At 60.0% G+C, this 57671-nt stretch carries 49 protein-coding genes, 1 tRNA gene and 2 rRNA genes (1 of these 52 cut by a window edge); 36 read left to right on the forward strand and 16 right to left on the reverse strand.

The window, feature by feature from the left end:
• The 4 genes from AC02Y0_RS21145 to AC02Y0_RS21160 all read left to right on the forward strand — a co-directional run.
• Positions 1-2042, forward strand: a 23S ribosomal RNA gene (locus tag AC02Y0_RS21145); it begins 758 nt to the left of the window's first position.
• A gap of 112 nt (positions 2043-2154) precedes the next feature.
• Positions 2155-2269 (forward strand): 5S ribosomal RNA (gene rrf, locus AC02Y0_RS21150).
• 156 nt (positions 2270-2425) lie between these two features.
• Positions 2426-2502, forward strand: a tRNA-Met gene (locus AC02Y0_RS21155).
• A gap of 289 nt (positions 2503-2791) precedes the next feature.
• Positions 2792-4330, forward strand: coding sequence for an IS3 family transposase (locus AC02Y0_RS21160; protein WP_476379581.1), 1539 nt, complete (start codon positions 2792-2794; stop codon positions 4328-4330).
• 473 nt (positions 4331-4803) lie between these two features.
• On the opposite strand, the gene AC02Y0_RS21165 is transcribed toward AC02Y0_RS21160, so the two are convergent.
• Entirely contained in the window at positions 4804-5994 is a 1191-nt protein-coding gene (locus AC02Y0_RS21165) for a thiolase family protein (RefSeq protein ID WP_476381046.1), read from the reverse strand.
• A complete protein-coding gene (locus tag AC02Y0_RS21170) occupies positions 5981-6529 on the reverse strand; it encodes a PaaI family thioesterase (RefSeq protein ID WP_476381048.1) in 549 nt (182 codons plus the stop codon). Before AC02Y0_RS21170 ends, AC02Y0_RS21165 begins: the two co-directional genes overlap by 14 nt.
• A 45-nt stretch (positions 6530-6574) precedes the next feature.
• Here AC02Y0_RS21170 and AC02Y0_RS21175 point away from each other — a divergent pair, with 45 nt between their 5' ends.
• A complete protein-coding gene (locus AC02Y0_RS21175; protein WP_476381049.1) occupies positions 6575-7009 on the forward strand; it encodes a MarR family winged helix-turn-helix transcriptional regulator in 435 nt (144 codons plus the stop codon).
• Between the two features lie 67 nt (positions 7010-7076).
• Here AC02Y0_RS21175 and AC02Y0_RS21180 read toward each other — a convergent pair whose 3' ends face one another.
• From AC02Y0_RS21180 to AC02Y0_RS21190, 3 genes are read right to left on the reverse strand one after another with little or no spacing between them, the layout of a single operon-like run.
• Complete coding sequence (locus tag AC02Y0_RS21180) at positions 7077-8489, reverse strand: aminotransferase (RefSeq protein WP_476381051.1); 1413 nt, start codon at positions 8487-8489, stop codon at positions 7077-7079.
• The gene (locus AC02Y0_RS21185; protein WP_476381053.1) at positions 8486-9202 is read right to left on the reverse strand and encodes an aspartate/glutamate racemase family protein; all 717 of its coding nucleotides are present in this window, start codon (positions 9200-9202) and stop codon (positions 8486-8488) included. Before AC02Y0_RS21185 ends, AC02Y0_RS21180 begins: the two co-directional genes overlap by 4 nt.
• Positions 9195-10118 (reverse strand): 3-hydroxyacyl-CoA dehydrogenase NAD-binding domain-containing protein, encoded by a 924-nt coding sequence (locus AC02Y0_RS21190; protein WP_476381055.1) that lies wholly within the window; start codon positions 10116-10118, stop codon positions 9195-9197. Before AC02Y0_RS21190 ends, AC02Y0_RS21185 begins: the two co-directional genes overlap by 8 nt.
• A 200-nt stretch (positions 10119-10318) precedes the next feature.
• On the opposite strand from AC02Y0_RS21190, the gene AC02Y0_RS21195 reads away from it, so the two are divergent.
• The 15 genes from AC02Y0_RS21195 (at position 10319) to AC02Y0_RS21265 (ending at position 27810) form a co-directional block, all read left to right on the forward strand.
• On the forward strand, positions 10319-11761 hold the full coding sequence (locus AC02Y0_RS21195) for an aldehyde dehydrogenase family protein (protein WP_476381057.1): 1443 nt from the start codon (positions 10319-10321) through the stop codon (positions 11759-11761).
• 107 nt (positions 11762-11868) lie between these two features.
• A complete protein-coding gene (locus AC02Y0_RS21200) occupies positions 11869-12564 on the forward strand; it encodes a GntR family transcriptional regulator (RefSeq protein ID WP_476381059.1) in 696 nt (231 codons plus the stop codon).
• Positions 12565-12701: 137 nt separating this feature from the next.
• Positions 12702-13457: an SDR family NAD(P)-dependent oxidoreductase gene (locus tag AC02Y0_RS21205; RefSeq protein ID WP_476381060.1), complete on the forward strand. Its 756-nt coding sequence runs from the start codon at positions 12702-12704 to the stop codon at positions 13455-13457.
• Between the two features lie 57 nt (positions 13458-13514).
• Entirely contained in the window at positions 13515-14954 is a 1440-nt protein-coding gene (locus AC02Y0_RS21210; protein WP_476381062.1) for an aldehyde dehydrogenase family protein, read from the forward strand.
• A 48-nt stretch (positions 14955-15002) separates the two neighbouring features.
• Positions 15003-16385 (forward strand): aminotransferase, encoded by a 1383-nt coding sequence (locus AC02Y0_RS21215; RefSeq protein ID WP_476381064.1) that lies wholly within the window; start codon positions 15003-15005, stop codon positions 16383-16385.
• A 27-nt stretch (positions 16386-16412) separates the two neighbouring features.
• Positions 16413-17783, forward strand: a complete 1371-nt coding sequence (locus AC02Y0_RS21220; RefSeq protein ID WP_476381066.1) for a glutamine synthetase family protein — start codon at positions 16413-16415, stop codon at positions 17781-17783.
• Positions 17784-17994: 211 nt separating this feature from the next.
• Positions 17995-19092: an ABC transporter ATP-binding protein gene (locus AC02Y0_RS21225; RefSeq protein WP_476381068.1), complete on the forward strand. Its 1098-nt coding sequence runs from the start codon at positions 17995-17997 to the stop codon at positions 19090-19092.
• Positions 19092-20018, forward strand: coding sequence for an ABC transporter permease (locus AC02Y0_RS21230; protein ID WP_476381070.1), 927 nt, complete (start codon positions 19092-19094; stop codon positions 20016-20018). The genes AC02Y0_RS21225 and AC02Y0_RS21230 overlap by 1 nt, the downstream gene beginning before the upstream one ends.
• Positions 20011-20817: an ABC transporter permease gene (locus AC02Y0_RS21235; protein ID WP_476381072.1), complete on the forward strand. Its 807-nt coding sequence runs from the start codon at positions 20011-20013 to the stop codon at positions 20815-20817. Before AC02Y0_RS21230 ends, AC02Y0_RS21235 begins: the two co-directional genes overlap by 8 nt.
• Before the next feature lie 24 nt (positions 20818-20841).
• Entirely contained in the window at positions 20842-21870 is a 1029-nt protein-coding gene (locus AC02Y0_RS21240; RefSeq protein WP_476381074.1) for an extracellular solute-binding protein, read from the forward strand.
• Positions 21871-21946: 76 nt separating this feature from the next.
• Positions 21947-23614 (forward strand): amidohydrolase, encoded by a 1668-nt coding sequence (locus tag AC02Y0_RS21245; RefSeq protein WP_476381076.1) that lies wholly within the window; start codon positions 21947-21949, stop codon positions 23612-23614.
• Positions 23615-23638: 24 nt separating this feature from the next.
• The gene (locus tag AC02Y0_RS21250) at positions 23639-24118 is read left to right on the forward strand and encodes a DUF3237 family protein (RefSeq protein WP_476381078.1); all 480 of its coding nucleotides are present in this window, start codon (positions 23639-23641) and stop codon (positions 24116-24118) included.
• A 22-nt stretch (positions 24119-24140) separates the two neighbouring features.
• On the forward strand, positions 24141-24821 hold the full coding sequence (locus tag AC02Y0_RS21255; protein ID WP_476381080.1) for a type 1 glutamine amidotransferase: 681 nt from the start codon (positions 24141-24143) through the stop codon (positions 24819-24821).
• Positions 24822-24969: 148 nt separating this feature from the next.
• The gene (locus AC02Y0_RS21260) at positions 24970-27144 is read left to right on the forward strand and encodes a methyl-accepting chemotaxis protein (protein ID WP_476381082.1); all 2175 of its coding nucleotides are present in this window, start codon (positions 24970-24972) and stop codon (positions 27142-27144) included.
• 117 nt (positions 27145-27261) lie between these two features.
• Positions 27262-27810, forward strand: coding sequence for a cysteine hydrolase family protein (locus AC02Y0_RS21265; protein ID WP_476381084.1), 549 nt, complete (start codon positions 27262-27264; stop codon positions 27808-27810).
• A 217-nt stretch (positions 27811-28027) separates the two neighbouring features.
• Here AC02Y0_RS21265 and AC02Y0_RS21270 read toward each other — a convergent pair whose 3' ends face one another.
• Positions 28028-28759, reverse strand: coding sequence for a GntR family transcriptional regulator (locus tag AC02Y0_RS21270; protein WP_476381086.1), 732 nt, complete (start codon positions 28757-28759; stop codon positions 28028-28030).
• A 144-nt stretch (positions 28760-28903) separates the two neighbouring features.
• Here AC02Y0_RS21270 and AC02Y0_RS21275 point away from each other — a divergent pair, with 144 nt between their 5' ends.
• The 6 genes from AC02Y0_RS21275 to AC02Y0_RS21300 all read left to right on the forward strand — a co-directional run bounded on the left by AC02Y0_RS21275 (position 28904) and on the right by AC02Y0_RS21300 (position 36873).
• Entirely contained in the window at positions 28904-29875 is a 972-nt protein-coding gene (locus tag AC02Y0_RS21275) for a tripartite tricarboxylate transporter substrate-binding protein (protein WP_476381088.1), read from the forward strand.
• Between the two features lie 86 nt (positions 29876-29961).
• Positions 29962-31038, forward strand: a complete 1077-nt coding sequence (locus AC02Y0_RS21280) for a tartrate dehydrogenase (RefSeq protein WP_476381090.1) — start codon at positions 29962-29964, stop codon at positions 31036-31038.
• Between the two features lie 56 nt (positions 31039-31094).
• Positions 31095-31562 carry a tripartite tricarboxylate transporter TctB family protein gene (locus AC02Y0_RS21285; RefSeq protein ID WP_476381092.1) on the forward strand — a complete coding sequence of 156 codons (468 nt, stop codon included), beginning with the start codon at positions 31095-31097 and terminating at the stop codon, positions 31560-31562.
• Between the two features lie 12 nt (positions 31563-31574).
• The gene (locus AC02Y0_RS21290; protein ID WP_476381094.1) at positions 31575-33080 is read left to right on the forward strand and encodes a tripartite tricarboxylate transporter permease; all 1506 of its coding nucleotides are present in this window, start codon (positions 31575-31577) and stop codon (positions 33078-33080) included.
• A gap of 117 nt (positions 33081-33197) precedes the next feature.
• Positions 33198-34454, forward strand: coding sequence for a glycerate kinase type-2 family protein (locus tag AC02Y0_RS21295; protein ID WP_476381096.1), 1257 nt, complete (start codon positions 33198-33200; stop codon positions 34452-34454).
• A gap of 160 nt (positions 34455-34614) precedes the next feature.
• Entirely contained in the window at positions 34615-36873 is a 2259-nt protein-coding gene (locus AC02Y0_RS21300; RefSeq protein ID WP_476381098.1) for a FepA family TonB-dependent siderophore receptor, read from the forward strand.
• A 71-nt stretch (positions 36874-36944) separates the two neighbouring features.
• On the opposite strand, the gene AC02Y0_RS21305 is transcribed toward AC02Y0_RS21300, so the two are convergent.
• Entirely contained in the window at positions 36945-37976 is a 1032-nt protein-coding gene (locus AC02Y0_RS21305; RefSeq protein ID WP_476381100.1) for an MBL fold metallo-hydrolase, read from the reverse strand.
• A gap of 111 nt (positions 37977-38087) precedes the next feature.
• On the opposite strand from AC02Y0_RS21305, the gene AC02Y0_RS21310 reads away from it, so the two are divergent.
• Positions 38088-38981, forward strand: coding sequence for a LysR family transcriptional regulator (locus tag AC02Y0_RS21310; protein ID WP_476381102.1), 894 nt, complete (start codon positions 38088-38090; stop codon positions 38979-38981).
• A gap of 3 nt (positions 38982-38984) precedes the next feature.
• On the opposite strand, the gene AC02Y0_RS21315 is transcribed toward AC02Y0_RS21310, so the two are convergent.
• Positions 38985-40454: a glycosyl transferase family protein gene (locus AC02Y0_RS21315; RefSeq protein ID WP_476381104.1), complete on the reverse strand. Its 1470-nt coding sequence runs from the start codon at positions 40452-40454 to the stop codon at positions 38985-38987.
• Positions 40455-40621: 167 nt separating this feature from the next.
• Between AC02Y0_RS21315 and AC02Y0_RS21320 the strand changes: the two genes are divergently transcribed.
• The 4 genes from AC02Y0_RS21320 (at position 40622) to AC02Y0_RS21335 (ending at position 44302) form a co-directional block, all read left to right on the forward strand.
• On the forward strand, positions 40622-41539 hold the full coding sequence (locus AC02Y0_RS21320) for a siderophore ABC transporter substrate-binding protein (RefSeq protein WP_476381106.1): 918 nt from the start codon (positions 40622-40624) through the stop codon (positions 41537-41539).
• A 108-nt stretch (positions 41540-41647) separates the two neighbouring features.
• A complete protein-coding gene (locus AC02Y0_RS21325; RefSeq protein ID WP_476384104.1) occupies positions 41648-42592 on the forward strand; it encodes an ABC transporter permease in 945 nt (314 codons plus the stop codon).
• Positions 42582-43550 (forward strand): iron chelate uptake ABC transporter family permease subunit, encoded by a 969-nt coding sequence (locus AC02Y0_RS21330; RefSeq protein WP_476381108.1) that lies wholly within the window; start codon positions 42582-42584, stop codon positions 43548-43550. The genes AC02Y0_RS21325 and AC02Y0_RS21330 overlap by 11 nt, the downstream gene beginning before the upstream one ends.
• Positions 43547-44302 (forward strand): iron ABC transporter ATP-binding protein, encoded by a 756-nt coding sequence (locus AC02Y0_RS21335; RefSeq protein ID WP_476381110.1) that lies wholly within the window; start codon positions 43547-43549, stop codon positions 44300-44302. The genes AC02Y0_RS21330 and AC02Y0_RS21335 overlap by 4 nt, the downstream gene beginning before the upstream one ends.
• 402 nt (positions 44303-44704) lie before the next feature.
• Here AC02Y0_RS21335 and AC02Y0_RS21340 read toward each other — a convergent pair whose 3' ends face one another.
• From AC02Y0_RS21340 to AC02Y0_RS21370, 7 genes are all read right to left on the reverse strand, one after another.
• Positions 44705-45496, reverse strand: a complete 792-nt coding sequence (locus tag AC02Y0_RS21340; protein ID WP_476381112.1) for an SDR family NAD(P)-dependent oxidoreductase — start codon at positions 45494-45496, stop codon at positions 44705-44707.
• On the reverse strand, positions 45493-46737 hold the full coding sequence (locus AC02Y0_RS21345; RefSeq protein ID WP_476381114.1) for a Tm-1-like ATP-binding domain-containing protein: 1245 nt from the start codon (positions 46735-46737) through the stop codon (positions 45493-45495). Before AC02Y0_RS21345 ends, AC02Y0_RS21340 begins: the two co-directional genes overlap by 4 nt.
• An 18-nt stretch (positions 46738-46755) precedes the next feature.
• The gene (locus AC02Y0_RS21350) at positions 46756-47688 is read right to left on the reverse strand and encodes a phosphotransferase enzyme family protein (RefSeq protein WP_476381116.1); all 933 of its coding nucleotides are present in this window, start codon (positions 47686-47688) and stop codon (positions 46756-46758) included.
• Positions 47685-48962 (reverse strand): aspartate aminotransferase family protein, encoded by a 1278-nt coding sequence (locus tag AC02Y0_RS21355; protein WP_476381117.1) that lies wholly within the window; start codon positions 48960-48962, stop codon positions 47685-47687. Before AC02Y0_RS21355 ends, AC02Y0_RS21350 begins: the two co-directional genes overlap by 4 nt.
• Positions 48955-50454, reverse strand: a complete 1500-nt coding sequence (locus tag AC02Y0_RS21360) for a tripartite tricarboxylate transporter permease (protein WP_476381119.1) — start codon at positions 50452-50454, stop codon at positions 48955-48957. The genes AC02Y0_RS21355 and AC02Y0_RS21360 overlap by 8 nt, the downstream gene beginning before the upstream one ends.
• 7 nt (positions 50455-50461) lie before the next feature.
• On the reverse strand, positions 50462-51001 hold the full coding sequence (locus AC02Y0_RS21365; RefSeq protein ID WP_476381121.1) for a tripartite tricarboxylate transporter TctB family protein: 540 nt from the start codon (positions 50999-51001) through the stop codon (positions 50462-50464).
• A gap of 157 nt (positions 51002-51158) precedes the next feature.
• A complete protein-coding gene (locus AC02Y0_RS21370) occupies positions 51159-52094 on the reverse strand; it encodes a tripartite tricarboxylate transporter substrate binding protein (RefSeq protein ID WP_476381123.1) in 936 nt (311 codons plus the stop codon).
• A 120-nt stretch (positions 52095-52214) separates the two neighbouring features.
• Here AC02Y0_RS21370 and AC02Y0_RS21375 point away from each other — a divergent pair, with 120 nt between their 5' ends.
• The 4 genes from AC02Y0_RS21375 (at position 52215) to AC02Y0_RS21390 (ending at position 56641) form a co-directional block, all read left to right on the forward strand.
• Positions 52215-53012: an IclR family transcriptional regulator gene (locus AC02Y0_RS21375; RefSeq protein WP_476381125.1), complete on the forward strand. Its 798-nt coding sequence runs from the start codon at positions 52215-52217 to the stop codon at positions 53010-53012.
• Positions 53013-53155: 143 nt separating this feature from the next.
• A complete protein-coding gene (locus AC02Y0_RS21380; protein WP_476381127.1) occupies positions 53156-54637 on the forward strand; it encodes an aldehyde dehydrogenase in 1482 nt (493 codons plus the stop codon).
• A complete protein-coding gene (locus tag AC02Y0_RS21385; protein WP_476384105.1) occupies positions 54634-55284 on the forward strand; it encodes an HAD-IA family hydrolase in 651 nt (216 codons plus the stop codon). The genes AC02Y0_RS21380 and AC02Y0_RS21385 overlap by 4 nt, the downstream gene beginning before the upstream one ends.
• A 4-nt stretch (positions 55285-55288) precedes the next feature.
• Entirely contained in the window at positions 55289-56641 is a 1353-nt protein-coding gene (locus tag AC02Y0_RS21390; protein ID WP_476381128.1) for an aminotransferase class III-fold pyridoxal phosphate-dependent enzyme, read from the forward strand.
• Between the two features lie 36 nt (positions 56642-56677).
• Here the strand turns inward: AC02Y0_RS21390 and hpaR are convergent, their stop codons facing one another.
• Positions 56678-57157: a homoprotocatechuate degradation operon regulator HpaR gene (gene hpaR, locus AC02Y0_RS21395; RefSeq protein WP_476381130.1), complete on the reverse strand. Its 480-nt coding sequence runs from the start codon at positions 57155-57157 to the stop codon at positions 56678-56680.
• Positions 57158-57272: 115 nt separating this feature from the next.
• Here hpaR and AC02Y0_RS21400 point away from each other — a divergent pair, with 115 nt between their 5' ends.
• Complete coding sequence (locus tag AC02Y0_RS21400) at positions 57273-57665, forward strand: 5-carboxymethyl-2-hydroxymuconate isomerase (RefSeq protein WP_476381132.1); 393 nt, start codon at positions 57273-57275, stop codon at positions 57663-57665.
• Positions 57666-57671 lie beyond the last annotated feature (6 nt).

A 57671-nucleotide genomic window follows, 5' to 3' on the forward strand; every position in this document is an offset into this window, starting at 1 on the left:
CAACTGGAGGGCCGAACCCGCATCTGTTGCAATAGATTGGGATGACTTGTGGCTAGGGGTGAAAGGCCAATCAAACTCGGAGATAGCTGGTTCTCCGCGAAATCTATTTAGGTAGAGCGTCGACCGAATACCCCAGGGGGTAGAGCACTGGATGGGCTATGGGGACTCACCGTCTTACTGATCCTAACCAAACTCCGAATACCTGGGAGTACTAGTCGGCAGACACACGGCGGGTGCTAACGTCCGTCGTGAAGAGGGCAACAACCCTGACCTCCAGCTAAGGTCCCCAAGTCATGGCTAAGTGGGAAAGGATGTGAGGATCCCAAAACAACCAGGATGTTGGCTTAGAAGCAGCCATCATTTAAAGAAAGCGTAACAGCTCACTGGTCTAAATAAGGGTCTTTGCGCCGAAAATGTAACGGGGCTAAAGCCATGCACCGAAGCTGAGGATGTGGATTTATCCACGTGGTAGCGGAGCGTTCCGTAAGCCTGTGAAGGGGTACCCGTGAGGGGCCCTGGAGGTATCGGAAGTGCGAATGTTGACATGAGTAACGATAAAGGGGGTGAGAGACCCCCTCGCCGAAAGACCAAGGGTTCCTGCTTAAAGTTAATCTGAGCAGGGTTAGCCGGCCCCTAAGATGAGGCAGAAATGCGTAGTCGATGGGAACCACGTTAATATTCGTGGGCCTGGTGGTAGTGACGGATTGCGTAACTCGTTCAGACTTATTGGATTGTCTGGGCGGGGAAGCGGTTCCAGGAAATAGCTCCACCGTACAGACCGTACCCGAAACCGACACAGGTGGTCAGGTAGAGTATACCAAGGCGCTTGAGAGAACTATGTTGAAGGAACTCGGCAAATTGCACGCGTAACTTCGGAAGAAGCGTGACCCCTTTGTACGCAAGTATGATGGGGTGGCACAGACCAGGGGGTAGCGACTGTTTATCAAAAACACAGGGCTCTGCGAAGTCGCAAGACGACGTATAGGGTCTGACGCCTGCCCGGTGCTGGAAGGTTAAGAGGAGAGGTGCAAGCTTTGAATCGAAGCCCCAGTAAACGGCGGCCGTAACTATAACGGTCCTAAGGTAGCGAAATTCCTTGTCGGGTAAGTTCCGACCTGCACGAATGGCGTAACGACTTCCCCGCTGTCTCCAACATAGACTCAGTGAAATTGAATTCCCCGTGAAGATGCGGGGTTCCTGCGGTCAGACGGAAAGACCCCGTGCACCTTTACTATAGCTTTACACTGGCATTCGTGTCGGCATGTGTAGGATAGGTGGTAGGCTTTGAAGCAGGGACGCCAGTTTCTGTGGAGCCATCCTTGAAATACCACCCTTATCGTCATGGATGTCTAACCGCGGTCCGTCATCCGGATCCGGGACAGTGTATGGTGGGTAGTTTGACTGGGGCGGTCGCCTCCGAAAGAGTAACGGAGGCGCGCGATGGTGGGCTCAGACCGGTCGGAAATCGGTCGTCGAGTGCAATGGCATAAGCCCGCCTGACTGCGAGACTGACAAGTCGAGCAGAGACGAAAGTCGGTCATAGTGATCCGGTGGTCCCGTGTGGAAGGGCCATCGCTCAACGGATAAAAGGTACGCCGGGGATAACAGGCTGATGACCCCCAAGAGTCCATATCGACGGGGTTGTTTGGCACCTCGATGTCGGCTCATCGCATCCTGGGGCTGGAGCAGGTCCCAAGGGTTTGGCTGTTCGCCAATTAAAGCGGTACGTGAGCTGGGTTCAGAACGTCGTGAGACAGTTCGGTCCCTATCTGCCGTGGGTGTAGGAATATTGACAGGATCTGTCCCTAGTACGAGAGGACCGGGATGGACATATCTCTGGTGGACCTGTTGTCGTGCCAACGGCATAGCAGGGTAGCTATATATGGAATGGATAACCGCTGAAGGCATCTAAGCGGGAAACCAACCTGAAAACGAGTATTCCCTATCAGGGCCGTGGAAGACTACCACGTTGATAGGACGGGTGTGGAAGCTCAGTAATGAGTGAAGCTTACCGTTACTAATAGCCCGATTGGCTTGATCGTTCTCATTGACCATGCTCATCGGCCCGGACAAATCCGGGCGATGATGCCAAATACGTGTTCATGTAAAAGAGGTTCGCCTCACCAGCTTCTCAACAACATTGCCCTTAGCCGACCTGGTGGTCATGGCGGGGTGGCTGCACCCGTTCCCATTCCGAACACGGCCGTGAAACGCCCCAGCGCCAATGGTACTTCGTCTCAAGACGCGGGAGAGTAGGTCGCTGCCAGGTCTGCTAATGGCAATGTTGTCGGGTTTTGCGAAAGCAAAGACCAAAATCTTCTCGATCACAGCATCGGCCCAAGCCGAAACAACGGGCCGCATCAAGCGGCCCTTTTTGCTTGGTGGAACCTCTTAAGCGTTACAACTTCAGTTGTTGCGCTCTTGGCGCGGGGTGGAGCAGCCCGGTAGCTCGTCAGGCTCATAACCTGAAGGCCGCAGGTTCAAATCCTGCCCCCGCAACCACCGAAACTTGAATCTGCTGCCATTCAAGTCGTTTCCTTGAAAGCTCCTCAGCGTAACCCGCGAGGAGCTTTTGTTTTTTGTCCTCTGTGTCGAGTTCACCGGACAGCTGACGCGCCAGCACATCCTGATCCACCATTGCCTTGAACTTTGCTTCCATCACTTGCGCTATCTCCATGGCAGCGAGGATCGACGCAATGCGACCATGCACTGTTGATTTCCATTGAGAGCTGACCCGGCGCAGCCAGATAGGGGATGCGGACGAAAACTTGGACCACCAAGGAGGTAGTTCATGTATTCCTATTCAGACAGACTTCGAGCAGTGGAGCTCTACATACGGCTGGGCAAGCGCCTCAACCCGACCCTTCGTCAGCTGGGATATCCCACAAAGAATGCGCTGAAGGGTTGGTACCGCGAGTACGTCGAGAATCTCGATCTGCGTATGCAGCCGGTAGCGCGAGCGCCAAAGTATTCCGAGGCACAGAAACAGGCGGCACTTGAGCACTTTCGCACCCATGATCGTTGCATCTCTGCGACGATGAGGGCGCTTGGCTATCCCGGACGAGGAACTCTGACCGCCTGGGTCCGAGAGGCCTTTCCGGAAACGCAAACATCAATGGTTGGTCGATCGTGGCATCCTGGCTATTGCGAGGAGGTCCGGCAAGCCGGCGTCATCGGACTATGCTGTGGAGATGAAACCGCTCAACAGTTAGCTGATCGGCTAGGCGTCTCAAGGCCGACATTGTACAGCTGGAAAGACCAGCTACTCGGTCATGAGGCTCCTTCATCCATGAAACGCCGCAAAGCCAACTCCAAAAAGCCAGAACGTGAGGAACTCGAGCGACAGCTTGAAGCTCTCCAGCGTGATGTCCGCCAGTTGCAACTCGAGCATGACCTCCTGAAGAAAGCCAACGAACTGTTAAAAAAAGGCCTGGGCGTCGATCTGCAGATCCTGAGCAATCGGGAAAAGACACAGCTGATTGACGCCCTTAAAGATAGCTATCGCCTGCCAGAACTCCTCGCCCAGCTGCAAATTGCCCGGAGCTCCTACTTTTACCACCGCACACGGATATGTCTGGCAGATAAGTATGCCGCCATCCGGCACAGCCTTGCGAAAATATTCGAAGCAAACCGTCGTTGCTATGGTTATCGCCGATTGCAGGCGTCGCTTGCCAGGCAAAGCGTGACAATCTCGGAGAAGGTTGTGCAGCGCTTGATGAAGCAGGAGCAGTTGGTCGTTGCCAGGCCGCGTCGACGGCGTTTTGGATCATATCTGGGAGAAATCAGCCCGGCGCCCGAGAACCTGATCAATCGCGACTTCCATGCAAAAGCACCGAACGTGAAATGGCTGACAGACATCACCGAGTTCCAGATCCCAGCTGGGAAGGTGTACCTCTCGCCGATCATCGACTGCTTCGACGGTATGGTCATAAGTTGGTCGATTGGGACGCAGCCAGATGCAGGCCTGGTCAACACAATGCTGGATGCCGCCATTGAGACCGTGACCAAAGGAGAGGAGCGGCCAATCGTCCATTCCGATCGTGGAGCCCATTATCGCTGGCCCGGCTGGCTGACACGGATCAGCAACGCGCAGATGGTTCGCTCGATGTCCCGCAAGGGCTGCTCACAAGACAACGCTGCGTGCGAAGGCTTCTTCGGCCGGTTGAAAACGGAACTCTTTTATCCACGGGATTGGAAGGCCATCACAATCGAACAGTTCGTCGCCGAGGTGGATGCTTACATCCGCTGGTACAACGAGAAGCGCATCAAGATATCACTGGGATCACTCAGCCCGGTCGAATATCGCAACAGCCTCGGCCTGAGCATTTAGAACAGTCCAACTTTTTGTCCGCACCCCCGCCGGGTCAGCTCTCAGTGGAAATCAACAGACAGAACCATGCGACATGTCGCGCCAACCCAGAATGCCATCGCAGATCGCGAAAATGATTGTGGCAGGCCGACTTCCTCGGGTGTGCAGGAGAACGCACTTAAGCAAAGGTTCTTTGCAGATGGCGGTTAACGTCAGGAATATCTGCTCAGTACGAAACAGCAGTGCCGTCACTGGCGTTCTGCTAGCGATCTCCGGGTTTGCCGACAGTTGGCAGCAAGGTCTCAAGCGACAATGCCATGATCCAGTCGTTGCTTTGGGAGGCGCCGACCTAGGCAAATCAACACGATGAGGCCGAGATTTGTCGAAACCGGTGCGTGCCCAATCGACCTAGCGGCCTCGGCAAACTCTTTTCGATCGCCGGACCTAGGGTTTCAGCACACGCGAAGTGCTATGCATCCTGGGAGCAAGTGTTCCTAGAATGCCTCCAACGCCAGCGCGATGCCTTGACCACCGCCAATGCAGAGCGTCACAATTCCTCGTTTCAGCCCATCGCGCTGCATCGAATGCAGCAGTCTCGTGGTCAAGACGGCACCTGTCGCTCCGATCGCATGTCCATGTGCAATCGAGCCACCCTCCACATTGACGATGTCTTCGGGCAGGCTCAGCGCACGCAGGCAGGCCAGGGTGACTGCGGCAAAGGCCTCGTTGATCTCAAACCGGTCGACCGATGAACGCTGCCAACCGGCGCGCGCAAGCGCAATCTCGACAGCGGGAACAGGACCGAGACCAAACATCCCGGGTTCGACTGCCGCGACCCCGAAGGATACGAGGCGTGCCATAGGACGCATACCCTTGCTCTCGGCATAATCCCGGTCTGCGACGATCATGGCCGCAGCGCCACTGTTCAAGCCCGGTGCATTGCCGGCCGTGATGGTTCCGTCCGATCTGAACGCGGGCTTCAATCTCGACAGAGACTCCAGCGTCGTATCGGGTCTGTTGGCTTCGTCCTTGTCGAAGATCCTCGTGCCCTTGCGCTCGACGATGTCGATCGGTGCGATCTCGGCGGCGAACCTGCCTTCCGCTTGAGCAGCAGAGAAGTGTTGCTGGGAGCGAGCCGCCCAGCGATCCTGGTCTTCGCGCGAGATCTTGTGTTCCGATACGAGGTCCTCGGTGTGCCAGCCCGAATGTTTGCCGCTGAATGCGTCTGTCAGCCCGTCCGAGAGCACGGTATCCGTCATGACCGCGTCACCCATGCGGTTGCCCCAGCGGCCGCCTGCTGCGAGGTAGGGAGCCTGATCCATGTTCTCCATGCCGCCAGCGACAACGGCCTTGGCGAAACCTGCCGTGATCTCCAGCGCGGCGCTGGCAATGGCCTGTGCGCCAGATCCACAGACACGGTTGACGGTCAGCGCCGGCACGTTCACCGGCAGGCCGCCGCCGATGGCCGCCTGTCTCGCCGGGTTCATCTTGGCGCCTGCCTGGATGACCTGGCCCATGATGGCCAAGTCGATCGCCTGGGGGCCGGATTCGAGGCCGCTGCTAGACAGGGTTTCGCGTATCGCCAGGGCGCCCAAGGTCGTTGCGGGCATGTCTTTCAATGCGCCGCCGAAGGTGCCGATCGCAGTGCGTACAGGCGCGCAGAGGACGATCTCAGAGCTTGCCATTCTTGGCCCCCTGGTGCTGGAAAATCAGGCAGGTCGTGGTGGCGTGGGCATAGAGCTTGCCATCCGGTCCGACGATCCGGCCTTCGGCGGTAGCGACCTGTCGACCCAAATGGATCACCTCGCCTTCGGCACGAACGAGCTGGATCTGGTCCGTCAGAGGGCGGACATAGTTCACCTTCAGTTCGAGGGTGGTGTAGCCCTGGCCTCGCTCAAGCGTCGAATGGATGGCGCAGCCGACGGCGGAGTCCAGAAGTGTGGCGATCCAGCCGCCGTGAATGCCGCCGAGCGGGTTGTAGTGCTTCTTCGACGGTCGCCCCTGGAAGACGGCTTTTCCCGTTTCCATGTGGATGGGCAAGAAGTCGAGCGTCTCCCCGATCGGGGGTGGCGGAAGCTCTCCGGCAAAGATCGCCTCAAGGGTTTCCAGTCCGGAGCCCTCTGCGAGCTTTTCGAGGGGCATGACACCGGCTGGCGTCATTTTCGAGCGCACCGCCTCCTCTTCCCGGGTCCATGCCGCAATCGTCTCATCCATGCGCATCGCGAAATCCTTGCATATACAAATATCACTGTTAAGCTAGAGGGCATGGCAGAATTGGTCAAGACTGAACAATGTACAAACCTCGCGCTCAGAAAGCTGACGCGGGCGGTCAGTCGTCACTACGATCGACATCTCTCTGCGGTGACGCTGAAGACCACCCAGTATACGCTTCTGTCGCATGTCGTGGTGCTGGGGCCCGTGGGGCTTGGCAAGCTGGCGCGGCTGATGGAGATGGATGCGTCAACACTGACGCGCAACATGCGACCCCTGCTTGACCAGAAGCTCATCAGTCTCTCCCCTGGACGCGATGCCCGCAGCCGCTCCGTCGAGATGACCGTGGAGGGCAGGGCGAGATGGGCATTGGCCTACGAGGCCTGGCGGGAGGCGCAACTGAGCCTGCACCGCAAGCTCGGCGCAGAGCGGGTGCTGGATCTGCATGCCATCCTCGGCGACAGCCTCACGGCCCTGAACGCGAGGTGACCGCCCAGTCGTTTCCCCTCATGCGCCCCGCAGAGCGCAGCGGTAAGACCGATGCAGGCTAGTCCGGTCAACCGCTCTTAGCCATTGTCTTCAGTTCGGCCTCTGCAGCTGTCAGTGCGGCCACGTAGCGTTTGACGGCCTCATCGATCTGTTCGGTCGTGATCGACAGGGGCGGCGAAAAGGAGTTTACCGGCAGGAAGGGCAGGGCGCGGGTTAGGACGCCTTGCTGGGTGGCATGCCGGGCGACCACCCGGTGCGGTGCCATGCCTTTGGCGAACGGCCGTTTTGTTGCCTTGTCGGCGACGAACTCGATGCCGGCCATGAGGCCCTGGCCCCTGATGTCGCCGATGAAGGGATGGTCTGCCAGTGCCTGTTTCAGCGATCGCAGGAGGTGCGGCCCGACAGTGGCTGCATTGTCGACGAGGCCTTCCCCTTCGATGAGATCGAGGTTGGCAAGAGCGACCGCTGCGCCGACCGGATGGCCGGAATAGGTGAAGCCGTGCATGAAGGCGCCGGTTTCAGCCGATGTCTCCACAAGGACAGACCAGATCCGGTCGGAAATGATGGATGCCGACATCGGGAAATAGGCGCTGGTCAGGCCCTTGGCCAGCGAGACGATATCGGGGCGCAGCTTGTAGGCGCCTGTGCCGAACCATTCTCCCAGCCGTCCGAAGCCGGTGATCACTTCATCGACAATAAGCAGAATGTCATGACGATCCAGAACCGCCTGGACACGTTCGAAATATCCCTTCGGCGGCAGGAAGACGCCGCCGGTGCCCATGACAGGTTCGGCGATGAAGGCGGCAATTGTCTCTGCGCCCTCGCGTTCGATCATGGTCTCCAACTCGCCGATCAGTCGGTTGGTATAGTCCTCCTCGGTTTCGCCGGGCAGACCAAAGGTGAAATAATGGGGACAGCTGGTGTGCAGGACGCCGTCAACGGGCAGATCGAAGGCTTTGTGATAGGCCTCGATCCCGGTCAGGCTGCCAGAGGCATATGTGACACCATGATAGCCGCCCATGCGCGAGATGATCTTCTTCTTCGCGGGTCTGCCGCGCAGATTGTTGTAGTAGCGGACGAGCTTGAAGGCCGTGTCGTTGGCATCCGAGCCCGATGTGCCGAAGAAGACCCGAGCCATGTGCGGCGCATCGGCACGTTCGCGAAACAGCGAGAGCAACCGGTCCGCCAGACGGATCGAAGGTTCCGAGGCCGCGCCGCCGAACAGGTGCTGGAAGCTCAAATCGCGCATGGCTTGCGCAGCGGCGTCTGCCAGTTCGGTGCGCCCATAGCCGACATTCACGCACCAGAGGCCCGCGCCCATGTCGATCAGTCGTTTGCCTTCCGACGAGATCAGTTCGACGCCTAAGCCGGACTGATAGATCTGCGGTCCGTTGGTCTGCTGGTCGTGGATGGAGGTGACGGGGTGGAAGAGGCTCGCCCTGTCCATGTCGCGGAGGGTGTAATTGGGCTGAATGGTCATGATGAGGTCCCAGATCTGAGAGGGGCGCGGGGCGAAGTGGTCAGGTTCTTGAGGGCTGCGACCGCGCTTGATGGCGTGGTGAGAACAGGTGCTTCGATGCGGTCGCGCACGGCATCTGCGGCGCGCGCCAGAGAGAACTGTCCGAGAACGAGGGCGTCCAGGGCAGGCAGTCGTCGGCAGGCTTCCGCGGCGAGGCGATCATGTTCGCTACCATTGCCCGACTTGAGAGCCGCGAGGGCTCCCTCAACGAGCAAGGGCACGACCTCGATTGCCTGTCCCCGTTCAGACGCCATTGCCAGAAGTTCGTCCCGGAGCGATAAGAATGAGGGTCCGAATGTGACGGCAAGGCCGATCCGGCTCCCGAGATCGAGTGCCTGTTCGAAAGCGGCTTCGTTCGGGCGCAGGACTGGGATCGGGATCTGGTTCTTGATCGCGTCGATCGCCGGTCCGAAGGCGGAACAGGTGAAGAGCAGTGCTCGCGTCTCGCCCGCCTCACCCTTCGAAGCCGCAGCATAGTCCGCCAGTTTCCGGATGCGGTCGGCGATCCCGTCCTCAAGCCTTTGCCCTGCTGCAAGATCGGCGGACAGCGACGTGTCGAGCAGGTCGAAAACATACGCTTCCGGCCAGAGGCTGCGAAAGGCCTGATGCGCCGGGAGAACGGATTCCGTCAGCGCATGGATGAGCGCAATTCTCGTTCTGTTGTCTTTAGTCATGTCCACCCCTGCCGGCCTTCCGGGCCTTCTGCAGCTGGATCAGCAGCCGGTCCCGCTCGTTTTCCAGCTCGGGGATCGTTCGGCCTGCCGCCTCGCGCTCGATGCCTTCGATCAGGCGTTCGCACAGCTCAGGCGTCAGTTCGGGCGTGCCGAGTGACTGCCAACGCTTCACCTGGCTTGGGCCGAGATGCGAGAGATAGTGGCGGATACCGCCCGGTCCGCCGCCGAGGTGGTAGGCCATGTGGGCGCCCGTCACGGACCAGCGAAGGCCCGGGCCGTCGCGCATGGCGGTATCGATGTCCTCGACGTCGGCAATGCCCTCCGCGACGATGTTGACCGCTTCGCGCCACAGGGCCGAGGCCAGTCGATTGGCGATATGGCCGACGGCTTCCTTTTTCAGGCGGACCGGACTGCGGCCAAGGTCGCGATAAAGCGCCTCTGCACGGGCAAGCACCGTTTCGTCCACACCGTAGATCTCCACGAGCGGAATGAGATGCGGCGGATTGAATGGGTGCGCCGTGATAAAACGCTCGGGCGTCTTCAGCGTGCCGCTGAGGGATGACCATGTCAGAGCCGATGTGCTGGACGCGACGATCGCCTGCGGGTCGGCTGCTGCTTCGATCTGCGCGTACAAAGCCTGCTTGAGCGGGATCTGCTCTGGTGCGTTTTCCTGGATCAGGGTCGCGCCTGCGATGGCTTCTTCCAGCGATTGCGTCACCCGCAGCCTCGCCGTCGATACAGGCCAGCCGTGGAGCTCGTGGAGGTGCGAGAGGGGGCGGGTGACGCGCTCCGGTAATGAGATGCGGCTTGCTTCGTTCGGATCCCAGGCGGTGACCTCCCAGCCACGCGCCAACCCCAGGGCCGCCCAGCTTTCGCCGATCAGCCCGCAACCAATGACAGCGAGATGGGTTGTCATGTGCACCTCTTCGGAAGATTTTTGCTTTTATGCGATTTGCGATCGCAAAATAGGCTAGAAGTTCACGAAACTTTCGTCAATACTGCCAATCAGAGATGCAAAGCGTCGACCGACTGGGTTGTGGCAAACGGTCGTCGCCAGATATCGACAGAGACACCCCTCATGGCCATGCACGCCGTTTTCATTCTGGGAAGAGCAACATGAATACCCTTCAGTTCTACATTGGTGGCGCCTGGGTCGAGCCGAACTCGACCGATGTGATGGACATCATCAATCCGGCGACCGGAGCAGCCTGCGGCAAGCTGGCACTCGGCAATCGCACTGACGTCGATTTGGCGGTTGCAGCAGCGGCCCATGCCTTCGATAGCTGGAGCGCAACCACACCCGCCGAACGCAAGGTGGTACTTCACCGGGTCGTTGAGGTTTATCGCCGGCGCCGTGACGAGATTGCAGATGCCATCATGATCGAAATGGGGGCTCCAAAGGCGTTGGCACGCGGCCCGCAGGCCGGCTCCGGGCTCGGCCATCTCGAAGATTTCATCCGCGCGATGGACGATGTGCACTGGGAGCGGTCGCTGTTTCCCGGTGATACCTCGAACCGGATCGTCATGGAAGCGAAGGGCGTTGCAGCGCTGATCACGCCGTGGAACTGGCCGATGAACCAGGTGACGTTGAAGGTCGGTGCGGCGCTGGCGGCCGGCTGCACCATGGTGCTGAAGCCTTCTGAATTCGCGCCGCTATCGGCGGCACTCTTCGCCGAGGTTCTGGATGAGGCTGGCGTGCCGGCCGGCGTGTTCAATCTCATTCATGGTACGGGCGTGGCTGTTGGCGAACGGCTTTCCAGCCATCCCGATGTTGCCGTCATCTCGCTGACCGGCTCCACGCGCGCGGGCGTCGCCGTCAGCAAGGCCGCAGCAGAAACCGTAAAGCGGGTGGGCCTGGAGCTCGGCGGCAAAGGTGCCGACATCATTTTTGAAGACTGCGATTTCGTGGCAGCGGCCGAAGCGACCGCCCGCCACATGTTCCGCAATTCCGGCCAGTCCTGCAATGCGCCCTCGCGCATGCTAGTCCAGCGCAGCGTCTATGATCAGGCCGTGGATGCTGCCGCGCGCGTGGCAAACGAAGTCCGCGTCGGCGATCCGACAAGCGAGAGCAGCGAGATGGGACCGGTCGTCAATGCCGGACAGTTTGGCCGCATTCGCGGGCTCATCGAGGCCGGGATCAAGGAAGGTGCGAAGCTTGCAGCCGGGGGTGTCGATCTGCCGGCGGGAGTCGATGGCGGTTATTTCATTCGCCCGACCGTCTTTGCCGATGTGCATAACGGCATGACGGTCGCACGCGAGGAGATCTTTGGACCTGTCCTTGCCATCCTGCCTTTCGATACCGAGGAAGAGGCGATCGCGATTGCCAATGACAGCGTCTATGGACTTGCCGCCTATCTGTGGACGAATGATGCGGAGAAAGCCCGCCGCATCAGCCGCAAACTGCGCGCCGGCATGGTGCGTCTGAACGGGACGGATCTGCCATACGGTGCCCCCTTCGGTGGCTTTGGCCAATCCGGTATCGGCCGTGAGGGTGGCGTCTGGGGTATCGAGGAATATCTTGAGGTGAAGGCGATCAGTGGCTGGCCGGATGCGGCATGATATGCCCCTGTTGTCCGCCGGTCTTCGGTGATATCGGGGTATATTCACGCGGATTAACCTCTCCGGGCTTTTTGAGGCCCGGATCAGACGCATCGAGACTGAAGTAAATGGCGAAATCACCGGTAATCATCGGGCTTGGTACAGTCGACCTAACGCCGTTGCACGAGATCGTCTATCAGCGGCTGAACAAGGCCCTGATGGCAGGTCAGATCAAGCCGGGGCAGAAGCTGACATCCCGCAAGCTGGCCAAGGAACTCGGGACCAGTGACATGCCTGTCCGGGCGGCTCTCACCAAGCTCCAGGCTCTCAGGGCGCTCGAGCAGTTGCCGAATGGCTCGCATGTTTTGCCGCCGATGACCCGCGAGAGATTTGCCGATCTGATGCAGAGCCGCCTCATCTGCGAGCCGGCTCTGACCGAAATTGCGGCGCGTCAGATGAAGGCTATCGACCTCCGGGCGATCCGCAAGGAGGCCGCCGCCCTGACGCAGTCGGCGCGCGACCAGGACATCGACAGCTATCTGCTCCACAATTACGAGTTCAAGTTCAGCATCTATCGGGCCGCCGGCTCCGACAGCATGCTGTTCCTGATCGAGACGATGTGGCTGCAGGTCGGGCCTTTCCTGCGACAGTTCGGTGGGCGTTTCGGTGGCAACCTCTCCGGCATTCTCGACATCGACTATCATGAAGAAGTCGTGGAGGCGCTGGCTCGCGGAGACGGCAAGGTCGCGGCGGAATTGATGCACAAGGACATTTCCGAGGGCTTTGCCTTCCTGTCGGAGCATGCCGACTTTGCTGATGCCTGAGGTCTGACGAGCCCATTTGATATCGAATCTTCAAGCGCCGGCGACGGCGCTTTTTTTTCGTCTCGACGGGCTCTTGCTCTCTTGAAAAATGCGATCGCAGATCGTAAAAATCGTTTGATCAAATTAAGGAGCCGGCGATGCTTAATGCCAAGACCTGTGTTGTGACCGGCGCCACTTCGGGCATTGGGGCGGCAACTGCCGTGGAACTTGCGGCCCGTGGGGCTTGCGTCGTTCTCGTCGGCAGAAATGCGCAGCGCGGTCTGGCTGTGGCGACCGGCATCGAAGCCTCCGGTGGCCGCGCGGTCTTCGTCGAGGCTGATCTTGCGGATCGAACGGCACCGGATCGGATCGTGGAACAGAGCCTGCAGCACTTCGGACGGATCGACGTGCTGGTGAACAATGCCGGCATGCTGATCAACGGGACGGTGGAGGAGATCAGCGATGCGGACTGGGATCGGATCATGGATATCAATCTCGCCTCCGCCATGCGCATGTCGCGTGCCGTCATTCGTCCCATGAGCGAGGCGAAGAAGGGGGCGATCATCAATGTGGCGTCGGACTGGGCGCTGATGGGTGCGCGGGGTGCTCTTGCCTACTGCGTTTCCAAGGCCGCGCTCACGCAGCTCACCCGTTGCATGGCTCTGGATCACGTCCCTGATGGTATCCGTGTGAATGCCGTCTGCCCGACCGATACTGATACGCCGATGCTTGATCTCGCCTTCGAGGGTGACGGCCGAGACTGGAAGCTCGAGAAGCTCGCGGCCACCATCCCCATGGGGCGTGTTGCGCGTGTCGACGAGGTCGCCAAGGTCATCGCCTTCTTGGCCTCCGACGATGCCAGCTTCATGACCGGCGCCCTTGTCCCCGTCGATGGCGGAACGTCAGCACAATAAGCCGGAGGTTCCGCCGGGCTCACGGGCTCGATCGAATGCTGTCAACGAAAGGCGCCCATGTCCGACACGTACAAAAACCTCATCGCCGGCGAATGGCGGGAAGGGGTCTCGGTTACCGAAAACCGCAATCCGTCTGATGTCTCCGACCTGATCGGTCTCTATGCCAGCGGCGCTGCCGAGGACGTCCATCAAGCGGCCGAGGTGGCTGCAGAGGCGCATCGGTCGTTTTATTCCAAGGGGCCGCAGGCGCGGGCCGAGTTGCTCGACAGGATCGCAGCCGGAATCGAGGCCAGGGTCGAGGAACTGGCCCGGATGCTGGCACGCGAACAAGGTAAGATCCTGAGCGAAGCACGCGCCGAGACAATCCGGGCTGCTCAGATCTTTCGCTTCTTTGCCGGCGAGGCACTGCGGATGTCGGGGGAAAGCCTTCCGTCGGTCAGGACTGGCGTGGATGTCGAGGTGCGACGTGAGCCTCTCGGTGTCGTCGCGCTGATTACGCCGTGGAATTTCCCGATTGCCATCCCCGCCTGGAAGATCGCGCCGGCTCTCGCCTATGGCAATGGCGTGATCTTGAAGCCGGCAGACCTGACCCCAGGAACCGCACATCTGCTTGCCGAGATTATTGTGGAGGCCGGGTGTCCAGCAGGCCTTTTCAATCTCGTGATGGGACCGGGCTCGCGGATCGGTCCTGCCATGCTTTCTGAACCCCTCATCCAGGCCATCTCGTTTACAGGGTCCGTCAGCACCGGGCGCGGCATTGCTCGATCAGCTGCCGAAAGCCTCAAGAAGGTGCAGCTCGAAATGGGCGGCAAGAATCCGATGGTGGTGATGAACGATGCCGACATCGACCTTGCAGTCTCCGCATGCCTTAACGGTGCCTTCTTCTCGACGGGGCAACGCTGTACCGCGTCATCCCGTTTGATCGTCCAAGACCGGATCCATGATGTCTTCGTTGACGCGTTGACGAAGGCGACCTTGGAACTGAAAGTCGGTCCTGCACTTGCGCTGGAAAGCCAGATGGGGCCGGTTGCTTCCGCCTCGCAGCTCGATAGCAACCTCGCCTATGTCGCGCTCGCTCGCGAAGAAGGCTGCGAGGTTGTCGGTGGCGAACGCATCCTCGAGATGCCTCTTGGGCATTTCCAGAGGCCGGCGCTCTTTCTGGGTGCGACCAACGACATGCGCGTCAGCCGCGAGGAGATCTTCGGTCCATGTGCGAGCGTGATCAAGGTCAGGGATTTTGATGAGGCGGTCGCCGTTGCCAACGATACAGAGTTTGGTCTGTCGTCGGGTATCTGCACCCGCAGCCTGAAATATGCCCGCGAGTTCCAGCGCCGATCAACGGCCGGAATGGTCATGGTCAATCTGCCGACAGCCGGGGTCGACTATCACGTGCCATTCGGAGGCCGCAAAGGCAGCAGCCATGGCCCTCGCGAACAGGGCCGCTACGCCGCCGAATTCTATACCGCCGTCAAGACCAGTTATGTTTTCGCCGGCTGACGCCGGTCCCTCATGTCGCGTTCGCGCGCAGCAAGAACAGGAGATGCCATGACCTTCTCGAATTCAACGGCAGCGATCCGCCGCCTCGACGCCGCCCATCATCTGCATCCCTTCACCAACACCCGTGAGCTCAATGCGCGCGGAGCGCGGGTCATCACAGAATCTTCGGGCGTTTATCTCCGGGATTCGGAGGGCAATCGCATTCTCGACGGCATGAGTGGGCTGTGGTGCGTTAATGCTGGGCATGGCCGCCGGGACATCATCGATGCCGTTTCCCGCCAGTTGGAAGAACTGACGTTTTACAACACCTTCTTCAACACCACGCATCCGTCGGTCGCCGAGCTTTCCGGACTTCTCAGCGAGGTGACGCCGTCTCAGTTCAACTATTTCCATTACACCGGCTCCGGGTCGGAATCGAACGACACGATCTTCCGTCTCGTTCGCTACTATTGGGAGCTGATGGGCAAGCCGGAAAAGAGCGTGTTCGTCTCCAGGCGTGGTGGCTATCATGGCTCGACGGTCGCATCCGCCTCTCTGGGCGGTTTCGGCTCGATGCACAAGCAGGGCGGCCTGCCGATCGCCGGCATATATCACGCCCCTTCGCCAGACTGGTGGAGCTATGGCGGCGAGATGAGCTCGGATGATTTCGGGCGCCATGTTGCGCAGCAGACGTTGTCGTTGATCGATGCGATCGGCGCTGATCGCATCGGCGCAATGATCGCCGAGCCGATCATGGGGGCAGGCGGTGTCATCATCCCCCCGAAGACCTACTGGCCGGTGCTGGCTGCCGGTCTGAAAGAGCGGGACATCCTCCTGATCTCGGATGAAGTCATCTGCGGCTTCGGGCGCACCGGAGAGTGGTTCGGCTGTGAACTGATGGGGACCGAGCCGGACTTCCTGACCATGGCGAAGGGCATCACCTCGGGCTATATCCCGCTCGGTGCTGTCGGCGTCTCCGATCGGGTTGCGCAGGTTTTGCTGGAAAAGGGAGGCGAGTTCGCCCATGGCCACACCTATTCCGGCCATCCCGCCGCATGTGCTGCAGCCATCGCGACATTGAAGATCCTCCGGGAGGAGAAGCTGGTCGACCGCGTTCGCGACGATATCGGGCCTTACCTGAAGCGGAAGTGGCTCGCGCTGGCCGACCATCCGATCGTCGGCGAGGCGGTCATGGAGGGGCTGATCGGGGCCTTCCAGTTCACTAAGGACAAGTCGTCGCGGCAGGGCTTCGACGAGAATGCGCGCATTGGCATGATCGCGCGTGAGCACTCGTTCAAGAATGGTCTCGTCATGCGCGCCGTGGGTGATCGCATGGTCATCGCGCCGCCCTTCACCTTGAGCCATGAAGAAGCCGATGAACTGGTCACGATTGCCCAGAAGGTCATTGACCTAACCTACGCCGATGCAAAATCCAATGGCCTGATTGCCTGAAGCTCCTGGGATGGACCTCGTACTGACATGACTTACCTCCCATCCGGTGCCGCGGCGGACGAAGCCGAGACTTTTCTGACCTGCTATCCAGAGTTGGAGGCCATCGACATTGTGATGACCGACTGCCACGGCATCGGGCGGGGCAAGATCATTCGCCGACACGAGCTTCCGTCGCTCTATCGTTCCGGCAGAGCGATGCCGAGCTCGCTGTTCGGGCAGGATGTGGCGGGTGATGATGTCGAGGCGTCAGGCCAGGTGATGACCGACGGGGGCGGCGACAAGCGTTGCTTCCCCCTGCCGGGCACCCTGGGTTATATGCCCTCTACCGGGCGTGGCCAGGTTCTCGTCAGTATGTATGACGAGCGAGGAGCACCTTATACCGCCGATCCCCGCTTTGCGCTTGTGGCCCAGATGGAGCGTGCCCGCCATGCGGGGTATGCGCCCATGGGTGCCTTCGAACTCGAGTTTTATCTCATCGACAAGGACGTGGCTCCGGGTGGGCAGAGGTTACCCGCCCGTTATGCCCTGACCGGTCGCCGCTCGCCCCACCGCAATACGATGGCGGTCGATGAACTCGATGAGATGGCACCCTTCTTCGAAGCTGTATATGCCGGTGCTCGGCATCTCGGCCTGACGCTGGAATCGCTGATTTCCGAATATGCTGCGGGCCAATACGAGCTGACGATCAAATATCGCGACCTAGTCCGGGCCGCCGATGACGTGATCATCGCAAAGAGGCTGATCCGCATGACCGCGCGCAGGTTTGGCATGGAGGCCTGCTTCATGGCCAAACCGTTCGGAGGCGAGGCGGGGTCCGGCATGCATCTGCATCTTTCGCTTGCCGGTCCCTCGGGCGACAATCTGTTCGCCGATCTCCCAGACGGCAACCTCAATCCCTTGATGCTGCATGCGATCGGCGGCATCAGGAGAACGATTGGCGATACCATGCTGTTGCTGGCTCCCTTCCTCAATTCGTGGCGGCGATTTGCCTCGACATCCTATTCGCCGGCCTCCGACGACTGGGGGGTCGAGGATCGCACGGTTGCCATCCGTGTGCCATCGTCCGGCGGCAGCGCCCGCCACTTCGAGCATCGGGTCGCGGGGGTCGATTCCAATCCTTACCTTGTTGCGGCCGTCACTCTGGCCGGTGCGCTGAACGGTATCGAGGAGGGCACTGATCCCGGTCCCGAGAAGTCCGGCGATGCCCATCCGGATCACTCGACCCTGCCACGGTCCTGGCTGGACGCAATTGATCGTGCTGAACACTCGCCCTTCGTTCAGCAGGTGCTGGGCAGGGAACTGCACCAGGCCTTCGTCGCAGTGAAGCGAGCGGAATTCCAACGGCTCGCGTCCACCGTCACCGAGATCGAGTGGCAACTTTATGGATATGTCGTTTAGGCGGATCCGGCTTGATGCACAGCATGTCCGGCTCCAGCGGGCTGTCCTAGATGCCCTGTCCCTTGTGGGGCATCGGCTGTGAGGGTCCCTCAAGTCGCCATGAAAAATGTACGGCAACCCCCCTCTTGAAATTTGATCAAAATTTGGTTTGATACACGTACAAAAAAATAATGCGATCGCAAATCGTAGATCGCGAAGCGGGGAACGAGTGATGACGACGAGCAGGGGCCAGGCACCTGGGTGTGCCATCCGTCTTGAGGGCGTGACCAAGAAGTTCGGTATATACACCGCTGTCGATGGCATCAGCCTGACGGTGGACGACAACGAGTTTTTTACGCTGCTCGGACCATCGGGATGCGGCAAGACGACACTTTTGCGCATGTTGGCTGGCTTCGAGTATCCGACCCATGGACGCATTCTGGTCGGCGGAAACGATGTCACCGACAAGCCGTCCAACCAGCGGCCGATCAATACCGTGTTCCAGAGCTACGCGCTTTTTCCACACATGACCGTTGCTGAGAACATCGGCTTTGGCCTGCGCATGCAGGGACAGCCGCGGGAAGACATCGCCCGGACCGTGCAGACCATGCTCGAGATGATCCACCTGAGCGGTCGCGGTGATCAGCTTGTGACGCGTCTCTCCGGCGGTCAGCAGCAGCGCGTGGCACTTGCCCGTGCGCTTGCCCCCAAGCCACGGGTCCTGCTGCTCGACGAGCCGCTTTCGGCGCTCGATCTCAAGCTCCGCAAGGCGATGCAGATCGAGCTTAAACGCCTCCAGGCCGAGACAGGCATCACCTTTGTTTTCGTCACGCATGACCAGGAAGAGGCGCTCACGATGTCCGATCGCATCGCGGTCATGTGCGAGGGACGGGTCGGGCAGTTGGGAACGCCGCGCGACATCTACGACCGCCCGGCCAATCGTTTCGTCGCGGATTTCATAGGCGAAACCAATTTCCTCGACGTCAACATCCTCTGGCTTGCAGGCGGCCGTGCAGACGTGCGGCTCCCGTCAGGCGCGACGACTAGGGCACGCTGCCCCGAAGGTTTGTCGGCGGCTGATCCGTCGATTGCCGTGGTACGTCCAGAACACGCCGTGATCACCAGCGACATCGCTGGCGCCCATATCACCGGCACCCTTCGCGATGTGGTCTACCTCGGAACCGACACGCATTTCCATGTCCTGACCGGGGATGGTGCAGCCTTCGTGGTGCGCCAGCAGAACGCCACGATCGATCTCGGAGCTGTGGCTTGCGGCGGGCAGGTGGGCATCCACTGGCCTGACGGTGCTCTGCAATTGGTGAGGGCGTGATGGCTGAGCCGGATAGCTCCTTTGAAGCAAGGCACCAAAAGACCGAAATCGTGAGACGGTGGCTGCAGTCCATTCCGGCGTTGCTGCTCGTCCTCGTTGGGGCACTCGTGCCGCTCTTGATCGTCTTCTTCTATTCCTTCCTGACGCCAGGGCCTTACGGCGACGTCGTGTTTCAGCCTTCCGGTGCCGGTTGGTTCGGCGTTCTGTTCGAGGTCGACATCTTCGACGAAAGCGTGTCGCTCGCTTCCGTTCACATGTCGGTTCTTCTGCGAAGCGTGAAACTTGCACTGATGACGACGCTCATCTGTGTCGTCGTCGGTCTGCCGACGGCCTGGTTCATCGCCACGCGTCCGCGCCGCACGCGATCGGTCTGGCTATTCCTGATCACGATCCCCTTCTGGACCAACATGCTGATCCGCACCTTTGCGATCCAGGAAATTCTGAGAACCGAGGGCGTGCTGAATTCGGCCCTGATGTCGATCGGTATCATCCAGCAGCCGTTGCAGATCCTCTACACCGATACGGCGGTCCTGATCGGCATGCTCTATGTGTTTCTGCCACTGATGGTGCTGCCGCTCTACGCATCGCTGGAGCGCTTCGATTTCCGGCTGATCGAGGCTGCGTTCGATCTCTATGCCTCGCGCTGGCAGGTGGTGACCAAGATCATCCTGCCGCTCGTCAAGCCTGGCCTCATTGCCGGATCGGTTCTCGTCTTCATTCCCGCTCTGTCGACCTATGTCATCCCGCGCCTACTGGGCGGGGGCAAGAACCTCATGATCGGTAATCTGATCGAGCTGCAGTTCGGCCAGGCACGAAACTGGCCACTCGGCGCTGCCTTGTCGGTCACTCTTGTGGTGATCGTCGGGCTTGCGCTGCTCGTTGTCATGCGCCGTGGCAACAAGAGCCTGGAGGGTTCCCATGGCTAAACAGCGATCTGTTGCGTATCTCCCGCTGGTCTTCCCGGTCGCCTGTACGGCCTTTGCCGTCCTTTATCTGCCGATCGCCATCCTTGTTTTCTACGCCTTCAACGCGGGCACGTCGGTCAGTGGCTGGCAGGGCTTTTCGCTGCGCTGGTTCGTCGCCGCCTGGAATGATCCGGCCGTCTTCGATGCGGCCGTGCGTTCGCTTGGAATAGCTGCGGTTTCCGCCGTCATCTCTGTTCTGGTTGCCCTTCCGGCTGCACTGGCGATGAGCAGAACCCAGGCCTATCGCGGACAAGCCTTCAAGGAATCGATGCTGAACGTACCGCTTCTGGTGCCCGAGATCGTCACGGCGGTGGGTCTTCTCATCCTCTTCTCCCGCGTGAAGCTATGGACTGGTTATCAGGGCATCGGCTACATCGTGCTCGCGCACGCGGCCTTTTGTGTACCCTTCGCCTACATGCCCCTCAGGGCTCGCTTGCAGGGCATGGATACGGCCCTCGAGCATGCGGCCCGCGATCTCTACGCCTCGCGCTGGCAGGCGTTCCGCTATGTCACCTTGCCCCTGATCCGGCCTGCGATCGTCGCCGGAGGCATGCTGGCCTTCGTGATCTCGCTGGATGACGTCGTGATCACCGAATTCATCAAGAGCGGCGGCCAGGAAACCATCCCGACTTACATGCTCGGTCAGATCCGGCGTGGGGTCACACCGCAGTTGAATGCGATCGCCACCGTCTTCCTGGCGTTGTCGATTGCCTTCGTCACCGTCTTTTATCTCGCCACACGCAACTCTGACGACGACTAACCAAGAAAAACGGAGAATATCATCATGCTCAAGACCACAGCAGTCTCCGCCCTTATGCTCAGCCTGATGGCCAGCGTCGGCCATGCCGCCGGAGAGCTCAACATCTACAACTGGGGCAATTACACCAGTCCCGAACTGATCAAGAAGTTTGAGGCAGCCTATGACGTCAAGGTGACGGTCACCGACTACGATTCCAATGACACGGCTCTCGCCAAGATCCGCCAGGGCGGACACGGTTTCGATATCGTCGTGCCAAGTTCGCAGGTCATGGACATCTGGATCAAGGAAGGCCTCCTGCTTGAGGCCCGACCGGACCAGATGGAGAACTTCAAGAACGTCGATCCGCGCTGGATTGACGTCCCCTTCGATCCGGGCCGCAAATATACGGCTCCCTGGGTCTGGGGCTCGACGGGCGTGACCGTCAACACTTCCGTCTACAAGGGAGATATCAACACCTCTAACATGTTCATGGAACCGCCGGCAGAAGTCGCAGGCAAGGTCAATGTCGTTCCGGAAATGACCGACGTGATGGCGCTGGCGCTGTTCAACATCGGAGCCGAGCAATGCACTGCAGACCTGCCGACGCTGAAGAAGGTTCGCGACAAGATGCTGGCGGCCAAGGCCACCTGGGTCTCGATTTCCTACAGCAACGAAAACCAGTGGGCGACGGGCGAGTTTCTCTCCGGCGTGAACTGGTCGGGCGCTTCCATGCGTGGCCGTCTGCTCAATCCGGCCGTGCAGTTCGGTTTCCCGAAGGAAGGCTTTCCGCTGTGGATGGATAGCGTCGGCATCGTCGCCGATGCCAAGAATGTCGACAATGCCAAGCTGTTCATGAATTTCATCATGGCGCCTGAAAATGCCGCGCTAATCTCAAACTTCAATCGCTATTCGAACGGCATCCTCGGCTCAGAGGCTTTCATGACCGACGAAGTGAAGAATGCGCCTGAAGTGAAGGTTCCAGAAGAGCTGTTGAAGAACGGGCGCTTCCTGACGTCGTGCCCGCCCGAGGTGCAGGCGCTTCACACCAAGATCTGGACGGAAGTCATGAAGTGAGCCAATCGGCCTGTCAGTTCTCGATCAGCGGGGGACGGGCACTCCGTCCCCTAAACGTCTCTTCAAGGAAATTCAGATGAGCAATTCAGCCAGCATCGTGATCAAGAACGGTCGTGTCCTCACGATGAATGAAACCCAGCCGCGCGCCTCTGCTGTCGCGCTTTCGGGCAACCGGATCCTCGCGGTCGGGGATTGGGACGATGTCGCCGGTTTCGTCGGTCCGGCAACGGACGTGATCGATGCCCGTGACGCGACGGTCATGCCCGGGTTCAACGAAGGCCATATGCATATCTTCGGCGGATCTGTCGGCCTTGTTCAGCTCGACCTCTTCGGCGTCAAGGGCTTCGCGGCTCTGCGAGAGGCCGTGCGCCAATATGCGTCCGACAACCCGACGACGAAACTCGTCATCGGTAATGGTGCCGATTACGGGATCATCGAGCCCGAGCGCCTGACCCGGCACCATCTCGATCTGATCCTGCCCGACAGGCCCATGATCGTCTTCGCCTTCGATCACCATATCGCCTGGGCCAACACGATTGCCTTGAAACAGGCGGGTATCTTCGAAGGCCGGGATGTCGGTGTCGGCAACGAGATCGTCATGGGCGAAGACGGTTGTGCGACCGGCGAATTGCGCGAGTCGAATGCCTATGGTCCGGTTGTCGACCTCTCGGAAACCGGTGGCCGAGACATGCTCGGCATCGCAACCGGTGGTGATCCGGAAAACCTTACGGAAGAAGATCGTGCGAACGATCTTGCCGTGCTGCGCAAGGGACTGCAATATTGCGCGTCGCTCGGTATCACCTCGCTGCAGAACATGGATGGTAGCCTCTATCAGCTCGAACTTCTGGACCAGATCGAGCGCGAGGACGGCTTGCCCTGCCGGATGCGCATGCCGTTCCATATGAAGAACTTCATGCCTGTGAGTTTCATCGAGGAGAAGGCGGCGGCCTGGCGTGACCGCTTCAACAGCGATCGCCTGCGCTCGGATTTCGTCAAGCTGTTCATGGATGGGGTGATCGAGGGCGAGACGGCCGTCATGCATGACGACTATGCCCATCGACCGGGATATCGCGGCGATCCCTTGTTCAGCCAAGAAGCCTTCGATGCGGTCGCCACGGAGGCGACGAGGCTGAACTTGCCGGTTGCCGTCCATGCCATCGGTGACGGCGCCGTGCATATGGTGCTTGAAGGCTATGAAAAAGGCATCAAGGCCACCGGCAACACGAAGATCCGCCATCGGATCGAACATATCGAGGTCGTACTGCCCTCGGATATCCCGCGTTTTGCCGAACTCGGTGTTGTCGCCTCGATGCAGCCTCCGCATCCTCCGGGCACCGGATCTTTGCCGCTGCAGCCGGGCATCGACTTCATCGGTCGCGATCGCTGGCCGTATTCCTATGCCTGGCGGACGTTGGTGGATGCGGGTGCCAAGATGGTGTTTGCTACCGACTGGCCGGTCTGCCCGCTCGACCCGCTGCTATCGATCGAGCAGGCTATGACCCGCAAGCCCTGGGCAGATGATGTGCCAGACCAGCGACTGACGCTCGAAGAGACGCTTCAGGCCTACACGATCAACAGTGCCTACGTGGAGCAGATGGAAGATCGCAAGGGCATGCTGAAGCCGGGTTATCTGGCCGACCTCGTGATCCTCGACGGCGATATCGAGGCGGTTTCGCATGATCGCATTTCCTCGCTGCGTGCCGTGAAGACAATCTGCGACGGGCGGATCACCTACTCGGCCTGACAACAGACAAGGAGGCGAAAGCGCATGTCTCAAGAAATCGTATCTCCGATCGTACCGGGCCTGGAATTCGCCTTTGCCATCAATGTCACGATTGCCGAGCCACGTTCTGGCGGGCGCGGGCGAAACGGTCACCGACGCATCATTCCGATCACGGGTGGCACGATCTCCGGGCCGCGGCTGCAAGGCCGCGTCCTGCCGGGCGGCGCAGACTACGAGCTGATCCGCCAGGATGGCTGCTCGGTGGTGACGGCGCATTATGGTCTGGAAGCAGACGATGGCACGCCAATCTACATCCGCAACCAGGGTCTCTTCATCGCAGACAAAAACGTGGTCGACCGGGTCGACGCCGGCGAGTTCCTGCGCCCCGAGGCCTATTACTTCCGCTCCGCGCCGATTTTCGACGCGCCGCTCGGTCCGCATGTCTGGCTTTCCGACAGTCTGTTTGTCGCGTCCTGCGCGTTTCGCATGACGGATGTGACGATTGCCGTCTATCGCGTCACTTGATCATACCAGGAGGCAGCCACTCATGAAGACGATCGGAATCCTCATCACCGGGCATCTACCGGCAGAGCTTGTCGATGACTACGGAGATTACGGCAATCTGTTCGCCGACCTGCTCGGTGTCGACCGTTTTCGCTATAAGCGCTATTTCGTGGTCGATGGGCAAATGCCATCCGACCCGCAGGCGGCCGATGGCTGGCTGATCACAGGCTCCCGCCACGGCGTCTACGAGGATCATGCCTGGATCCCGCTGCTTGAAGTGTTCATCCGTCATGCGCGTGATGCCGATGTCCCCACCGTTGGCGTCTGTTTCGGCCATCAGATCATGGCGCAGGCGCTGGGTGGTGTGGTGCGGAAATTCGATGGCGGATGGGCGGCCGGCGTGACCTACTATGATCGATCAGACCTGAACCAAAGGTACAGATTGCTGGCTTGGCATCAGGACCAGGTCATAAAGCCGCCTTTGGACGGCAAAGTCGTCTCCAGCAACGATTTCTGCGCGAATGCCGCTCTCCGTTACGGCGACTGGGGCCTTTCTTTCCAGGCGCATCCCGAGTTCACGCCCGCGTTTTTTGCGCGCCTTGTCGCCTTGCGCGGCGACCTGCTTCCCGGCTCCATACGCGCCCGCGCGACCGTTATCGATGGCGAGCTTGACACCCCTGGCGTCGCTGCTGAGATCGCGGATTTTCTAGAAAGAATGTCCTAATCGGAGCGCAAAAATGCGATCGCAGATCGATGTTATATCGAAAATTAGCGATCTTTTATCAAATGCAAACTAGTGTTCGGGTGTGTGTGAAGCCGCCCGCCCTGACACGATATCGATCGGTCCGGGCCCTTCGTGAACGAGGACCGGAATGAGAAAAACTCTAGCGTTCAAGCTGCTAAGCGTGAGTGCAATCGCGATTGCCCTATGCCTTTTCGCAACATTTGCCGTCGTGATCTCTCAGGTTAGGGACCAGACGGTCACGATGACGCTCGATCAGGCAAAGACCGATGCCCGAGCGACGGCGGAAACAGTGTCTTCGCAACTCAACAACCTCGCAGGCGCTGTAAAGGTCATGGCCGGTTCTGTCGAGCGCAGCACTGTTGACCGCGAGCAGGTCACGGCCATGCTTCCTGCACTTATCGAGCGATTTGATCTGGTCTTCGGCTCTTGGCTCCTGGAGGCAGAAGACGGCTTCAATGGAGAGCAAGTTCAACAGTTGAATGAAAAGCTTGGTACCAACTCGAAGGGGCAATTTACCCCTTACTGGACGAGGTCTGACGGTGGCCTGGAATTGATCATCCCAGAGGATATTTCGCGGGAGGAAAGCTATTACAGCCTTGCTGCGACGAGCCGTGCCGGAGCCGCGACCGAGCCTTATATCGAGGACAGCGCTGGCGGCATGCTGATGATGAGCATCGCCTATCCTGTAATCTCCGGCGAAAAGATGAGAGGTGTGCTCGGCGTTGATATCGGGCTGGACGCTCTGTCTGGAGCACTCAAGGACAAGCGGCCCTTTGGCTCCGGTCGTGTCTACCTGCTGTCGGCGCAGGGGACGTGGCTCACTGCGCCTGATGATGTGTCAGTCATGAAACCCTACGAATTCGAAGGTCTTGCTGAGACCAAGGCGGCAGCGCTGCGCGGTGAAACCGTCATCCTTGAAAATGTCACAGGTGCAGACCAAGGCGCAGTTTATCGCGTCATCATGCCCTTTGAGTTGCCCGGCATGAACGCTCGCTGGATGATTGTAGAGGACGTGCCGGTTTCGGTCGTCTCTGCCGTTGTCAACGAGCAGACTCTGATCCTTGTGTCGGGTGGCCTTGCCATCATGGCAGCCGTCATCATTTCGCTCCTGACCGCAGTGCGGTTGTTCATCCAGAAGCCCATCGGTTCCCTTCTGTCCGAAGTCGCACGCCTGACGAATAGCGATTACGAACAGCCGGTGGCCGGGCAGGGGCGCAAGGATGAAGTTGGGGCGCTCGCAACCTCTCTGGATGTTTTCCGCCACAAGCTGGCAGAGGGGCGCAGTATCGAGGCGGGCGCCGAACGACAGCGTCTGGCTGCCGAAGAACAGCGCAGCCAAACCGAGACGGAACGCTTGGCAGTGGCGGAAACCCAGCGCCAGGTGGTCCTGGCTCTCGGCAAGGGACTGCAGCAGCTCGCGGATGGCAATCTGTCTCATCGCATCGTGGACGTGTTCCCCGGCTCCTATGCGGAGTTGCGTGATCACTATAATTCCGCTTTGGAGAGCTTGGAAAATACGGTCTTGCGCCTGAATGTCACCGTCGACACGCTAAACGCCGGGACACGCGAGATCAGCCGCAGCTCCGACCAACTGTCCAGACGTACGGAGCAGCAGGCAGCAAGCCTTGAGCAAACGACCGCCGCACTCGGCGAAATCGCCGACAAGCTCAACGAAAGCGCCGGCAATGCGGAACTGGCGGCCGGAAAGGTGAAGTCGGCCTGCACCGAAGCCGAACGATCTGGCGATGTCGTGCAGAAGGCAATATCCGCCATGGAAGGCATCGAAGACAGCTCTCGAAAGGTGAGCCAGATTATTGGTGTGATCGACGAGATCGCATTCCAAACCAACCTTCTTGCGCTGAATGCCGGCGTAGAGGCAGCCCGAGCCGGCGAGGCCGGCAAGGGTTTTGCTGTCGTGGCGCAGGAAGTCCGCGAACTGGCTCAACGCTCCGCCCAGGCTGCTCGAGAGATCAAGGCTCTCATTTCTGCGTCGAACGAACAGGTTGGCCAGGGTGTCACGCTGGTCGCAGAAACCGGAGAGGCCCTTGATCGCATCGCCGAACAGGTTCAGGCCATCGATTCCCTCATGCAGCAGATTTCTCGTGCGACTGGCGAGCAGGCCTCGGGTCTGCGCGAGATCAACACGGCCGTGAACCACATGGACCAGGCAACGCAGCAGAATGCGGCAATGGTCGAGGAGACGACGGCCGCCTCTGCCGTTCTGAATGGTGAAGCGAACAGCTTGAGCCAGATGATCTCGCGGTTCGTCGTGGGTCAATCGTCCGGCAGGAAGGCCGCCTGAGCTCTAAGAAACATGGGCGTCCCAACGGGCGTTCCATCAAGAATCGACGAGAGGTGGTCCCGACACCACCTCTCGTCTAGCGTCGAGAACAAACCAATCAATCTGCAGGGAGCAGACATGACCGCGACAGCATTGGTACTGGTGGATTTCCAGAACGACTATTTCGATGGCGGGGCGTTTAGCCTCGTCGGTACCGCCGACGCTGCGGCGAAGGCGCGCAAAGTTCTCGATCGTTTCCGCGCCAGTGGTGAGACGATCGTCCATATCCGCCATCACGCGAGCGAAGACGATGCGACGTTTTTCGTTCCAGGTACGGCGGGCGCCGAAATCAACACGACGGTTGCTGCTTTGGCCGGTGAAGCCGTTGTGACCAAGGCGAACATCAACGGTTTCCTCGGAACGGACCTCAAGTCGATCCTCGATGCTGTGGGTGTGTCGAACCTGGTGATCGTGGGCGCGATGAGCCATATGTGCATCGATGCGCTTGCGCGTGCTGCCTCCGACCTCGGTTACGGCGTCACGGTTGTTCACGATGCGGTCGCAACCCGCGACCTGGAATTTGCTGGCAGAACTGTTTCCGCAGCGGACGTCCATGCGTCTTTTATGGCGGCGTTGGCATTTGCCTACGCGAACGTCGTGAGCACGGATGACTTCCTGAACGCCTGAAATCGTCGAGAAGGCCGGTAACGACTCCGGCCTCATCGCGCTCTCCTATGATCAATGCTCTTTCACCGGATACTGCTGGTGGAGGCTGCATGATTGCCGCGCTGTTCATGGTGAAGTCACGGGTCTTTTGCTAGCCTCCGCAGCGCCGAACACTTGGATATGAAGTCCCTATGCACGGCATGGCCATGAACTGCCCAGTTCTTTGCCCCAATCGTCTCTAAAGATTGCGAAGGTTCAGTCTTTCGATCAGGGGCAACAATTGGTCTCTTGCGTGGCTGCGATGTTGGCGCGCTGCGTTGCTGGCAGCTTCTTTGTCGCCAGTTTCGATCGCCTTGACGATTGCATCGTGCTCCGCAGACGAAACTGCTGGCCGCGGTCGTAGATTGAGCGTGAACATGCGAGCCCGGTGGAGTTGATCGGCTACAGTGCCTGCCATTCGTGTCAGGCGCCTGTTGCCGCTGCGCTGGACCAGCGTTTCGTGGAAGACCTCGTCTGCCACGGCCCAGGCCTGGAGATCATCGGCCTGAAGAGCCTTGTCCATATCTTCCGTCGCTTCGCGCAATGCGGCTGCCACAGCGAGTCGTTCCGTTTCGGGGAAGCCGGCGATGCGGGCAGCAGCGGCGCCTTCAAGGGCTATGATGACCTCATAGATCTCCTCGATATCGGCGGGCGAGAGCGCGCGGATGATGATGCCCTTCTTCGGAAGGATCCTTACGAGTCCATCCTCCTGCAGACGGGCCATGGCTTCATGCACTGGTGTTCTGCTCATGCCGAGCTGGCGGGCGATTTCGTTTTCTGCCGCCTGGTATCCGGGCGGGAATACATTGGACCTGATCGCATTGCGCAGAGCCTGATAGGCAGCCACAACCCGTCCCGCCTTAGAGGCTTCGACTTCTGTGTCGTCCTGATCGGTCGTTTGCGGCCGGAGGATCTCGTTCGCCTTGATCATGCGCTGTGTGTCTCCCTCCATGCCTGTCTACGCGAATTGGCGTTGACAAACATCAGATCACCTATAAATTTATTCTTGCATGCAAGATAGCATGGAAGAAATCCGATGTGGAGGCATTCGGATTTGGTTCTGGAGGAGAACATAATGAAGCCGATCCATATGGTTCTGGCGACAGCACTGCTGGCGACCGTCGCCCATGCTGCCCAGGCACAAAGCAGTTTCCCTGAAAAACCCATCACCATCATGGTCCCCGCCGCCGCCGGCGGTCCGAGCGATACGGTCGCGCGTCTGGTCGCTCAGGCGATGTCGGCAGAATTGGGACAGCAGGTCCTGATCGAAAACATGGGTGGCGCAGGTGGTTCGCTCGGCGCGGCCACCGTGGCCACAGCCGATCCGGATGGCTACCGCCTGCTTCTGTACCATATCGGTACCGCCACTTTCGCGGCGCTCTATCCTGATCTCACCTACAAGCCGATCGAGGATTTCTCAAGTATCGGTCTGATCACCGAGGTACCAATGACGGTTGTCGGTCGTAAAGACCTGCCGCCGGCAACTTTTGCCGATCTTCTCGGATACCTGAAGGAAAACGGCGAAGCCGTAACCTTCGGTACGGCCGGCACGGGCGCGGTGTCTCATCTCTGCGGCATGCTGCTGCAGGATGCCACGCAGTCCAAGATGACGCTCGTGCCCTACAAGGGCATGGGGCCGGCCATGACTGACTTGATCGGAGGTCGGATTGATCTCGCCTGCGACCAGACGACCAACACGACGACGCAGATCAAAGCAAACGAGGTTAAGGCCTATGCCGTCACGACCTCGGCCCGTATCGGTGTTTTTCCTGACCTTCCCACGGTCGATGAGGGCGGGATCAAGGGCTTCGAACTCAGCGCCTGGCACGCGCTCTGGGCACCGAAGGGCACGCCGGAAGATGTGAGGATCAAGCTTTCGGATGCCCTCAAGGTGGCTCTGAAGGATCCGATAGTCATCGAGCGGATGGCTGGACTTGGTACGGTGCCCGTCGCCGAAGACCAGGCAACGCCCGCTGCACTCGACAAGAAGTTTGGCGCGGAAGTTGAACGTCTGACGGCGCTAATCCAGTCGTCAGCCTCCAAGTAAACACCGCCAGGCATCCTCCTGAGAACGGTCATAAGCGGCGCTGCTTAAGGCGGCGCCGCATCTTAAACCCAAACAACGAGACTGACATGCGCTCCTATAAGATTGCTGCCATTCCGGCCGATGGTATCGGCCCCGAAGTCATCGCCGCAGGACTTCAGGTCCTGGAGGCTCTGTCCAAACGTAGTGGCGATTTCACGATTGAGGCGGAGATCTTCGATTGGGGCTCGGACTATTACAAGAAGCACGGCGTGATGATGCCGGCGGACGGTTTGGCAACCCTGAAGGCTTTCGACGCGATTTATTTCGGTGCGGTCGGTGCTCCCGATGTTCCCGACCACATCACACTATGGGGTCTGCGTCTGCCGATCTGCCAGGGTTTCGACCAATATGCCAATGTCCGTCCTACCAAGATCTTGCCGGGCATCACGCCGCCTTTGCGCAATTGCGGCCCGGGGGACCTGGATTGGGTTATCGTGCGTGAGAATTCCGAGGGCGAATATTCAGGGCATGGTGGACGGGCGCATCGCGGCCTGCCGGAGGAAGTCGGAACAGAGGTGGCGATCTTTACCCGTGTCGGCGTCACGCGCATCATGCGCTATGCCTTCAAGCTCGCACAGGCACGGCCGCGCAAGCTCCTGACGGTTGTCACCAAATCCAATGCGCAGCGGCATGGCATGGTCATGTGGGACGAAATTGCAGCCGAGGTCGCCCTCGAATTCCCGGACGTGACCTGGGACAAAATGCTGGTCGATGCAATGACGGTTCGCATGACCCTCAACCCGAAGAGCCTCGATACGATTGTTGCCACCAATCTGCATGCGGACATCCTCTCGGATCTCGCGGGCGCGCTGGCAGGCAGCCTTGGGGTCGCACCGACAGCCAATATCGATCCCGAGCGGCGCTATCCGTCGATGTTCGAACCGATCCACGGTTCTGCCTTCGACATAACCGGCAAGGGTATCGCCAATCCGGTCGCAACCTTTTGGACGGCAGCGCAGATGCTGGAGCATCTTGGTGAAACGCAGGCGGCAGCGCGTCTTATGCAGGCGGTTGAGCGCGTCACCGAAAGCGGGATACTGACGCCTGATGTCGGCGGCACGGCCACCACCAAAGAGGTGACCGCAGCAGTCTGCGAGGCCATAGCGGGCTCTAACATCTTGTGACACAGCGGACGGGCCTGTGGGGGAAACGGAGGCAGGCCTGACCGGGAGGAACTGACATGGACGTTACGACGAAACGAAACCGCCACGACGTGGTGGCCGGTGGGATCTTCATTGCGATCGCTGCACTCTTCGCGATCCAGGGCGCGCGCTATGAGTTCGGCACGGCCATCAAGATGGGGCCGGGCTTCTTCCCGGTGGTGCTGGCCTTCTTTCTCGGCGCACTCGGTGTCGCCGTCATCTTCGGAGGTTTGCAAAAACCCGCCGAGGCGGCGGCGGGTCCCGTTCCGTGGCGGGCGATCCTGTTGATATCAGTCGCGCTTGCCCTGTTTGCTGCCGGTGCCCGCACCCTCGGGCTCGTCCCGCTCGTCTTTCTCTGCACCGCGATCACGGCGCTTGCTTCGCCGAAGAATACGGCGATGTCGGCAATCATCATGGGGCTCGTCATGGCGGGCCTTTGTTATCTGGTGTTCAAGATCGGGCTTGCCGTTACCATCCCGACTTTCGGCCCTGTGTTCGGTTTGTGAGGAGCGCGCATCATGGAACTCCTCGCCAATCTCGCACTTGGTTTCGAGACTGCTCTGACGCCCCTCAATATCTTCTGGTGCTTCATCGGAGTCCTGCTCGGAACACTGGTGGGTGTCCTGCCGGGCATAGGTCCCACTGCGACCATCGCCATGCTCCTGCCGATCACATTTACCTTCTCGCCGGTGACCTCACTGATCATGCTGTCGGGCATTTATTACGGCGCCCAATATGGCGGCTCGACGACCGCGATCCTGATCAATCTTCCTGGTGAATCCTCATCCGCCGTCACGGCGATCGATGGCTATCAGATGGCGCGCAAGGGGAGGGCGGGCCAGGCGCTCGCCACGGCAGCGCTCGGCTCCTTCTTTGCCGGCTGCGTCGCAACGCTGCTGCTCGCGATTGCTGCACCGCCGCTGGCCTCGGTGGCACTCCAGTTCGGTGCGCCTGAATATTTCGCGCTGATTGTCCTTGGGCTTCTCGTTTCGATCTCGCTGGCCTACGGTTCCGTGCTGAAGGCGTTGGGCATGATCTCTATCGGGCTTCTCTTGGGAACCGTGGGCCAGGACATTTACACAGGGACCGAGCGTTTTACCTTTGGGCGGCTGGAGCTTTCCCAGGGCATCAATTTCGTTTCTGTTGCCGTCGGGATTTTCGGCGTCGCTGAAATCTTCCGCAATCTGCAGAGCGATCAGGATCGGGAGGTTGGCGTCAAGCATGTTACGCATCTGTGGCTCGACCGCGCCGACATGCGTCGAATTGTCGGGCCGGTGCTGCGTGGGACAGCACTCGGGTCTATCCTGGGCGTACTGCCGGGCGGTGGCCATGTGCTTGCGTCTTTCGCGAGCTATTCAGCCGAGAAAAACCTCTCAAAGAGGCCCGAAGAGTTCGGCCACGGTGCGATCGAGGGGGTTGCAGGCCCGGAAAGTGCGAACAATGCTGCCGCACAGACCTCCTTTATTCCGCTTCTGACACTCGGTATTCCCGCACATCCCGTGATGGCCCTCATCGTCGGCGCCTTCATCCTGCAGGGGATCACGCCGGGCCCCGACGTGATCACCAGCCAGCCTGCACTTTTCTGGGGCATCATCGCCTCGATGTGGATCGGCAATCTGCTGCTGGTCATCCTGAATCTTCCGCTGATCGGCCTCTGGGTGAAAATGCTCACCATTCCCTATCGGGCACTCTTCCCTGCCATCGTCATCTTCGCCTCTATCGGCTGCTACTCGATCAACAACAATCCGTTTGACGTCTACGCCATCATCGTGTCCGGCATTCTCGGTTATGCCCTCATCCGTGTGGGCTGCGAACCTGCGCCGCTATTACTCGGTTTCGTACTGGGGCCACTACTGGAAGAACACCTGCGTCGGGCGATGATCATCTCGAGGGGGGATGCCACGGTCTTCGTCACCAACCCGATTGCGGCGTCGCTTCTTGCGCTTGGACTGATCTGTGTGATCCTCGCCTTGCTTCCGTCGATCCGGTCGAAGCGCGATCAGGTCTTTGTTGAGGATGACTGATGTGGAGGCTTGGTCCGCTCGCTCGGCATTGACCAGGTGGTGGCCCATATAGTCCTTCTTCGTTAGAGGCTGTCGGGCATGCCGGCCGCATTCCGGATTCTTAAAAAGAGCTGCAACATGAAGCACGGCACGCTGTTGGAAAAACTGTTTCAGGCGGCGGTTCAGGCCGCTGATCCGCTGGCCGGGATCCTCGCGCACCTTCCGCCACCACCCGTCGGCGGCCGAACGGTGGTGGTCGGTGCCGGCAAAGGAGCGGCGCAGATGGCGGCGGCTCTTGAGAGCATTTGGCCGGGCCCTCTCTCGGGCCTTGTCGTGACACGCTACGGCTATGCCTGCCCCACGCAATCAATCGAAGTGATCGAGGCCGCGCACCCGGTGCCGGATGAGGCGGGGCTCGTTGCCTCCAGACGGTTGCTGGAGCTGGTTGCCACGCTCGATCATCAGGATCTCGTCATCGCCGTCATCTCCGGCGGTGGTTCGGCGCTTTTGCCAGCACCTCCTTCGGGGCTGACGCTTGAGGACGAGATCGCACTCAATCAGGTGCTCCTGTCGTCAGGTGCGCCGATCTCCGCCATGAACGTGGTGCGCAAACATGTCTCGATGATCAAGGGCGGTCGGCTGGCGGCGGCAACGAAGGCGCGCGTCGTCAGCCTCATCGTCTCGGACATCCCGGGCGACATTCCATCCTTCGTCGCATCCGGGCCGACGGTTGCCGATGCATCGACGCGACAGGATGCGCTCGCTATCGTCGAGAACTATAAACTCCACCTACCGTCCGGGGTGATTGCGCATCTCCACTCGCTTGCCGCCGATGCCCCGAGACCCGATGATCCCCGCTTGTCCCGCAACGAACACCACGTTGTGGCCTCCGCGGGCTTGTCTCTGGAAGCCGCCGCAAGCGTCGCTCTTGCGGCGGGCTTTACGCCCCACATCCTGTCCGATTCCATTGAGGGCGAAAGCCGTGACGTCGCCCTGGTGCATGCCGCGATGGCGCGGGAGATCGCGACGAGGGGCCGCCCGTTTCAGCGACCGGCTGTTCTTCTGTCTGGTGGTGAGACCACTGTCACCCTTCGCGGCGATGGAGGGCGCGGCGGTCGCAACAGCGAGTTTGCGCTCGCGCTCGCCCTCGCCATCGACGGGCTATCGATCACGGCACTGGCGGCGGATACCGACGGAATTGACGGTGTGGGAGATCATGCGGGTGCTGTCGTCGATGGTGGCACGGTCGCGCGGCTCCGGGCGGCTGGCTTCGAAGCACGAAAACTGCTCGCGCAGAACGACAGCTATTCGGGCTTCGAGGCGATCGGCGATCTCCTGGTGACAGGACCGACCGGCACCAATGTCAACGATTTCAGGGCCATCATCATCGAGTAGCAACGAGATCGGGGCATTTTCCACGTGCAGTTTTTCAACCAGTGTATTGGTCCAGTTGCGCCCCACGCAATTTCAAATGATTCCAAAACATCCGCGTTGATGGCTGTGAAGCTGACCCCTATTAGCTGACTAGTTTAGTCAACATAAGGGGCTGGTGGAGATGACACAGGCGATATCGAGGCATGCTGAACGGCGTCAGGCGCGTCTAGCCGATTACAGTATCGTTTATGTTTCGGCCCTGATATGCGCTGCCCTTTACGTCTCAGCACCTGCAGCACGGGCGCAGGATCAAGACGGCGAGGTTGATGGCGAGACGGTGCTCGAAGAGATTGTCGTCCTCTCCGCCGAGCAGCAGTTGAAGCAGATGCCGGGCGTCTCGACGATTACGGCAACCGACCTTCAGCAGCGACCTGTCTCCAACGATATCTCGGAGATCATCCGTCGTATGCCTGGCGCCAATCTCACTGGAACCAGCGCTTCCGGCCAGCGTGGCAATCAGCGCCAGATTGACCTGCGCGGGATGGGTCCTGAAAACACATTGATCCTGATTGATGGTAAGCCAGTGTTGTCGCGCAACTCAGTGCGCATGGGGCGCGGTGGCGAACGGGACTCGCGCGGCGACAGCAATTGGGTGCCGGCGGAAGCCATCGAACGGATAGAGGTGATCCGAGGACCTGCCGCTGCCCGCTACGGCTCGGGTGCTGCCGGTGGCGTCGTCAATATCATCACGAAGAAGCCGGAGACGCTGTCCGGCTCGGCCTCAACCTATGTGAACGTTCCGCAGAACTCGAAGGAAGGTCACACCGTTCGCGGCAATTTCGTGGTTGGTGGCCCGTTGAACGACACAACATCCTTCCGTTTGACGGGCAACTACAGCCGCACCCAGAACGATGACGCTGACATCAATGCAGGGGCCTCATCGGGAGTTCAAACCAACCCGCCGGCAGGACGCGAAGGTGTCGTGAACAAAGACGTTCGAGGTGTCTTCACTTTCGAACCGAGTGGCGACCACGTCATCGATCTAGAGGCGGCCTATAGCCGTCAGGGCAACCTGTTCGCCGGAGACTCGCAGAACGCTGCGACTGGCGCTAATGCAGCGCGTTTGAACTCGCTTGTGGGAGAGGAGACGAACAGCCTGAAGCGTGGGACACTCGCTGCAACGCATCGTGGGACTTACGATTTTGGAGAGTCCACCAGCTATATTCAGTGGGAGCGCACGCTGAACTCGCGTTTGGCTGAAACGCTCGCCGGCGGAAGCGAAGGTTCGATTTCGGGTGATCTCGAAGAGGGCACAATTGAACTCGACACGCTGACGGCGAAGAGTGAATGGATTTTGCCGCTCGACTATCTGTTCGAACAGAAGCTCACGATTGGCACCGAGTATCGTGGCGAGTGGATGGACGATCCCGTCTCGGCGGACCAGCCAGGTTCCAGCAGCATCTCCTATCCCACAATTCCCGCCATTCCTGGTAGTCTCAATGCAGAAAGCAGGGACTGGTTGATCGGGCTTTATGCCGAAGACAATATCTCAATCACCGACGACTTCACCCTGACGCCCGGTCTTCGCTTCGATCAGCACAGTGCCTTTGGTGCGAATTTCAGCCCCAGTCTTAATGCTTCCCATGCGCTGACCGACACCATTACCCTGAAGGCTGGTATTGCCAGAGCCTTCAAGGCACCGAACCTCTTTCAGCAGAACCCCGAATACATCCTTTACTCGCGAGGCAATGGCTGCGCCGTGAATACCTCGGGCGGCTGCTACATCATCGGTAACGAGACCCTTGAGCCTGAAACGAGCATCAACAAGGAGATCGGCATCTCCTACAATGATGGTTTGGGCTGGAACGCGGGCCTTACCTATTTTCACAACGACTATCGCAATCGGATCTCTCCCTCCACGACTGCGGTGGTGAGCTTGAGCACCACGACTGTGAACGTCTACCAGTGGGAGAACGTGCCCGAGTCCGTCGTGTCTGGTCTGGAGGGCAATCTCTCCGTGCCTTTGCATGAACAGGTGACCTGGGCGACCAACTTCACTTACATGCTGGAGTCCAAGAACAAGAGTGACGGCCAGCCACTGTCGTTGGTGCCGGACTACACGATCAACACGTCGCTCGAATGGCAGGCACGCGAGGATCTGACACTGATCCTGTCCGCCACCCATTATGGTGAGACACAGTCACCCACCTCGCGATCCTTCAACGGCTCGGCCGTTGACAATCCAGAGCCGCGTGAACCCTACACGCTCGTAAACCTCGGGGCATCCTATGACATCAACGAGCAGTATCGAATGACGGCTGGCGTGAACAACATCTTCAACGAACGGGTCTATCGTGAAGGCAGCGGCAACAATGCCGGCGCCAATACGTACAATGAGCCCGGACGCTCCTTCTACGTGTCACTCTCGGCCAGCTTCTGAGAGGACCAAGAACGGTAAGGGCCCGCCACTTTCCTGGTTGGCGGGCCCTTGCTTGTTTTGTCCATGTCCACTCAAGGCTTTGGAGTACGGTCTCCGGCCTTGATGCTTTCTGCCTGCGCCAGAGAGCAGTCGCGCAACAGGTCGAATGCACCGAGCGCCTGTTCCCCCGCGACGAAGGGGTGCGGATCGTTGGCCCCGCGCTCGGCAAGGAGGGCAAGGTTGTCCAGAGCGCCGTCGCGCGTCGGGTGATTGGACATGAACACGTCCACGCCCTCCTTGGCTGCGATGTCGCGGAAACGTCCGGCGGACTGGGAATAAGCCCGCATGCGTGCTTCGTTCGGACCGAAGTTCAGGCCCGTCCCGCCCCACAGGGCGACCATGTGCTGTTCGCCCTTGTCGGCGACCGGGAAGACCAGGGAAACCGTGCCAGGCGTATGGCCGGGTGTGACGTAAAGCTGAACCGTCGTGTCGCCGAGCGTAATGGTGTCGCCGTCCGCCACCGAGACGTCACGCTTCGGCGGTGCGCCCCACCGCGGATTGGAAAACTGCAGTTCCGGTTTCTCCAGCTCCTGCCAGTCATCCTCGCTCATCAGGACCTTCGGTGCATAGGTGTCGACGAGGTACTTCTGCCCGCCATAATGGTCGCCATGGGCATGGGTAATGATCAGGTAGCGGATATCCTTGGGATCGAGACCGAGGGTTCGCAAACCGCCTTCGATCCTCTCCCGTGACTCCTCGTCATTGTTGAGGGCATCGACAACGATCAATCCTTCGGTGGTCTTGATGACCCAGCTTGCGACGCCGCGTACGCCGACGAAATAGAGGTTGTCGAACACCTGGCGAGGTTCGACCACGGCCGCTGCCGCCCGGCGGGCTCGTTCTTCCGCCGAGAGTTCGCGACGCTGGGACTGCCCGGCACCCGCTGGTCTGCGGCCAGCGGTCAGCAGCGGGCGTGATAGATCGCATATGTCGCTGAGACCTGGGAATCGGGCGCCCGCTTTCAGGCCCTGTTCGACCAGTGCTTCGGCTGATTTGCCGTTCGTCTCTGCCTGGACTGGCTGGACGAGCGCCATCAGCAGGATCGGAACGAGTGGCGTTTTCATCTGGAATTCCTTTTTTCGTTATCTGGCTCTTCGTCCCCGCCACCATGTTATGTTCGAAAAATCCGCCTTTATAGCTCGAAATTCCGATCGAATTGATCTAGGAATTCGATCATGAAGAGCATTCCCTCCACAGAACTCGATCAATGGGCGGTGTTGAGAGCTGCGGTTGAGGCCGGCAGTTTCGCCAAGGCTGCTGCTATGTTGAACCGAAGCCAGTCCTCGGTCAGTTACGCCATTGCCCGGTTGCAGGAACGTCTCGGCATCGAACTGCTCACGCTCGACGGACGTCGAGCCGTCCTCACCGAGGCGGGTCAACTCCTCCTGGCGGAGGCCGTGCCGCTGATCGACGAGTTCAGACGGCTCGAAGCACGTGCCCGGATGATGTCTGAAGGGCAGGAGCCCCGTGTGCGATTGCTGGTGGATGCGATCGCGCCGAAGCGAATTGTTTTTTCAGCCCTTTCCAAGTTTCGCCAGAAGCATCAGGGGGCAGAGATCGTGTTGAAGGAACTGGTGCGGCAGCCTGTCAGCAGCCTGCCCGTTTCCGACTTTGACCTTGCCATCAGCTACTGGGAGGATCGGGGGCCGCATGCTTTTCGCTTCGTCGATGTGGAAATGGTTGCCGTCGCCGCCCGGCAACACCCCTTGTTGCAGCAGGGAACGAGCCTCAGCCCTTCGGTGCTCTCCCATCATCCCATGGTTCTGATTGATCGGGACGAGGAAGCGCTCGGGCGCTCGACCGGCAGTGGCCGGCATCTGCGGGTGAATTCGGTGGAATCGGCCATCGAAGCGGTGCGGAGCGGTTTTTGTCACGGCCGATTGCCGCGACATCTGATCGAGGATGACCTGAAGAGCGGGGTTCTCCGAGCTCTGCCGATTGCCGAGCCGGTTCGGGTCATTCCCCTGGTGCTGGCCTATGCGAACCCCGCTATGGCGGGGCCGCTGACACGCGCCATGGCGGAGCTGCTTCGGCAGGAGACCGAACTGCAGGGGAGTGTGACCGTCTGACGGTCAGCCGTGACGGTTCCGTTGCTGCCAGAGCGTGTTCGCGCCGTCCAGCGCATCGTCGAAGGGCATGGCCGGGTCCTGCGCAAGGCAGAGCAAGGCGGCGGCGGCAGTTCTGACGATTGTTGCTTCCGCGAGTTCATCTCGCGCAGCGCCGGTCCAGACCGCCTGCCAGTATTCCCGCTGTGATAGGATCGAAGGTGCGGAGACCTGGCTGACATCCCGCAACGCAGGCACGATCGAATCCTCGGATTGTCCCCGGATGATGCGGTAGAGCGGCGTCGCCTTGAGGGGCGTGAATTGCGCGAAGTCACGCACAGAGCCCAGAATGGTTACATCGCCTTCTCCGAGCTGCCTTGCGACATCCCTATAAAGATCGCGTTTCGACATCTGGGCGGCCCCAAGCACGATGCAGGGTGCCGCTAGCGGGTTGATGAGATGAGGGACGGCATGAACCGGTGTGCGTGTCTCGAACAAAGGATAAAGACCGAGCAGGCTTTGCACCTGGGGAATGAGCGCGCCGATTGGAATATAGGCGAGGTTGGAGCGGGCAAGGGCCTCCGTCGCCTCGGCGACCGAGAGGCAGACAGGGATGCCGGCGTCTGAGGCGGCCAGCTCCAGTTTGCCGCTTTCCGCGCCATTGCCAAAAAAGCCGTGAATCAGCACCTTGTGGCCGCCGGAGGCGACGAGTCTTGCCGCGTGAATGAACCAGGGAGGCTGGCGCCAGCTGGCTGATACATAGGCAGGCCAATCGAGATCGGGCCGCGCGGAGGCTCCGGAGATCGCCGGGATACGATCCCTGATCGCGTGAACAAAGCCTGCCAGCTCCGCCGTCGTCACGCCGCGATACTGCATCGTCATCAGAAGCGCACCGATCTGGACAGGATCGGCTTCGCCGGTCAGGACGATGGACAGCGCGTCGCGCGCCTCCTCGGTCGTCATTGGACGGCTTTTGCCGGGGCCCGGTGCCGTGATAGCTATATACTTTGCCAGCCGGCGCTGCGGCTCGGCATTGTCGCCGATGGAGGCAATTTTTCTGGCGAGGATTGCCGGCGTCGGCGAGCCTTCGAGGCGATCGCTGCGGGTGACCGCGAGTGGCGGCATCGGGCTCCGTGTCGCTCCGATCCAGCCGTCTGCGCCGGTCCCGGCAGGCGAAGGCTGGGCTGCCACATCTTTGCGCATCAGCGCCTCGGTTTCCGTCGCCAGACCACGAACCCGCTGCCGAAGGGATTCAGCGAACGGTGTGGGCGACATGCCCCGACCGGTTCGGATGAAGATCCGGTCGTCATAGATTTCCCTGAGGTCCGATAGCATACGGCTCATCGATGAGGTCTGGATGCCCAGCGCTACTGCGGCGCCGCTGACGCTTCCCTCTCGCAGCAGCGCATCCAGCGCCACCAGGAGGCGCAGTTGCTGGAAGCGGCTCGCTTCTTCGCCCGAAGAGCCTGTTGCCGCCTCCTTCTCTTCCATTGCCATCGGCTTGACCTCCGCTGCGGTTTGCGCTCAGCGCAAATTAGAAAGGCTCTAGAATATCCGCATTGACCTGCCCTAGCCCCAATACATATCTGACAGCAAAACTCAACTTAAGCTTTTGCGAGTTGGCCAATTCCGCTGGCGATCGACGCGATCGATGGGAGCATGTCATGCAAAACTACAGATTGTTGTCCGTCGCGGCGCTCGCCGGCGCCATCTTTGCATCCGTTGGCGCCGCGCCGAGCTTGGGCGAACCCTTGAAGATCAACCATGTGCAGGGCATGACCGAGCTTCCCGGACAGCCAAAGACGGTGCTGACTTTCGATCTCTCGGCGCTCGATACGTTGTCCGCGCTCGGTGTCGAGGTGGCGGGCGTGCCAGAGGCCAACCTGCCGAAATCACTTTCCCAGTTCGCGGCGAAGCCAAAGATCGGCTCTCTCTTCGAGCCGGATTATGAAGCGGTCAGCGCGCTTCAGCCGGATTTGGTCATCGTGGCAGGGCGGGCGGCGCCGAAGTATGCGGAACTCGCCGCCATCGCGCCGACGGTCGATCTGACCACTGATCCCAAGGCCTTCATGAAAAGTGCTGTGGGCAATGTCCGCAAGCTTGGAGAGATTTTCGGCAAGCAGACCGAGGCGGAAGCGGCACTGGCCCGCCTGGAAGCCTCGACTGCTGCCCTGCGCAATGAGGCGTCATCTTCGGGCAAAGCGATGCTGGTGCTGACAACAGGCGGCAAGATGAGCACCTATGGCCGTGGCTCCCGCTTCGGCGTGCTGTTTACCGATTACGGTTTCCAGGCGGCAGACGACCAGATTGCCGTTGGCAACCATGGTCAGCCCATCTCATACGAATATATTCTTGAGAAGAACCCCGACTGGCTTTTTGTCATCGATCGTGACGGTGCCATCGGCGAACAGGGCGCGTCCGCATCCAAGCTCCTCGACAACGAGATCGTTCGCCAGACGGTCGCCTGGCAGAAAGGCCAGGTCGTTTACCTCGATGCCGCATCCTGGTACCTCGTCGGTGCCGGATTGACCTCGCTTCAGTCTTCGGTGGATCAGATCAAGGCAGCCCTCGCCAAGAAGTGAAACCGTGCCCGCTGGCCGAAACCGGATGGTGCGTCCGGTCGGTCCAGCTAAACTACTTTCAGAACGGACGTCTTCGTGTTGCCACGCCTGACCGCGATCCTCGTGCTGATGGGCATCCTGATTGGCGTGCTGGGGGTATCAAGCCTCTTTGTCGGGGTCAGTGCGATTTCGCCATTGGCGCTCTTGCGCGGAGACGTGGACGAGGCGCAGTGGCTGGTACTAACCGCCAGCCGCCTGCCGCGCACGCTAGCCCTCGTCTTTGCCGGATCTAGCATGGCGGTGGCCGGCACCATCATGCAGATGCTGGCGCGCAACCGCTTCGTTGAGCCGTCTACCGTGGGAACGGTGGAATCGGCGGCTCTCGGCATGCTGGTCGTCCTGCTGGTAGCCCCCGACCTGCCTGTTCTGGGCAAGATGCTGGTTGCCGCGGGCTTTTCTCTGGCTGGCACGACGATTTTCCTGCTCATTTTGCGTCAGATTCCGTTGCGTTCGGTGCTGATGGTGCCGCTTGTCGGCATCATGCTCGGCGGTGTCATCAGCGCCGTCACGGCTTTCTTCGCCTATCGCTTCGACATGATGCAGAGCATGGGAGCCTGGGTGAGCGGCGACTTTTCCACCATCCTGCGCGGACGCTACGAAACGCTCTGGGTCGCACTGGGACTGGCTGTTATCGCCTATGTCGCTGCCGACCGCTTTACACTTGCCGGCATGGGGGAAGCCTTTGCGCAGAATGTCGGGCTGAACTACCGGCGGGTGCTGGCGCTTGGCCTGGTGATCGTCTCGCTCGTCACCGCCTCGGTTGTCGTCACCGCAGGCATGGTACCGTTCGTCGGTCTCATCGTTCCCAATCTGGTCAGCATGGCGATGGGAGACAATCTACGGCACAGTTTGCCCTTCACGGCGCTTGCCGGTGCCGGTCTCGTGCTTGCCTGCGACATATTCGGCCGGATGATCATTGCGCCCTATGAAGTGCCTGTCGGCACCGTGCTCGGTATCCTCGGCAGCATCGTCTTTCTGGCGCTGGTCTTGAGAAAGAACGCCCGTGTCGCTTGACGAGAGACGAAAATCCCCTCGGTTCATTCTCGGCCTGCTGCTGGCCGCGGCGCTGGCCGGCTGCCTGGTTTTCCTGACCTATGGCGCGCGCGGCAATTGGTCCTTCATCCTGACAATTCGCGGTACGAAGCTTCTCGCGCTCGCTTTGGTCGCTTATGCCGTTGCCGTTTCGACCGTCATCTTCCAGACGATTACCAATAACCGCATCCTGACCCCATCCATCATGGGTTTTGATTCTCTATTCGGTTTCCTCCAGACGCTGCTTGTCTTCCTGCTCGGCGCCAATGTCGTGGCTGGCATCGATGCACGGCTGATGTTTGTCGTCGAGGTCGCGGTCATGGTCGGCTTCTCGCTGCTGCTGTTCCGTTTCATGTTTGCCGACAGGCTGCGCAGCCTGCATCTTTTGCTGCTGGTGGGCATATTCTTCGGCATCCTCTTTCGCAGCGCTTCCGGCTTCCTGCAGAGGATCATCGACCCCAACGATTTTGTCGTGCTCCAGGACAGGCTGTTTGCCAGTTTCAACACGATCGATCCGACGCTTCTGGGCATATCCCTCGTGTTGATCCTGGCGGCGAGCCTCTTTGCCTTTCCACTTCTGCATCGGCTGGATGTCATGGCGCTGGGGCGGGAGGCCGCGATTTCGCTCGGCGTCGATCACCGGCGAACATCGATCCAGATGCTGTCGCTTTGCGTGGTGCTCGTCTCCGTTTCCACAGCGCTCGTCGGCCCCGTGACCTTTTTCGGGCTGCTTGTCGCAAACCTTGCCTATCTGCTGATGCCAGTCGCGACCCATCGACATGTGCTGCCGGCCGCTGTTCTCATTGCCTTCACCGCGCTCGTGTTCGGACAGACAATCATGGAGCGCGCGCTTGGTTACAACACAGCGCTTGCCATCGTGATTGAATTCACGGGCGGGCTGTTCTTCATCCTCTATCTGATCAAGGGGCGTGCGCGATGATCGAAATCGTCAGTCTCAGCAAGGCCTATGGCTCCAGCACGGTTCTGGACGATGTCAGTCTGACGCTTGCCAAAGGCGGGTTGACTGCGATCATCGGGCCGAACGGCGCGGGCAAGTCCACACTCCTGTCGATCATCGCGCGCCTGATGCTGCCTGACGCTGGCACGGTTCATCTCGAAGGGCTCGATGTCTTCCAGGCCAAGGGCGAGATACTCGCCCAGCGGCTTTCGATCCTGCGGCAGGACAATCACATGGCCGTGCGGCTGACCGTCAGCGATCTCGTCGCCTTCGGTCGCTATCCCTATTCGAAGGGACGGCTGACGGTTGCCGACAAGGTCAAGATCGACGAGGCGCTGGATTATCTGAAGCTGAGACCGCTTGCCGATCGATATCTGGATGAACTCTCCGGCGGTCAGCGGCAGCGCGCCTTCGTCGCGATGATCCTGTGTCAGGATACCGACTACATGCTGTTCGATGAACCGCTCAACAATCTCGATATTCCGCATGGCGTTGCCATGATGTCGCTTCTCAAGCAGGCAAGCCATGATCTTGGCAAAACCGTTGTCGTTGTCCTGCACGACATCAACTTTGCATCCTGCTATGCTGATCATATTGTTGCAATGAGGGATGGCCGTGTGTTCCGGCAGGGACGCGTGGACGAGATTATCGAGGCACGAACACTCGGTGAAATCTACGGGAGCCCGTTCAAGGTGCACGATCTTGATGGCCAGCGCATAGCAACATTCTACTAGCGGTGACACTCTGCCGCACGGTTTTAGGTAGTTGCTCCATCAAAGCACTATGAACTCTGATGACCAAATTCCCTAATTCTGCTGACCTCCGAGACGGCCCATTTCAAAGCACTCAGGCCCCCGCAACCAAATAGATCCAAAACAACCGACGCCATATCTGCAAAGCTCATCGCAAAACACGAGGAGCTTTTGGCGTTTCTGCTACATGGCGAACTCAACGGACGCAATCCGCGTGACCTGTGATCCACGTTCTCCAGCTCTCGGGAGAGTCTTGGGTTCTTCTGGTCCTCTCAAAGGGCTAGAGCTTACTTCAAATTGGATTGCCTCAGCTTGGCAAGGTCACACTCATCAATGCCGTGCCAATTGTGTATCAACGGATACCCTGGCGCTGCGGTCTGGAGTTCAGCCGAACGCGAGGGTGGGAACGTCGACGATTGTCGACCCTCCGTCGACTGTGAGGGTTGCGCCGGTGACCATGGACGCATCGGACGAGCAGAGGAATGCAATCACGCTCGCGACCTCGTCGGGATGGGCGGGGCGACCGAGGGGAACGTCGCGCGTGACGATGCCGTAGGCTTCTTCGCGGGTAGAAAGGTTCATCCTTGACCGCAGTTCATCCATTTCTGCGTCCGCCATTTCAGTCGTGACCCAGCCGGGGCAGACGGCGTTGCAACGGACACCCTGGCGCCCGAAATCGCGGGCTATGGACCGAGCAAGCCCGATCTGGGCATGTTTGGTGACCGTGTAGCCGAATGCGCTGGCGGGCGCCCCGAGGCTGGCGATGGAAGCGGTCACGGCGATCGCGCCCTTGCGGCGTACCAGTTCCGGCATTGCTGCGCGCAGCAGGACGAAGGCAGTGTCGAGGTTCGCCCGGCAGGCATCCGACCAGTCGCTGTCGGTGGTCTCGGCGATCGTTGCGAAACCATGGCCGCCCGCATTGGCCACCACAACGTCGAGACCGCCGAACCGTTCGACTGCGTGTGCAACGGCTGACTGGGCCTGACCCGGATCGGCCACATCGCCGACGAAGATAGCGGCGCCTATGGGTTCGGCGACCGATTGCAGCTGCGTCTGACGCCGGCCCATGATCACGACCTTGGCGCCCTCTTGTGCCAGACGTCGTGCTGTTGCCGCCCCAATGCCGGTTCCGCCACCCGAGATCAGCGCTACCTTCCCCGCAAAGCGACCGTTCATTGCGCAGTGCTCCCGGCCGGGACGATGCCGTTGCCGACCCATGCGTCGAATATTGCGAGCACGGCATCGCAGAACTCGGCATCGTTGATGTGGCAGTCGAGTGTCGTCATCGCCACGCGCCCTTGCATCGCCAGTTCGATTTCCGCGGTGAATGCCGAAAGACCTTCCGGATCATGGGCGGCTTCGCCTGCACGATCCCATTCCTCGATGCCGCCCTTTGGAAGCAGGAAGTGGGTCGGGCCGCCCGCCTCGGCGAGGCGCTCGGCAATCGCGCGGGCGAGGTGACGGCGCTCCTCGACATTGAAGGCGACGTTCTTGATCAAGCGGTTGTGCTGATGGAAGGGACGATCCCTGAATCGGTCGGGAATCTCCTGCCAGCCGGCCAGGTCGAGAATATCGGCCGCACCGGGTGCAACCAGTTGTGGAGTGCGGCTGCGGCCGGCGCCGGAGAGGCGGTCCGTTCCGGCGCTGACGAGCGAGCCGTGCTGGACGTTGACGAATTCCTGCAGCGAGAAGTCCATCACGCAGGCGAAGACGCCTTCTGCCGCCAGCCGTTCGAAGGCCATGCCGCCCATACCGGTCGTGTGGAAGACGGCCACGTCGTAGCCACGCTTCTTCAGCTCCGGATGTAGCCGCTTCATGTATTTGAGGCAGGAGGAGCCGAGCGATGTCATGCCGATAACCGGACGGTCGAAGGAGGGGGGCTCGACTGCGCGGGCAGCGCCGAGGACCGCACCTGCCGCCTGGCTGAGGGACGACTTGCACAGAGGATTGAGGCCGTAGAGCCCGCCGGCCCAGAGGATGAACTGGACGTCTGCCGCCATGCGCTCGGCGGCAATCAGAGGGGAGCCTGCTACGGTGGAGACGATGTATTTCGGAACGCCGATCGGCAGGGACTGTGCGCAATCGAGGGCTAGGTCGGTGCCCATCGTGCCGCCGAGCGCAATCATTGCGTCGATGCGCCCCTCATCGAAGAGCCGATGTGTCATCACCGCCGCGCCGGCACTCATTCGTTCGAAGGCTTCCCCTTCCTCACCGAGGGCGATCAAGTCGGCGATTGTCGTGCTGCCCGCTTCGGCTACCTGGTGCTTGCTCACCGCCACCTGAATGGCTGTGTCTCCGAGGATGCTGACATCCATGGCGAGCGTGGCACCGCCCTGGGCCTCGATACATCTGATCAGATATTCGAGTTCCGGAGCTTTCGTGTCGAAAGTGCCAATGACCAGAATTGTCTTTTTCATGGATCCCCCCATTAAGGCTTATAGGAAAAAGGCAGTGCAGAGGTCGTGTGCTTCGGCGACAAAGCGCTCGTTGCGCTGGGTGCCGCCTGGTTCTTCGATCCTCGGCACGATCCAGCCGACATAAGAGAGCGCGCGGATCGCGAGGAAGAGGTCGAGGCTGGTGAGATCGAGTGCGCGGCGCGTGTTGTAGCCTTCGATCAGCGCCGCCTTGAGATCTGGATAGTCCCGCTCAGACATGTTCTTCAGCAGGACGGTCGCGATGTCGAACTGCCGAAAGCCGAAGCCTCCATCGTCGAAATCGATGATCCTGACCGTTCCATCGTCGAGCAATACATTTTCGCGGACGAGGTCCGCGTGGATGAGGCCGTAATCCAGGGATGGTGCCATCTCGGCGAGTTGGCCTTGGGCCTTTTGCCGAAAGCGCAGAAACAGCGCTTTGATGCCCGGTGAAAGCGTAGGGTTATCCCAGAAGCGGCCCCAAAGGGGGCTCTCCCCCAGGAGACCTTCCAAATCCCATTGGCAACGCTTGAAGCCTGCTGGACGCTGCCACGCGTCACACGCTGCATGCAGTTCAGCCATTTCTGCGCCTATAGCGTGGAATGTGCCCAGACGGTCCTTCAGGGCGAGGGGCTGACGGCTTTTGCCGAGTGGTGTACCCGGCAGCCAACTGACAACATCGACGTAAAAGGTGTCGATGCATTCGAGCAGCTTCCCTGTCCGTGACGGCAGTGGCCGCGGAACATGCAGGCCGGCCTTTTCCATCGCTTCCAGCCAATGCAGTTCGGCCACGAGTTCGTCCCTCTCGCGGTAGCCTGGTCGCTTAATGCGAAGCGCATAGTCGCCCCGCGTGGATCTGACATGATAGACCCGGTTTTCCCGGCCTGCTACGAATTCGCAAGCGGCGCCGCTCAATCCCCAGGCTGCCAGGGAGGCATCAACCGTAGCGCTCATGGTGATCCTGCCAGCTCGCCGATGATGTCATCAAGCGTCGTCATAAGCAGGTCGAGATGTTCTTCGGCAAACGGCATGGGCGGACGGATCTTCAGCGTGTTCTTGTGGCGTCCCAGTTTCGACAGGATGATGCCGCGCTGCCGCATCTGGTTGACGACCTGATCGGCGATGGCGACGGCAGGCTCCTTGCTGTCGCGGTCGATTACAAATTCGGCACCGAAGACCATGCCGGACTGTCGGACATCGCCAATGACGTCGTATTTGCCGGCCAGTTCCGCCAGGCGCCGATGGGCGAAAAGCCCAATCTTCTCCGCATGCGCCTGCAGCTTCTTTTCCTCTAACTCCTCCAGCACTGCCATGGCGGCGGCGCAACTGACCGGATTGCCGCCGAAGGTGTTGAAGTAGCGGAAGGACTTGCGGAAGCGGGCCATGATCTCAGCACTGGTGACGAGACCGGCGACGGGATGGCCGTTGCCCATCGGTTTGCCCATGGTCACGATATCGGCGACGACGCCTTGTTTCTGATGCCCCCAGAAATGCGTGCCGGACCGACCGAAACCCGACTGCACCTCGTCGCAGATCAGCAGGCCACCAGCCCGGCGGGCGGCCTCCGCGGCCGGCTTCAACCAGCCCGGCGCTTGGGTGGGAAACCCTTCGTTGAGGAAAAGGGGGCAGACGATGAGCGCGGCAAAGCCGATGCCATTCCTTTCCAGATCGTCGATCGCCTCCTGCACCTTTGCGGCGAAGCGCTGGCCCTCGGGATCGGGAATACGATAGCTGTCAGGAGCCTCGACGTGGACGAGATACTGACCGAGGCCGAAGCCCACTTCCGGCACGTTGCTCTTGGAAAGATGGCTCACGAGCGTCGTGTTGCCGTGATAGGTGGCGTCGGTTGCGATGATGCCCCGTTTGCCTGTCATCGCCTCGGCCATGCGCAGGGCAATGTCGTTGGCCTCGGAACCGGTGCAGGTCAGGATCGCCGTCTTCAGCGGGTCCTCATAGGTCGCGGTCAGGCGCTCGACATAGTCGAGGATGCCTTCGTGCAGATAGCGGGTATGGGTATTCAGCGTCGCAGCCTGCCGGCAGATCGCCTCGACGACCCTGGGATTGCAGTGTCCGACATGTGGGACGTTGTTGTAGCAGTCGAGATATTGGCGGCCTTCGGCATCCCAGAGCCAAACGCCTTCTCCTCGCACGACGTGAACGGGTTCGTCGTAGAAGGTGGAGACGTTTGGGCCGAGCAGGTCGCGGCGGCGTTGCATCAGGTCAGGCATGAGGGATTTTTCCCTTCGCGGATTTGTGGTCCTTGATGAGGGTCCAGGCGTGAACGGCGAGCGCCAGAACGATCATTGTGAACAGGATGAACGCGATCGGACGATCAATGAAATCCCAAGGCTCGCGCACGCGGGCCATCGCTGTTCTCAGCCGGTCTTCCATCAGTTTCCCGAGCACGATCCCCAGGATGATGGGAGACGTCGGCAGGTCGAGCCGTTTCAGGATGAAGCCGAAGAAGCCAAAGGCGGAGGCGATGACGACGTCTGTCAGGGAATTTCGCAGCGTGTAGACGCCGATCAGGCTGAACGTCAGGATCATGATGCCCAGGAAGCGATTGGGGATCAGCATCACCTTCATCAGCGTCGTCGTCGAGAAGAACAGGAAGATGACGACAATGACGTTCAGGAGGAAGAGGCAGATGTAGAGCGCATAGATGAAGTCGAGATGCTGGGCGAAAAGCTGCGGCCCGGGAATCACATTGTGCACATAGAAGACCGCGAGCATCATCGCCGTCAGTTCCTCGCCTGGGATGCCGAGGGCCAACAAGGGGATCATCGCTGCGGCGGGCACTGAATTGTTGGCGGCCTCTGACGCAACGATGCCTTCCGGATTGCCCTTGCCGAACAGTTCCGGTGTCTTCGAGGTCCGTTGCGCATAGGCATAGGACAGGAACTGGGACATGAATTCGCCGACGCCCGGGATCATGCCGCAGATCACACCGAACGAGGATGCGACGGTCGCAACGCGCTTGAAGATCCACAGATCGCGCATCTGCTGAAAGAAGCCGACCTTCTCGACGTATGGAAGTTCGATCGGCTTGTCCTTGCTCATTACCAGCACGAGTGCCTGGCTGATCGCAAAAAGACCGAGCACGACAACGATCAGATCAACGCCGGACTGAAGCCAGGGCTGGTCGAATGTGAATCGCTGCGTATAGGCCGTCGATTCAATGCCGATGGTCTGCAGGAAGATGCCCAGGAAGGCCAGGATTGCGGCGGGCAAGACCTGGCCACGGTGGGTGATGATCACAAGAACGATGCCGAGAAGGGCTGCGAGGAAGATCTCGCGGGCGCCGAACATCGGTGCGATTTTGGCCAGTACGGGTGCCAGCAGCATCAGCGCGGCAATCGAGAAGAGGGCCCCGTAGAAAGAGGCGGAATAGGCAAGGCTTAAGGCTTTGCGGGCTTCCCCGCGCTTCGTCATGGGATAGCCGTCATAGGTGGTCAAGGCGTTAACGGGTGTTCCCGGGGTGTTGACCAAGATCGCCGGTATCGCTCCCCCGAACATCGACGAACCGTAGATCCCGAGCAGGGCGGTCAAACCGACAATCGGTTCCAGCGAAAATGTCACCGGCAACACGATGGCGATGGCAACGGCAGCGCCGACGCCAGGCATGGAGCCCACTAATACGCCGCCAATCGATCCGATCAGGAGGGCGGCAAAGACATCCCATCGGGCCAGAAGTTCAATACTTGAAAGCAACGTGTCCATGGGGCTCTCAGAAATAACGGAGGAGGAAATAGCGAAGTTGCTCGGGGGCAAGCTCGTAGAGCATCCCGCCGGGGATCTTCACGTTCATGGTGGTCTTGAAGAACAGCACCACGGCGAAACCGAATACCGCTGCGATCCCGACGGCTGAGCCGCGATAGCCGAGGCGAAGCGCCAGCCCCGCGCAAAATAGGATCGTTGCCAGGAGATACCCGATCAGGGGGATGGCGATCACATAGAGCAGATACCAGCCGATGAATTCCAGCGAGCGAAGCCAGACGAGGGCTTCCTGCCATCGACCTGGTGTCCGCGTGATGCGCGCACGTGAAAAGGCATTGAGCAGGCCAAACATGACGATCCCGCTCAAGGACAGCACCGGCCAGAAGCGTGGCTGGGAGGCGAGGCCCTTGCCTGGGAGCCAGGTGGTTTGCCAGGGCACGGAGGCGAGCAGAGCCATCGCAATCACGATGGTGATCGTTGCAAAGAGAATCTCTCCCGGCTTGCGGGCCTCTGGAAAGACGTGGGGTTTGTTATCTTCGGGGGAGCTCAACTGGCCATCTCCATCTCGAAATCGAGCGTGAGTGAGCGTCGGCCGCTCAACAGAGCGTGCGGCCGGCGTTCCAGGTCATCAAGAGAAGCTACAGGCTACCGGGATTGACGAGCGTTCACAGCAGTTCGTCCCTAAGCTTGCGGCATGCCAGATCCGTCTACTCGGCGAGCATGCCAGAGATGCGCTTCGAGACGCCGATGTCGGATGCGATGCGCGCGCGTGCGGCGTCCTCCTCCATCCAGTACACGATGGCGCCCGTCCGCTTGGCGAGTTCCATTGCCCGCGCGGATGCCATCGTTTCCTTGGCGGTGGCGACGATCTTCTCGCGCACATCCTTCGGCGTGTCCTTGTGCACGAACAAGCCATTCCAAAGGGAGATGTTGAGATCCGGTGCTGTCGACGCGAGGGTCGGCGCGTCTGGGACGACGGCGATGGGGGCATCGGTGATGGTCGCGAGGATCTTGACCTTGTCCAGGCAGGGAAGAAGCTGCTGGATGGTGGTATTGATGACGTCGAAATCGCCGGAAGCCAGAGAATTGCAGTCGAGTGCCGCGGAAGAGGCTTCACCACCCCATTCGAAACCCATTTCCTTTGCGGCGGCCAGTGTGGCCTGTGTCGGAAGAAGGAAGGCGCCGAAATGGCCGAGGAGCTGGGGTTCGGTTTTCGAATATTCGGCCAGTTCCTTCATCGTCGAGAAGGGGGAATCGGACGCGGTCGCAATCACGAAGGGATAGGTCAGGAAGATGCCAAGCGGCTCAAAGGGATCTGGATTGAGGCCTGCGACACCCACATCTGGGCCGACGACCGGGATGTCGACGACGAAGGAGCCGATCGTGTATCCATCAGCGGGTGCGGATGCGACCTCTGCCGCGCCTGGAAAAGGCCCGCCCTCGGAAGGCTTGTTGACGACTGCCGTCGCCACTCCGTATTTTTTCTGGAAATCTTCTGCGATCATTCGCGTCAGGACATCTTCGAGGTCTCCTGGCGGAAAAGGAACGACGAAACTGACGGGGCGATTGGGGTAGTCTGCGTATACAGATCCGGCTGCGGTGGTGGCAGCCAGCAAAAGGGCGGCGAACTTGGTTTTAAGCATTGACAGGTCCCTCTGTGGTTTATTATTATCACCAGTAGTTCAAATATACCTTCTGCCTTGCTTGTCGTCAATAAAGTTTGGCTCGCAACGCTTGAAGCTCGTCCACGGGTAAGCATCTTCATGTCCTCCACTGTCGCCAAAGCACTCTCTCTCCTCGATTATTTCTCTGAGGCCGAGCCAGAGATCGGTCTGTCCGAATTGGCTCGTCGGTCCGGAATCGATAAAGCGACCGTGCATCGCATGCTTGTTGTGATGTGTGACCAGGGTCTGCTGGAGCAGCGTGGAAGCGCCAGGCTTTATCGCCTGGGAGCCGGGGTCCTGCGTTTGGCGCGGGTGCGGGAAACGGCCTTCCCCGTTACCTCGGTCTATCAGCATTCCCTGGATGCCATCTCTGCCGAACTTGGCGAAACGGCCCATGCTTCGCTGATCTCCGGTCGCGCACTGGCAACGATCGGGGTGTCCGAAAGCAATCGCGGCAGCCGTGTTTCGCTGGTGGCCGGCGAAATCCTGCCGATCCACAGTACGGCGTCGGGGCTTGCCTTCATGGCATTCTCACAAGCGGAATTCGTGGATCGCGTCCTCAGCGAGACGTTGAAGGCGAAGACGTCGCGGACGTTGACGGATGGAAATGTCATTCGGGTGCGTCTGCAGGAAATCCGGCTGACCGGATATGCCGAGGCGGATCAGACCAATGAGGACGACGTCTATGGCATGGCCGTGCCGGTCTTCGATGCGGATGGCCTGCCTGTCGGCGCGCTCGCCGTTGCGACCCCCGCACATCGCATGACGAACGACCTGCGACGCCAGACCATAGAGGCGCTCTTCCGTGAGGTCGAAGCGGTCCACCGCGGGACCGGGGGACGTCCACCGGCGGCGTTCCTGGCTGCTGCGAAGCGGATTGGTCAGGCGGGCGCCTGACTTCACGCCATGTGATCTCCCCCTTATCCCTGATGTAACGGCAACCTTGCGCATGCTGCATGTGGAGGGTTGACCGGGAAGTTTTTGCCAAGCATTATGTAAACCGATGGTGTAAATAACGAACCATAGCTAGGCAATCCACCATGAAGCAGGACCATATCGACCGGCTGCGCACAGTCTCGCTCAAGCCCTTCCATCATGTGATCGACGGAGGGCGTGTGCCTGCGTCTGACGGCGGCACTATGTCGGTGACCTCGCCGATCGATGGTGTGGTGTTGACGACAATGGCGCGGGGAACGATCGAGGACACGGATTTGGCGATCTCCGCCGCTCGCCGCGCTTTCGACAGCGGGGTCTGGTCCGAACTGCCGGCGGCGGTGCGCAAGAAGATCCTGTTCAAATGGGCCGATCTGATCGAGACCAACGCTCTGGAGATTGCTGTTCTCGGCGTGCGTGAAAACGGCACGGAGATCGGCATGGCGTTCAAGGCCGAGCCGCTCTCGGCGGCCGCCACGATCCGATATTATGCGGAGGCTATCGACAAGCTGTTCGGCGAAGTTGCGCCGACAGATCCGGCTTTCCTCGGGCTTATCCATCGTGAACCCGCAGGTGTCGTGGGTGCGATCGTCCCCTGGAACTTTCCCCTGATGATCGGTGCCTGGAAGTTCGGCCCGGCTCTTGCTGCAGGCTGCACAATGGTGCTCAAGCCTGCCGAAACCGCCTCGCTCAGTCTGCTGCGGGTGGCCGAGCTGGCGCTTGAGGCCGGCATGCCGGCTGGGGTGTTGAACGTCGTGACCGGCGAAGGCGCTGTCGTCGGTGCCCGGATCGCCGAATCCATGGATGTCGATGTCCTGGTGTTCACCGGGTCAGGTCCTACCGGGCGGCGCCTGCTCGAAGCGGCAGCGCGGTCGAACCTCAAGCGCGTTTATCTCGAGCTCGGCGGCAAGTCGCCCAACATCGTGTTCGCTGATGCTCCAGACCTGGACGAGGCCGCGAAAGTCTCAGCCCATGGCATCTTCCGCAATTCGGGCCAGGTTTGTATCGCCGGTTCGCGTCTCCTCGTTGAACGTCGGATCCATAAGGAATTCGTCGAGAAACTGGCGGCGCATGCCGCCGCGATCAAGGTCGGGAACCCGCTCGATGCGACGACCCAGTCCGGTGCCGTCAATTCCGAGCGACAGTTGACGCAGAACCTGCAGTTCGTCGAGGAGGCGCGCAATCTGGGCCGCAAGGTCATCGGCGGAGAGCGTCTCCTGGAGGAGACCGGTGGTTTCTACATGGCGCCCGTCATCATCGCCGATGCGACGAAAGATGATCGCGTTTTTCAGGAAGAAGTCTTCGGTCCCGTGCTCGCGGTGACGCCATTCGACACGGAAGCGGAGGCCGTCGCTCTCGCCAATGAGGGGCGGTACGGCCTAGCGGCTGCGGTCTGGACATCGAACCTGTCGCGCGCCCACCGGATGGTCCGCAAGATCAGGGCCGGGTTGGTACACGTCAACACCTATGGCGGCTCGGATCTCACCGTTCCGTTGGGCGGTGTCAAACAGTCGGGCAATGGACACGACAAATCTCTCCATGCCTTCGACAAATACCTGGATCTCAAGACGGCATGGATCAAGCTCTGATGCGCGCACTAGTTCTCGACTTCGGCGGAGTGATCTCCAAAACACTATTCGAAACGCATGGCTTGTCCGAGGCGGCACTCGGTTTGCCTGCCGGCACACTCACTTGGCGCGGTCCTTTCGACCCCGCAGGCGACGAGCCCTGGCGTGCGATGCAGGCCGGTGAGATGACCGAGCGCGACTACTGGGCTTTGCGCATGCGTGAGACCGGTGCCCTGATCGGCGAAACCTGGACGGAGTTTCCGGAGTTCGTCGGCCGGTTGCGCGGGGCCGATCCGGAAGCGGTCATCCGTCGCGAGGCGCTCGACGCGATCCGGCGGGCCAAGGCATCCGGCTATAAGCTGGCGATCCTCTCGAACGAGCTCGATCTGTTCTATGGCAAGGAGTTTCGGTCCAGGCTGCCGTTCCTTGCCGATTTCGATCTCATCGTTGACGCGACCTATACGGGGATCCTGAAACCCGATCCCAGGGCATTCCACTTTGTGACAGAGGGATTGGCGATCAAGGCGGAGGACTGTGTCTTCGTCGATGATCAGTCCAAGAACCTGAAAGGCGCCGTCGCGGTCGGCATGCCCTATGTCCATTTCGATGTCACGCGTCCGGGCGAGAGCTATGCGCTTGCGCTCGATATGCTCGCACAGGGAAGCTAAGTGAATGAAGACCTCCAACTATCTCAAGGAAAACAACGCGAAGCGCCTGTGGCACCCGATGGCGCATCCGGCCGAGAGCCTGGCGAACCCGCCCGACATCATCGTTGAGGGAGAGGGGGTGGAGATCGTCGACGTCGATGGCCATCGCCTGGTGGATGCCGTCGGCGGTTTGTGGAACGTCAATCTCGGCTATTCCTGCGAACCGGTGAAAAAAGCGATCGCAGCGCAGCTTGACCGGCTTCCCTATTATTCGATCTTCCGCGGCACGACGAACGACAATGTCATCGAGCTATCCGAGATGCTGGCGGAGTTCTTTGCTCCGGACGGGCTGTCGCGGGCGTTCTTCACGTCGGGCGGATCGGATAGCGTCGAGATCGCCCTGCGGCTTGCGCGTCAGTATCACAAGATCCGCGGCGAGGCCGGGCGTATCAAGTTTCTCAGCCTGAAGAAAGGTTATCACGGCACCCACACCCTTGGTGCCTCGGTGAATGGCAATTCGAATTTCCGAACCCAGTATGAGCCGCTGATGCCCGGCTGTTTCCACACGCCGGCACCGTACACTTATCGCAATCCGTTCGATGAGACCGATCCGGAGCGGCTTGCGCAGCTTTGCCTCGCAGCGATCGAGGATGAGATCAAGTTTCAGGATCCCTCGACCATCGCAGCCTTTATCATGGAGCCAGTACTGGGGGCTGGTGGTGTCATCACACCGCACGAGAGCTTCATGCCAGGCCTGCGGGCGATCTGCTCGAAATACGGCATCCTTCTCGTCGCAGACGAAGTCATCACGGCTTTCGGGCGCACGGGAAGCTGGTCCGGGTCCCGGCATTGGGGCGTTCAGCCTGATCTGTTGTGCTCGGCCAAGGCGATCACCAATGGCTATTTCCCCTTCGGTGCGGTCATGGTGTCGGATGCCGTGGCAGAGGTGTTCGAGAAGGACACGTCCGGCAAGGGCGCCATCGGGTCTGGCTATACCTATTCGGGCCATCCCGTCGGTGCAGCTGCAGCTATTGCATGCCTGAAGGAAACGGAACGGCTGCAGGTGGCTGCGAATGCGGCTGTGCGCGGGGACGAACTCTTTGCCGGCCTGCAGGTGCTGATGGCGAAGCACCAGGTCGTTGGCGATGTGCGCGGCGGCGAGGGGCTGATGTGCGCGGTCGAACTCGTGTCCGATCGCGGCACGAAGGCGCCGATCGACAAGAAGAGCATCGGAAAGGTGCATCGGGTCGCTTACGAGGCCGGTGTGATGGTCCGTGTTTCCGGCAACAACATCATCCTGTCTCCGCCGCTGATCGTCACCGCAGGGGATGTTGCCAAGATCCTCTCGGCTTTGGATGCAGGTCTCGCGGCGCTCTGAGCGTCGATCGTGCAGTCGAAGGACTTCGAGGTGTGACTATTTGGGGTCCATCGAGTCCGCCAACTCGCCAAGAAGGTCGAGGAGCAGGTTGATCTTCTCCTCGCCGAACTTTCGCTCAAGCTCGCTGTAGATCACGCGGCTTTCCGGTGTCACTTCTTCGATGATCCCCAGTCCGACGGGGGTGATCTTCAGCAGGACCCGTCGACCGTCCGCCTCGTCGCGCTCTTTGGCAATCAGTCCGCGTTCTTCGAGCGACTTGATGATCCGGGTGAGGGAAGGGGCGAGTATGAAGGCCCGTTCGGCCACTTCCGACGCGTCGACGGTGCCATTTTCGCCGAGGATGCGGATGACCCGCCACTGTTGTTCGGTCAGGTCGTGGGCTGCCAGCATCGGGCGGAAATGCGTCATTACGGACTCGCGTGCCCGCAGCAGCGCAATCGGCAGGGACCGCCTGGAGTTGCGCGGTAGGAGTGCGTCCTGCGTGAGTTCGGTAGGCTTGTTTTCGGCGGTGGTCATCCTTCCTCTATGGGGAAATTCCCCCGCATTTGCAAACATTCGTTGCCTCGCATTTCCCGTCTTGACAGGCAGTCCATATCATTTAACATGTTAAATATAAACGGCGGGAGGAACCATGCCGCATTTCACTTTCGACTACTCGGCCAACCTGGAGGGTTTGGTCGACTTGAAGGATTTGGCTGGTCTCATCCATCGCACGATGACGGAGACAGGCCTCTTCGAGCTGGGAGCAATCCGCGTCCGAGGGTTCCGTACGGAGACCTATGCGGTAGCGGATCTTCTGGAGGAGAACAGCTTCATCGACATGTCGCTGCGCATTGGTCAGGGGCGCAGCGAAGCGGATCGCAAGGCTGCTGGCGATGCCATCTTCGCCGCCGTCAGCGCGTTCCTGTCTGAGCGTTTCGAGACGCCACATTTCATGCTGTCGCTCGAAATCCGTGAGATCGACGCTGATTTCAGCTGGAAGAAGAACGCCATTCATCCGCGGCTTCGACAGCAGACCATTTGACAACAG

This window comes from Allorhizobium sp. nf9_anc, assembly GCF_056323085.1.

Bases quoted from the DNA above. Each gene is read 5' to 3' on its own strand.
- AC02Y0_RS21400 (WP_476381132.1), top strand. From the start codon at position 57,273: ATGCCGCATTTCACTTTCGACTACTCGGCCAACCTGGAGGGTTTGGTC.
- AC02Y0_RS21180 (WP_476381051.1), bottom strand. From the start codon at position 8,489: ATGACCATTCAGCCCAATTACACCCTCCGCGACATGGACAGGGCGAGC.
- AC02Y0_RS21170 (WP_476381048.1), bottom strand. From the start codon at position 6,529: ATGCGCATGGATGAGACGATTGCGGCATGGACCCGGGAAGAGGAGGCG.
- AC02Y0_RS21360 (WP_476381119.1), bottom strand. From the start codon at position 50,454: ATGGACACGTTGCTTTCAAGTATTGAACTTCTGGCCCGATGGGATGTC.
- AC02Y0_RS21245 (WP_476381076.1), top strand. From the start codon at position 21,947: ATGAGCAATTCAGCCAGCATCGTGATCAAGAACGGTCGTGTCCTCACG.
- AC02Y0_RS21225 (WP_476381068.1), top strand. From the start codon at position 17,995: ATGACGACGAGCAGGGGCCAGGCACCTGGGTGTGCCATCCGTCTTGAG.
- AC02Y0_RS21190 (WP_476381055.1), bottom strand. From the start codon at position 10,118: ATGACAACCCATCTCGCTGTCATTGGTTGCGGGCTGATCGGCGAAAGC.
- AC02Y0_RS21335 (WP_476381110.1), top strand. From the start codon at position 43,547: ATGATCGAAATCGTCAGTCTCAGCAAGGCCTATGGCTCCAGCACGGTT.
- AC02Y0_RS21215 (WP_476381064.1), top strand. From the start codon at position 15,003: ATGACCTTCTCGAATTCAACGGCAGCGATCCGCCGCCTCGACGCCGCC.
- AC02Y0_RS21310 (WP_476381102.1), top strand. From the start codon at position 38,088: ATGAAGAGCATTCCCTCCACAGAACTCGATCAATGGGCGGTGTTGAGA.
- AC02Y0_RS21390 (WP_476381128.1), top strand. From the start codon at position 55,289: ATGAAGACCTCCAACTATCTCAAGGAAAACAACGCGAAGCGCCTGTGG.
- AC02Y0_RS21230 (WP_476381070.1), top strand. From the start codon at position 19,092: ATGGCTGAGCCGGATAGCTCCTTTGAAGCAAGGCACCAAAAGACCGAA.
- AC02Y0_RS21345 (WP_476381114.1), bottom strand. From the start codon at position 46,737: ATGAAAAAGACAATTCTGGTCATTGGCACTTTCGACACGAAAGCTCCG.
- AC02Y0_RS21250 (WP_476381078.1), top strand. From the start codon at position 23,639: ATGTCTCAAGAAATCGTATCTCCGATCGTACCGGGCCTGGAATTCGCC.
- AC02Y0_RS21320 (WP_476381106.1), top strand. From the start codon at position 40,622: ATGCAAAACTACAGATTGTTGTCCGTCGCGGCGCTCGCCGGCGCCATC.
- AC02Y0_RS21280 (WP_476381090.1), top strand. From the start codon at position 29,962: ATGCGCTCCTATAAGATTGCTGCCATTCCGGCCGATGGTATCGGCCCC.
- AC02Y0_RS21260 (WP_476381082.1), top strand. From the start codon at position 24,970: ATGAGAAAAACTCTAGCGTTCAAGCTGCTAAGCGTGAGTGCAATCGCG.
- AC02Y0_RS21275 (WP_476381088.1), top strand. From the start codon at position 28,904: ATGAAGCCGATCCATATGGTTCTGGCGACAGCACTGCTGGCGACCGTC.
- AC02Y0_RS21305 (WP_476381100.1), bottom strand. From the start codon at position 37,976: ATGAAAACGCCACTCGTTCCGATCCTGCTGATGGCGCTCGTCCAGCCA.
- AC02Y0_RS21240 (WP_476381074.1), top strand. From the start codon at position 20,842: ATGCTCAAGACCACAGCAGTCTCCGCCCTTATGCTCAGCCTGATGGCC.
- AC02Y0_RS21160 (WP_476379581.1), top strand. From the start codon at position 2,792: ATGTATTCCTATTCAGACAGACTTCGAGCAGTGGAGCTCTACATACGG.
- AC02Y0_RS21235 (WP_476381072.1), top strand. From the start codon at position 20,011: ATGGCTAAACAGCGATCTGTTGCGTATCTCCCGCTGGTCTTCCCGGTC.
- AC02Y0_RS21200 (WP_476381059.1), top strand. From the start codon at position 11,869: ATGGCGAAATCACCGGTAATCATCGGGCTTGGTACAGTCGACCTAACG.
- AC02Y0_RS21355 (WP_476381117.1), bottom strand. From the start codon at position 48,962: ATGCCTGACCTGATGCAACGCCGCCGCGACCTGCTCGGCCCAAACGTC.
- AC02Y0_RS21270 (WP_476381086.1), bottom strand. From the start codon at position 28,759: ATGATCAAGGCGAACGAGATCCTCCGGCCGCAAACGACCGATCAGGAC.
- AC02Y0_RS21195 (WP_476381057.1), top strand. From the start codon at position 10,319: ATGAATACCCTTCAGTTCTACATTGGTGGCGCCTGGGTCGAGCCGAAC.
- AC02Y0_RS21255 (WP_476381080.1), top strand. From the start codon at position 24,141: ATGAAGACGATCGGAATCCTCATCACCGGGCATCTACCGGCAGAGCTT.
- AC02Y0_RS21350 (WP_476381116.1), bottom strand. From the start codon at position 47,688: ATGAGCGCTACGGTTGATGCCTCCCTGGCAGCCTGGGGATTGAGCGGC.
- AC02Y0_RS21380 (WP_476381127.1), top strand. From the start codon at position 53,156: ATGAAGCAGGACCATATCGACCGGCTGCGCACAGTCTCGCTCAAGCCC.
- AC02Y0_RS21290 (WP_476381094.1), top strand. From the start codon at position 31,575: ATGGAACTCCTCGCCAATCTCGCACTTGGTTTCGAGACTGCTCTGACG.
- AC02Y0_RS21210 (WP_476381062.1), top strand. From the start codon at position 13,515: ATGTCCGACACGTACAAAAACCTCATCGCCGGCGAATGGCGGGAAGGG.
- hpaR (WP_476381130.1), bottom strand. From the start codon at position 57,157: ATGACCACCGCCGAAAACAAGCCTACCGAACTCACGCAGGACGCACTC.
- AC02Y0_RS21375 (WP_476381125.1), top strand. From the start codon at position 52,215: ATGTCCTCCACTGTCGCCAAAGCACTCTCTCTCCTCGATTATTTCTCT.
- AC02Y0_RS21285 (WP_476381092.1), top strand. From the start codon at position 31,095: ATGGACGTTACGACGAAACGAAACCGCCACGACGTGGTGGCCGGTGGG.
- AC02Y0_RS21295 (WP_476381096.1), top strand. From the start codon at position 33,198: ATGAAGCACGGCACGCTGTTGGAAAAACTGTTTCAGGCGGCGGTTCAG.
- AC02Y0_RS21300 (WP_476381098.1), top strand. From the start codon at position 34,615: ATGACACAGGCGATATCGAGGCATGCTGAACGGCGTCAGGCGCGTCTA.
- AC02Y0_RS21175 (WP_476381049.1), top strand. From the start codon at position 6,575: ATGGCAGAATTGGTCAAGACTGAACAATGTACAAACCTCGCGCTCAGA.
- AC02Y0_RS21185 (WP_476381053.1), bottom strand. From the start codon at position 9,202: ATGACTAAAGACAACAGAACGAGAATTGCGCTCATCCATGCGCTGACG.
- AC02Y0_RS21370 (WP_476381123.1), bottom strand. From the start codon at position 52,094: ATGCTTAAAACCAAGTTCGCCGCCCTTTTGCTGGCTGCCACCACCGCA.
- AC02Y0_RS21165 (WP_476381046.1), bottom strand. From the start codon at position 5,994: ATGGCAAGCTCTGAGATCGTCCTCTGCGCGCCTGTACGCACTGCGATC.
- AC02Y0_RS21340 (WP_476381112.1), bottom strand. From the start codon at position 45,496: ATGAACGGTCGCTTTGCGGGGAAGGTAGCGCTGATCTCGGGTGGCGGA.
- AC02Y0_RS21265 (WP_476381084.1), top strand. From the start codon at position 27,262: ATGACCGCGACAGCATTGGTACTGGTGGATTTCCAGAACGACTATTTC.
- AC02Y0_RS21325 (WP_476384104.1), top strand. From the start codon at position 41,648: ATGGGCATCCTGATTGGCGTGCTGGGGGTATCAAGCCTCTTTGTCGGG.
- AC02Y0_RS21315 (WP_476381104.1), bottom strand. From the start codon at position 40,454: ATGGCAATGGAAGAGAAGGAGGCGGCAACAGGCTCTTCGGGCGAAGAA.
- AC02Y0_RS21220 (WP_476381066.1), top strand. From the start codon at position 16,413: ATGACTTACCTCCCATCCGGTGCCGCGGCGGACGAAGCCGAGACTTTT.
- AC02Y0_RS21205 (WP_476381060.1), top strand. From the start codon at position 12,702: ATGCTTAATGCCAAGACCTGTGTTGTGACCGGCGCCACTTCGGGCATT.